Here is a 57,671-nt window from a genome sequence, read left to right as displayed (position 1 = left end):
GCTGCTGCTGATCGCGTCGCCCCTGGCGGTCGCGCAGGCGCCGAAACCCTACGAGATCGCCGATTTCGTGCGCCAGGACAAGTTCAAGGAAGTCGCCGTCTCGCAGAAGGGCACCTATGTCGCGGCCGCCGTCCCGGAAGGCGACAGGACGGTGCTCTATATCCTGAAGACGGGCGAATCCCGGCCGTTGACCCGGATCGACGTCAGTGCGCGCCGGAGCCATGTCTACGGGATCTACTGGGTCAGCGACCACCGTCTGATCTATTCCGTGGCCGTCAGGGACCAGCTCGACGAACGTCCCGCACGGACCGGCGAGACCTGGGCGATCGAGGCCGACGGCAGCAAGCGCGTCCGCATGCCCGGCTACGGCGTGCAGGTCCTCGATACGCTCGACGATGACGACGACCACATCGTCGCCTCCCTGTATGGAAACGGGGATGGATTCACCGAGATGACCCTTCTCGACGTCTACGGAGGCGCCCCGAAGCGCCTCGCCGAAGCACCGATCCGCTACGGCTGGTTCATGGCGGACGGCGCGCAGCAAGCCCGCTTCGCCGGCGGCCGGGACGAAAAGGATTTCGCGCGGCTGTACTGGCGGGCGCCGGGCAAGGACAAATGGCAAGTCATCAACGACGAAGCCGTGACCGGGCGCGTGATGTACCCGCTCGGTTTCTCTGCCGACAACACGGTCGCGTACCTGCGCGCCGAGGAGAAGAGCGGCCCGGATGCGGTCCTCGCGTTCGACGTCGCCACGGGCACCTCGAAGGACATCGTCCGCGACCCGTTCGCCGACCCGTCGCGACTGATCAACGCCATCGGCAAGCGCACACCGATCGGCGTGCTGTATGCCGGTGCGACGCCGCGCTACGTGTACTTCGATCCGGAATCCGAAGACGCCAAGGCGCACCAGCGCCTGCAGAAGGCGTTCCCCGGCCAGATCGTGTCGACGTCGGACTACACCACGACCCGGCGCGAGGTGCTGGTCTACACCTACGCCGACCGCGAGCCTGGCGGTTACTACGTGATGAACCTCGACACCCGCAAGGTGTCGCCGATGATGTTCGCCGCGGACTGGCTGGATCCGCAGCGGCTGGCGCCGATGCGCGACGTCGTCTTCCAGGCGCGCGACGGGCGTCGGATCCCGGCGCTGCTCACGGTGCCGGTCGGCAGCGACGGCAAGCACCTGCCGCTGGTGATCCATCCGCATGGCGGGCCGTTCGGCGTGCAGGACGAGTGGGGCTACGATCCCACCGTGCAAGTTCTGGCCAGCCACGGCTACGCGGTGCTGCAGGTGAACTACCGCGGCTCGTCCGGCTACGGCCGTGAATTCCAGGAAGCCGGCTACAAGCGCTGGGGGCTGGAGATGCAGGACGACCTGACCGACGCCACGCGCTGGGCCATCGACCAGGGCATCGCCGACAAGGACCGGATCTGCATCTTCGGCGCCAGTTATGGCGGCTACGCCGCGCTCATGGGGGTCGCGAAGGAGCCGACGCTCTACCGCTGCGCGGTGGGACAGGTCGGCGTGTACGACCTCGGGCGCGTGCGTACCCAGGATTCGCTGGGCAACGACGGCGCGCGCCGGTTCTTCGAGCGGACGATGAACGACGGCAACCTCTCCGACGTGTCGCCCAACCGTTTCGCGGAGCGGATCAAGGTGCCCGTCTTCCTGTCCGCCGGGCATGAAGACGACACCGCGCCGGTGGAACATACGCAGATGATGGAAGCCGCCCTGAAGAAGGCCGGCGTGCCGGTCGAGACCCTGTACTTCAAGACCGAGGGTCACGGCATCTACAAGCGCGAGCACCGGGCCGAGTTCTATGCCCGCCTGTTGACGTTCCTGCAGCGCAACATCGGCGGCCGCGCGCCGGTCCCGGTAGCGGACGCCAGCGCGGACTGAGGGCGCCTGTCCGGCGGCATGACCTCGGGCAGGGGAGGGCGTCGGGGCGGAAGGTTACAATCCGCCCCGGATTCCCCGGAGTTGCCTGCATGAAACGCGCTTTCCTCCTGCTCGCCCTGCTGGTCGCGCAGCCCTTGGCCGTGGTCTCGGCCCAATCGTCGGCGCCTGCCGGCGATGCTTTGCCCTACAACCTCGGCGACTTCATCCGCGACGATCGCTTCGTCAACGTGAAGATCTCGCCCAAGGGCACCTACGTGGCGGCCACCGTGCCGCTGGGCGAGGACGACAAGACCGTCCTGGTCATCCTCAAGCCGGGCGAGAGCAAGCCCTACGGCCACGTCACCCTCAAGGACAGCCATACCCACGTCGTCGATTTCTGGTGGGTCAACGACGAGCGCCTGCTGTTCACCGTCGGCGAGCGCGCCGGCGGTCTCGAGCGTCCGACCAGCTTCGGCGAGCTCTGGGGCACGAATGCCGACGGCAGCAAGCAGGGCATCGTCGCCGGCATGCGTGCTTCCGATACCGGCGCCCGCGCCACGCCCTCGCGTGCCGGCGGCAAGGCGCGCACGGAGCTCGCCGCGATCCAGATGGTCGACACCCTCGTCGACAACGACGACGAAGTGCTGGTGACCGTCACGCCCTACGGCGGCGGCGAGATCCCCTACACCTCGCTCGAGCGCATGAACGTCTACACCGGCACGCACAAGCCGGTCGCGCGCGCGCCCGTGCGCGGCGCGACCTTCCTGGTGGACTACAACGGCCAGGTGCGGTTCGCGTCGGGCATGAACCGCGAATTCAAGGAAGTGCTGTACTACCGCAAGGACGACAACGCCGAATGGCAGCTCGTCAACGACGAGTCGGCCACCGGCCGCAAGATGCGCGCGCTCGGCTTCAGCCGCGACAACGCCACTGCGTACATCGACGCGGAAGAAGAGACCGGCCCCGATTCGCTGCGCGCCTTCGACACGGCGACGATGACGATGAAGCAGATCGCCCGCGACGACGACGTCGATCCCGCCGGCCTGCTGCGCTGGGGCGGCCAGCGCTATCCGATCGGCGTGATGTTCGGTGGTGCCAACCGTCCGCGCTTCGAGTACTTCGATCCCGAGTCGACCGAGGCCAAGCTGCACCAGGCGCTGCAGGCCGGCTTCGATGGCGACGTCGTCTTCCCGGTGTCGAGCACGACCGACGGCCATTACGTGCTGCTGGAAGTCACCAGCGACCGCAACCCGGGCCAACTGTTCATCCTCGACACGCAGAAGAACAAGGCCACGAAGTTCATGAATCGCGCCGACTGGCTCGATCGCGCCCGCCTCGGCATGATCCAGCCGGCCTACTTCAAGGCCCGTGACGGCCTCGACGTGGAAGTGATGCTCAGCGTGCCGCATGGCAGCAGCGGCAAGAACATGCCGCTGATCGTGCATCCGCACGGCGGTCCGTTCGGCGTCGAGGACGACTGGGGCTACAACCGCGACGTGCAGATGATGATGGCGCATGGCTATGCGGTGCTGCAGGTCAACTTCCGCGGCTCGGGCGGCTACGGCAAGGCGTTCCTCGAAAAGGGCCACAAGCAGTGGGGCCTGGCGATGCAGGACGATCTGACCGACGCCACACGCTGGGCGATCCAGCAGGGCATCGCCGACCCGAACCGGATCTGCATCTACGGCGCCAGCTACGGCGGCTACGCCTCGCTGATGGCGGTGGCGAAGGAGCCCGACCTCTATCGCTGCGCCGTCGGCTACGTCGGCGTGTACGACCTCAACATGCTCTGGGGCCGCGGCGACATCAGCCAGTCCTCGTACGGCCGCGACTTCCTGTCCGATGCGCTGGGCAAGGACCAGCTCGATGCCTCGTCGCCGACCAAGCTGGCGTCGCGGATCAAGGTCCCGGTGTTCCTGGCGGCCGGCGGCGCCGACGTGCGTGCGCCGCAGTCGCATTCCGAGGCGATGGCGCGGGCGCTGCGCGCGGTGGGCAAGCCGGTCGACGAGATGTACTTCGCGACCGAGGGCCACGGCTTCGTGAAGAAGGAAAACCAGTTCGCCTACTACGGCAAGCTGTTCGAGTTCTTCCGGGCGAACCTCGGCGGCCGTGCGCCCGTCGTGCCGCCGAAGAAGGATTGATCCGGCAGCGGTTTCCGCTCGTGACAACGGCGCCCTCGGGCGCCGTTGTCGTTTGTGCGTGTGTCGGGCGCGACCGGCAGGCGGGGCGCCTGCCGCGCGCGACGCGGAGGATCAGGCCGTCGCGGTGACCAGCGTGCCGATGGGTTCGCCGGCGAGGATGCGCAGCAGCACGCCCGGCTGGCCCATGTCGAAGATGCGCAGCGGCAGTGCGCTGTCGCGGCACAGCGCGAAGGCGGCGGTGTCCATCACCTGCAGGTCGCGGGCGATGACTTCGTCGTAGGTCAGGCTCTCGAAGCGCACCGCGTCGGCGTGCTTCTTCGGGTCCTTGTCGTACACGCCGTCGACCTTGGTCGCCTTCAGCAGCAGGTCGGCGCCGATCTCGATCGCGCGCAGCGCGGCGCCGGAGTCGGTGGTGAAGAACGGGTTGCCGGTGCCGGCGGCGAAGATGGTGATGCGGCCCTTCTCGAGGTGGCGCACCGCGCGGCGGCGGATGTAGTCCTCGCACACGTCGTTGATCTTGATCGCGCTCATCACCCGGCACTTGGCGCCGAGCTTCTCCAGCGCGTCCTGCATCGCCAGCGCGTTGATGACCGTGGCGAGCATGCCCATCTGGTCGCCGGTGACGCGGTCCATGCCGCCGGCGGCGAGGCCGGCGCCGCGGAAGATGTTGCCGCCGCCGATCACCAGCGCGATCTCCGCGCCGGCGTCGCGCACTTCGATGACTTCGCGGGCCAGGCGGCCGATGACCTTGGGGTCGATGCCGTAGTCCTCGTCGCCCATCAGGGCCTCGCCGGAAAGTTTGAGCAGGACGCGGCGATAGGCGAGGGTCGACATGGGGAACTCCGGGGCTGGCAAACCGCGGAATTCTAACCCGCGGTCGTGCGTGCCGGCACGCGGATGCCGCGATCAGCTCGCCGGTTCGTACACGCGTACAGCTTGCGTGCCGGTTCCAGCACTTCCCACAGCCCCTCGAAACCGGCGGGGATCACGAAGCTCTCGCCCGGGCCGAACACGGCTTCGGTGCCGGCGTCGTCGACGAGCCGCACGCGCCCGGCCAGCAGGTGGCAGAACTCGTGCTCGGTGTAGCGCACCCGCCAGGCGCCGACGTCGCCTTCCCACACGCCGCAGTGGAAGGCGTTCGAGGGATCGGACCACGCGTTGGCCACGGCCTGCGCGGGCGTCCCGGCGACGAGGCGGTCGGCCGCCACGGGCGTGCGCTCTGCACCGTCGGCGGTGTGCGGGAGGCGGACGACGGTCGACGACATGGCGAAGGTCCTGCGGGCGGTTGCCCGGGATGGTGCCCGTCGACGGTGGCGGCCACAATGCCCGGGACATCCACTGCGGAGCGCCCCATGACCGTGCACAGCCTCGACGACTTCGTGTCCCGCACCGGCGAGCGCGACCTCGTCTCCGATGCGTTCGAGCTGGAGAGCGCGCGCATCCTCGAAGCCCGCGTCGATGGCATGGTCTGGGCGAAGGCGGGGTCGATGATCGCGCGCAAGGGCGACATCCGCTTCACCCGGCAGGGACTGCTGGAACAGGGCCTGGGCACGCTGTTCAAGAAGGCGATCAGCGGCGAGGGCATGCACCTGATGCGCGTCGAGGGTCGTGGGCGCGTGTACCTGGCCGACGTCGGCAAGAAGATCACCCTGCTGCGGCTGGAGGGCGAGCCGATCTTCGTCAACGGCAACGACGTGCTGGCGCTGGAGTCGTCGGTCACCAGCGAGATCCACATGATGCGTCGCGGTGCGGGCATGCTCAGCGGCGGATTGTTCAACATGAAGCTGGGCGGTTACGGACTGGTGGCGATCACCTCGCACTACGATCCGCTGACGCTGCCGGTGAGCGCGGCCACCGGGCCGGTGTTCACCGATCCCAACGCGACCGTGGCGTGGTCGGGCGGGCTGCTGCCGGAGCTGGTCACCGACATCAGCCTGCGCACCTTCGTCGGCCGCGCGTCGGGCGAGAGCCTGCAGCTGAAGTTCGCCGGCGAGGGCTGGGTGGTGGTGCAGCCGTTCGAGGAACTCTCGTTCCAGCACCGCGGTGGCGCGGGCAGCGGCCGCGGGCTGTTCGACTGAGCCCGTCGATGCCTGGTGCCGGCGCGATCAGGCCGGTCGCCGGATCGGCAGCAGGCCGTGGCGATGGGCCTTCGTGATCACGTGGCAGCGGTTGCGCGCTTCGAGCTTCTGGAACAGGTTCTGCAAGTGGAAGCGCACGGTGGCCTGGGCGATGCCCAGCGCAGCGGCGATCTCCGCATCGCTGTGGCCTTCGGCCAGCAGTTCCAGCAGGTGGATCTCGCGCAGGCTCAGGCGGATGCCGGATGGCGCGCTGTCGCCGAGCCGCGACAGGGCCTGCATCAGCGAGGGGAACAGGGCGGCGAGGATCGGGCCGCTGCCGGCATGCCAGGTCCTGGCGCGCATCGGCGCCGACATCAGCATGAAGCGGCCGTCCTGGACGCGCCCCCCCGAGAACCCTTCCAGCGGGCGGCGGAAGTCGCGGGCGGCATCGCACAGGCGGCGGAACAGCGTGCCGTGCGGGAAGGTCCGGCGCTGCACCACGTCCATCCGCACCAATGGCGGCCGCGGGAAGAATTCGTTGCCTTCGAAGATCTCGTTGACGATCGGGTCTGCGTAGGCGAAGCCCTCGCGCAGGTACAGCGACATCCATGCGGCATCGTGGCCGAGGCCGAGGATGCGATGGTCGTCGTACGACAGCGTCGAGGAAAACAGCAGGAATTCCTGCAGGTCCAGCCACTCGCGGATGTCCGTCATGCAGGCCATGACGTCGTCGTTGCTGGAGGCGGTCTCCAGCCGGACCCGGCAGTCCGCCAGCCTGGAACGCTCGCGTGCGTCCAGCAGGTGAGGCGAAAGATCGGTCGCCAGCGCCGTTGCGTGCATGGATCGGATGCTCCCCGGTGTCGGCCCCCCCACGCCGTGGATCGTGCGGCCGGCCTCGCGCCGGTCCGTCCGCATCCTAGCAGTCGGAGGGGGCATGGACCGTGATGCCGGTCGGGTCTCGGGGTGGCAGTGGGGGCGTGCTTTCGGGGAGGGCCGCGAAGGCCGATCGCGTCAGGCGATAGCGGCTCATCGTCCACAGCGCCGCGGGCGTGCCGGCGAGGATCAGCACGGCCGGTGCCACCGCCAGCCAGTAGCGCGTGTCCGCCGCCTGCATGGTCAGCGCCGGGTCGTAGCCGATGCGGTGCAGCAGCCAGCCGCTGGCGGCGATGCTGGCGCTGCTGCCGACCTTGTACGCGAACACGTACAGCCCGGTGTAGCTGCCCGTGACCGATTCGCCGGTGCGGCGTTCGTGGGCCTGCGCACAGTCGGCGACCATCGCGTAGGGCAGCGACCAGAACGCGCCCGTGCCTGCGCCGGCCAGCACCTGGAAGGGCAGCAGCGTCTTCACCACGCCATCGGCCGGCGCCAGCGGGAACCAGCCCCAGGCCACGTGCGCCAGCGGGCCGAGGGTGAAGCCGCAGATCGCCACCAGCGCGGCGACGATCAGCGTGGGCTTCTTGTCGAAGCGTCGGCCGAGGCGGATCCACAGCGGTTGCGACAGCGCGGCCGAGCCCAGCAGCGCGAGTCCGAGCACGCCCATCTGCGGCCCCGACAGCCCGTAGGTGTAGGTGTTGACGTGGTTGCCGAGCGAGATGCCGATCTGCAAGGTCAGTTCGATGCACAGGATCGTCAGCGCCAGTGCACGCAGGTTGCGATCGCGCAGCAGGTCCAGCATCGCGCGCACGCCGATGCGGTGCGCGGCCATCGGCGCGCGCAGCCGCGGGATGAAGCTCCACGTGCCCGCGAGCGTGGTTGCGGTGGCGAACAGCACCAGCGCCGCGCAGGCCAGTCCCATCGGCGCGTAGGCCGCGGGATTGAGCTGGCCCTGCGGGAACGCGGGCGTGGGCCGGAAGAAGATCAGGTTGCTGCCGACCAGCGCGAACAGCATGCCCAGCACCTGGAACGCGGCGCGGTAGCCCTGCGCGACGGTGCGCGCGTCGTAGCCGTCCACGATCTCGCCGCCCAGCGCGGTGTGCGAGATCATGAAGGCGGCGATCGCGGTCTTCAGTCCGATCATCGCCACCGCCAGCCACAGCGCGGTCGCGACGGGGCCCAGCCCGTGCGGCGTGGCCCACAGCGCCACGCTGAGCGCGGCGGTGGCCAGGCCGCCGATCGCCATGAACCCGTGGCGACGCCCGAAGCGTCGCGAGCGCGTGCGGTCCGACCACCAGCCCAGCGGCAGGTCGACGAGCGCGTCCCACAGCGTCGACAGCGCCATGATCAGCCCCGCGGTGTCCGCGGGCACGCCGAGGATGGCGGTGGCGAACAGCAGGTAGGCGCCGCTGATCAGGTAGTACGCCGACAGCGCCATGCTGCCGCTGCCGTAGCCGAGCAACCGCCACGCGCCGGCCTGCGGCGGCGTCACGCGTGCGCTCCGGTGCGCACGCCGTCCGCCTGCGCAGGGCCCGCGCCGCCCAGCGCGCCGCGCTCGATGCCGTCGCGCACCTCGCGATGCAGCAGTTTCGCGAGGAAGCTGCGCGGCAGTTCGTCGAGGATCAGCAGGCGATCCGGCCGCTGCCAGTCGGGCAGGGTGGCGTCGAGTCGCTCGCGCAGGTCGTGTTCGATCTGCGCGTGATCCAGTCCGCGGCTGGCGCGCCGCAGCGACACGCACAGCCAGACCTGGCCGCGCGCCTGCACCAGCGCCGCCTCCTTCACGTGCCGGCATTCGTGCGCGCGATCTTCCACGATGCGCGGATACAGCCGGCCCTGCGGCCGTTCGATCAGGTTCTGCTGCCGGTCGAGCACGTGGATGCGTCCGGCGGGATCGAAATAGCCGTGGTCGCCGGTGCAGTACCAGCCGTCGCGCAGCACGTCGCGGTTGAGGTCCGCGCGGCCGACGTAGCCCTCGAACACGGTGGGCGTGCGAACCCAGATCCTGCCGATCGTACCCGCGGCGGCGACACGGTCGTCGTCGTGGCGCACTTCCAGGCCGACACCGCGGGCGATGAAGCCCGACGACGACAGCACGCTGGCCTGCGGTTCCAGACCGTCGTCGACGTGCGCGTCCGGCGGCAGCATCGCGATCGGCGGCAGCGCCTCGGACATGCCGTAGCCCTGCTGGAAGATGGTGCCGAACCGGATCAGCGCTTCGCGCAGTTTCGCGACCGGCATCGTTGCGGTGCCGTAGATCACCTGGCGCAGGCAGGCCATGTCGGCAGCGGTCAGGTCCGGGTGGTCGAGCAGGTCGATCAGCAGGCTCGGCGTGGTGAACAGATGCGACGGGCGCTCGGCGCGCAGCGCGTCGATCAGCGCGTCGGCGGTGTAGTCGCGGGCGAGGATCATCTCGCCGCCGCCGAGCAGCGTCGGCAGCACCACGCCGCTGCCCGCGCCCGAGAGCGGGATGCCGACCAGCATCCGCGACCGCTCGCGCGGCGGGTCGCTGAGGTTGAGCAGCAGCAGGCGCACGCTGTGCAGGTACGGCGCATGCTTCAGCGCCAGCATCTTCGGCACGCCGGAGGTGCCGGAGGTGAAGCCCAGCGCCAGCGCGTCGTCGGGGCCGATGGGCTCGTCGCTCGATGTCGGCGTCGCTGCATCGAGCCGCGCTTCGAGGTCGCCCTCCGGCCCGCAATCCCAGATCGGCGGGCCGCCGCTGGCGACGTGCGCCTCGACGAACCCCGCGGGCATCAGCGACACGTCGACCATCAGCAGCGCCGGCGCGAGATCGCGCACCGCCTGCGTCATCAGCGCGGCCGAATGCGCGGGATTGAAACCGACCAGCACGACACCGGCTTCGGTCGCGGCGAAGCGCACGACCAGTTGCGGCCACTCGTCGGGCAACAGCACCACCACCCGCGCGCCCTTGCGCAGCCCCGCCGCGCGCCATGCGCCGACCAGACGTCGCACGCGATCCTCCAGCGTGCGGTAGGTCCAGCGCACGCTCGGCGTCGCCAGCGCCGCGGCGTCCGCGTGCACGCGCAGCGCGAAGCGCTGGATGTCGCGCAGGCTGTCCGCGCGTTCGACCTTGCGGACCAGCATCGAGATCCTCAGCCGGGTGAGCAGGCGACGCACCAGGCTCATGGCGCCTGCTCCGTGCCGGGCATCGTCTGGAACCCGGCCTTGTCGAATTCCGCGCGCATGCCGGCGAATTTCCGGCCGAGCACGTGCAGTTTCAGCCGTTGCAGCGGCCCGCGGTTGCCCCAGCGCAGGCGGCCGCGTTTGAACTCCCCGAGGTACGGATCGAACTGGCAGAACTCCGGCGCCGCGCGCAGCGGCCGGCGCTTGAGCAGCGCGACCAGCGTCTCGCAGGCGACCATGCCGGCGATCAGGCTGATCGCGGCCGCCGACGACGGCCCGGTCTGCGCGTGCGGATCGACGCGTCCGGTGTCCATGTACGTCCAATGGCGGCCCTTCGGTGCCAGCCCGACGACGAAGCGCATCATGATCTCGAACGGCGACAGGTCGTCGCGCAGGTCGAAGTAGTCCTCGTAGGTCATGCCGTCGGGCGTGAACGCGCCCAGCGTGCCGGAGAAGCCCAGCGGCGCGCCGAACAATACCGGGATGCCCATGCGGCGCGCCGTGCGGTACATCAGCAGGCGCGCCGGCTGCGCGAATACGTCGATCGCGTCCAGCACCGCGTCCGCACCGTCGAGGAAATCCTCGATGTTGTGCGGACCGACGCCCTCGCCGAACTCGCGGATGTCGACGCCCGGATGGATGTCGCGCGCGATCTCCGCCATCACCTGCGTCTTCGGCCGGCCGACGGTGCTGGACATCGCGCCGGCCTGGCGGTTCATGTTGCCGACGCTGAAGGTGTCGAAGTCGGCGATGCTGAAGCCGCCGACGCCCATCCGGGTGAGCGTCGTGAGGTAGATGCCGCCGGCACCGCCCATGCCGACGATCGCCACCCGCGAGCGGCGCAGTGTCTGCTGTTCCTCGGCGCTGACGATGCCGAGGTTGCGGCTGGTCGCCAGCGCGTAGTACTCATCCGGGGTCATCGTGGTGGACATGGGCTGCGCACTCAGAACGCGTAGCGCAGGCCGATGCCGAACGTGCGCGGCACCGGGGCCGACACCAGCGGCTGGAACAACTGCCGGCCGGCACGCTGGTGGGTCGCGAACTCGAACACCGTCGCCGGGTCGGTGAGGAACAGCGCCGCGCTTGCCGCGTCGTCGTCGAATACGTTGTCCACCCACACGGTGATCTCGACCGGTCCGCGCCGCACGCCGGCGTGCAGGTTCACCCGCGTCGACGCGGGCACGGTCGCGGTGGCGGTCTGCACCGCCGCCATGCGGTCGCGGTACTGCGCGTCGCCGCGCACGTAGCCGGTCCAGTCGCCGAGCGCGAACGTGCGCATCGCGCCGAGATTGGCGGTCCACTTCGGGCTGTACTGCAGCGGCTTGCCCGACAGGTCCGGGTCGCCGCCGATCGCACCGATCAGCGGGAACACGTATTCGTCGTATTCCGAACGGTTCCAGCTGGCGCCACCGCGCAGCGTCCACGCGGTGGTCGGACGGAACTCGAAGCTGCTCTCCACGCCGTGCGACGACGTGCGGCCGGCGTTGACGTTCAGCACCGCGCCGAGCTGGCCGATGCTGCGCACGATCTGGTCGTCCCAGCGGATCGCGTAGGCATCGGTTTCCAGCAGCAGCCGGCCGTCGAGCAGGCTGAACTTGCCGCCGACCTCGTAGTTCATGCTGGTTTCGGCGTCGTAACTGCGCTCGGACGGCGCGATCGCACCGTTGGTGATCAGGCTGTTGAAGCCGCCGACCTTGATCGCCTTCACCGCGCTTGCGTACCAGGTGGTGCGGTCGGTCGGTTTCCAGGTGAGGTACAGCCCCGGCGTGAACGGCTCGAACCGGTTCGACAGGCGCGTGACCAGCACCGAGCCCGCTGGCGCGGTGGCGCTGGGCAGGTTGGTCTGCACCACGTCGATCGACTTGTCCTCGACCGTGTAGCGCATCGCCAGGCCCAGCGACCAGTGTTCGGTCATGTGCCACGTGGCCTGTCCGAACAGTGCGCGGCTGCGGGTCTTCTCGACGTTCACGGCCAGCACGCCGCCCAGCGGCGCGGCGCTGCCGACGTAGCGGTTGAGGTCGTCGTGCTCGTCCTCGAAATCGTAGAAGTAGGCGCCGGCCAGCCAGTCCACGCGCCGTTCGCCGCTGGTGGCGAAGGTGAATTCCTGGCTCCACTGCTTCTGGGTGCCGCGGGTGCCGGCCTCGGCGATGTCGACCGGCGTGTAGTCCGAGTCGTAGCGCTGGTCGACGTGCAGCCGGTTGTAGGCGGTGATCGACGTGAACTTGCCGGCGTCGACGGTGTAGTGCAGCGACAGCGAGCCGATGGTGTTGTCGCGGTCGAAATGGCCGGGCGTCACCGCATAGCCGTCGTCCAGCGACGGCACGTCGCCGAAGAACTGCTGCAGGTCGTTGTAGCGGGCGATGAAGGTGGCGTTGTTGGACAGGAAACGCTGCGCCACGTCGCCGTCGCGCAGGCGGTCGTGCATCAGGTTCAGGCGCACGTCGACACGCTCGCCCGGATAGGCGTCGAGGCTGACGTAGGCGCCACGGCGGCGGTTCCAGTCCAGTGCGCCGCCGGTCTTCCCGTTCTCGTAGTGGCCGTCGCTGTCGCGGGCGAGCACGCCCATGCGGTAGTACAGGCGGTCCGCGACCAGCGGTCCGGCGATGCTTGCGCCGCCTTCGCGCAGGCCGTCGCTGCCGGCGCCGACGCGGGCCGAGCCGCCGAAGTCGTTCGATGGCGCCTTGGTGACCACGTTGATCGCACCGGCGAACGTGTTGCGGCCGTACAGCGCATACTGCGGGCCGCGCGCGACCTCGATGCGCTGGATGTGGTCGTCGAGCATGAAGTCCAGCCCGGCGCGCGAGGGCATGTAGACGCCGTCGACGAAGAAGCCGACGTTGGGCTCGCCGATCGTGGTCGACAGGCCGCGGATCACGGGGTTGTAACCGGAAGAGCCGAACAGCGGCACCATCACGAAGCCCGGCACCAGCGGCGCGATGTCGGCGGCGGTGGCCAGGCCGGCGGTGTCGATGTCCTTCGCACCGATCACGCTGATCGCGGCGGGCACGTCCTGCATCCGTTCCTCGCGTTTGGTCGACGTGACCACGACCGTGTCCAGCTCGGAGGCCGGCCGGTCGGTGGCGGCGGTCGAGGGAGCGGGTGGCGCGGGGGCGGCGTCCTGGGCCATGACGGGCAAGGCCAGAACCGCGCCGATCGCGAGCGGAAGGGCGTGGAGCCGAAGGCGCATGCGAATGATTCCTGAGCGGGGGAGTGGGCAGCGTAGCCAAGCGGGTCCCGGCCCCGACACTCACAGAACTGTTAGGGTCATGTCGAACTCCGTCACAGTTCCGGTCGAAATCGTGCGTTCGGGAGCGTCCCGTGGCCGTTGCCAGGCCCCGGCGGTGCCGCGTGCGGGGCTTCGGCGGCCATGCCAACATCCCCGTCTTCGGCTGGGGAGACACGGCGATGAATCAGGCGCACGCGCAGGCGATGGCCCGGGCTCGGAGGCGAGGGTGGTCGCTGTGCCTGACGATGCTCTGGCTGGTCGCCGGCATGGCGTCGGCGGCGCGATCGCCGGGCGTGGCCGTCTACCCGCCGAACTGGTGGGTCGGCATGAAGGAACCGCGCGTGCAGCTGATGCTGGCAGCGCCGGGCATCGCCGCGGCCGAGGCGACGCTGGCGCCGACGCCGGGCGTGCGCCTGCTCGGCGCCGTCCGCGGCGACAGCCCGAACTACCTGTTCGTCGATCTCGCCATCGATGCCGATACCGCACCGGGCGACGTGACCCTGCGGCTCGCCCGCGACGGCCGCGTGCAGATGCTGCGCTATCGGCTGGAGGCGCGCGCGCCTGGCTCCGCAGAGCGCCGCGGTTTCGACGGCCGCGACGTCATCCTCAACCTCATGCCCGACCGGTTCGCGAACGGCGATCCGCGCAACGATCGCGTCGCCGGCTATGCCGATCCCGCCGACCGCAACGCGCCGTCCGGTCGTCATGGCGGCGACCTGCGCGGCATGGCCGATCATCTCGATGACATCGCGGGCATGGGCTACACCCAGATCTGGCCCACGCCGCTGGTCGAGAACGCGCAGCCGGCGTATTCCTACCACGGCTATGCCGCCACCGATCTGTATCGCATCGATCCGCGCTTCGGCAGCAATACCGACTACCGCGATTTCGTCGCCAAGGCGCGTGCGCGTGGCCTCGGCGTGATCCAGGACGTGGTGCCGAACCACATCGGCGACCATCACCCGTGGATGCGCGATCCGCCGACCAAGGACTGGATCACCCACGGCAGTCGCTTCGTGCCCACGCGGCACGGCCGTACCGCATTGGCCGACCCGTATTCGGCGCAGGTCGATCGCGACGACTTCACCCGGGGCTGGTTCGTCGAGTCGATGCCCGATCTCGACCAGCGCCAGCCGCTGCTGGCGACGTACCTGATCCAGAACGCGATCTGGTGGACCGAATACGCCGGCCTGTCCGGGCTGCGCGTCGACACCTACGGCTATTCCGACAACGCCTTCCTTGCCGAGTGGACGCGGCGGATCCTGCAGGAATACCCGCATTTCTCGATGGTCGGCGAGGAGTGGAGCGGCAATCCCGCGGTCGTCGCGCGCTGGCAGAACGGCTGGGTCGACGGCAAGCCCGGCATGCCGAGCATGATGGATTTCCCGCTGGAGGAAGCGCTGCGCAAGGCGCTGGTCGAACCCGAAGGCGAATACGGCGGCAACGGCCTGCGCCGGCTGTACGAGGCGATGGTGAACGACCGGCTGTTCACGGCGCCGTCGCGGCTGGTCGCGATCGAAGGCAACCACGACATGCCGCGGCTGTGGAGCGTGCTCGGCGAGAACGACGCGTCGTATCGCCTCGCGCTGCTGTACCTGGCGACGATTCCGCGCGTGCCGCAGATCTACTACGGCGCCGAAGTGCTGATGACCAGCCCGACCGAACGCGACGATGCCGCGGCCCGGCGCGATTTTCCCGGCGGCTGGCCGGGCGACGCCGTGAACGCCTTCACCGGCGCCGGGATGTCGCCGCGGCAGGCCGCGATGCAGGCGTGGATGCGCGCGCTGCTGACCTGGCGCAAGACCGCGACCGCGGTGCATCGCGGCCGGTTCCTGCACTACCTCCCGGAGCAGGGCGTCTACGTGTATTTCCGCGACGACGGCGTGCAGCGGCTGATGGTGGTGCTCGGTCGCAACGAGGCGCCGGTGTCGCTGTCGCTCGACCGCTTCGCCGAAGGCCTGCGCGGTGCGACGGTGGCGCGCGACGTGTTCGCGGGCACGCCGGCGACGGCGCTGGGCGACACGCTCGCGGTGCCGGCGCACGCGGCGCAGGTCTACGAGCTGTGCCCGGCGGCGGGTGCGTCGCCGCGACCCGCGGGTTGCGGCGGCTGACACGACGCGGTCGGATCACCGAAACGCAGACGACAAAAAACCCGCGGTTGCCCGCGGGTTCTTCGTGTGTTGCCGGTGGTGCGGCGGGCGTGATCCGTGCGGATCAGACCTGCATGGCCTTCGCCACTTCCGCGGCGTAGTCCTCGACCACCTTCTCGATGCCTTCGCCGACCACCAAGCGCTGGAAACCGATCACGTCGGCGCCAGCGGCCTTGACCACGGCCTCGACGCTGCGCTTGTCGGCGTCGAGCACGTATTCCTGGCCGTACAGCGTGACCTCGTTGACGATCTTGGCGATCTTGCCGCCGATGATCTTCTCGAGGATCTCGGCCGGCTTGGCCTTGTCCTTTTCGGACATCTTCGCCAGCTCGATTTCCTTTTCCTTGGCGACGAAGTCGGCCGGGACGTCGGCAGCCTTGTTGTACGGCGGCTTCATCGCGGCGACGTGCATCGCGATGCCGCGGGCCAGTTCGGCGTCGCCGCCGGCCAGCTCGACCAGCACGCCGATCTTGCCGCCATGCAGGTAGGCCGCGACGTTGTGGCCGCTCGACAGCGAGGCGATGCGACGGATCTGGATGTTCTCGCCGAGCTTGGCGACGGCGGCGGCGCGGGCTTCCTCGACGGTTTCACCGCTGGCGACCTTCGCGGCCTTCAGCGATTCGACGTCGGTCGAGTCCGAGGCCAGGGCGGCCTGGGCGACGGCGTTGGTGAAGGCGATGAAGTTCTCGTCCTTGGCGACGAAGTCGGTCTCGGAGTTGATCTCGACCAGCACGGCCTTGCCGCCGTCCTGGGCGACCGCGATGCGGCCTTCGGCGGCGACGCGGTCGGCCTTCTTGTCGGCCTTGGCCAGACCCTGCTTGCGCAGCCACTCGGCGGAGACGTCGATGTCGCCGTTGTTTTCGGTGAGCGCCTTCTTGCACTCCATCATGCCGGCGCCGGTGCGCTCGCGCAGTTCCTTGACCAGGGTGGCGGTGATTTCAGCCATGGGAAACCTCGAATGTGTGGAATCGAGCGCGGTGGCGCATGTCGCCGCCGCGCATCAGTTGGAACGGAATTGTCGATGCAGCGCTGGCCGGGACGATCCGGGCGGGCTGCCGGGCGGCACGACCGGCCGCGCATGGTGGCGCGGCCGGATGACGCGGGCGTGAAGCCGGCGGATTACTCCGCGGCCGGCGCCTCGGCGGCGTCGGCCTTGCGGCCTTCCGGCTTCTTGCCGTCGCCGCGCGGACCGCGCGGGCCACGCGGGCCACGCTTGCCTTCGCCCTCGGCGTCGGCGAAGTCTTCCTCGCGCATCGAAGCGGCCTGCGGCGCGGCGGCCTTGCCTTCCAGCACCGCATCGGCGGCGGCGCGGGCGTACAGCTGCACGGCGCGGATGGCGTCGTCGTTGCCCGGGATCGCGTAGTCGACCAGCGCCGGATCGTAGTTGGTGTCGACGACCGCGACGACCGGGATGCCGAGCTTCTTGGCTTCCTTGATCGCGATGTCTTCGTGGCCGATGTCGATCACGAACAGCGCGTCGGGCAGGCGGTTCATGTCCTTGATGCCGCCCAGCGAGGCGTCCAGCTTGTCGCGCTCGCGGCGCAGGTTCAGGACTTCGTGCTTGACCAGCTTCTGGAACGTGCCGTCGGTTTCGCCGGCTTCCAGTTCCTTCAGGCGGGCGACCGACTGCTTCACGGTGCGGAAGTTGGTCAGCGTGCCGCCCAGCCAGCGCTGGGTCATGTACGGCATGCCGCAACGCTCGGCTTCTTCCTTCACCGCGTCGCGCGCGCTGCGCTTGGTGCCGAGGAAGAGGATGACGCCGCGGCGCTGGGCCACGCCCGAGATGAAGTTCATCGCGTCGTTGAACAGCGGAACGGTCTTCTCGAGGTTGATGATGTGGATCTTGCCGCGGGCGCCGAAGATGTACGGACCCATCTTCGGGTTCCAGTAACGGGTCTGGTGGCCGAAATGGACGCCGGCTTCCAGCATCTGGCGCATGGTGATCTGGGGCATTGCATGACTCCGAATGGGGAACCGGCCGCCGGGAAAGGTGTGGCGGTGCCGCCGCCGGAGCGGGGCGTGGTTCCGGGGTTGGGCCTCCCCGTCGCGCCGTTTCCAGATCCTTCGGCCTGACGGCCTCGGGACACCCCGGAACGGGACTGTGCGGCGGGTGTGGATTCGACGGTGACGCCCGTCGTGGGCGGTTCACGGGGCAGGGCCCTGCGAAGCCGCGGGATTGTAGCTGCTTCGCCCGGTCCGGGCAAACCGGACCGGGTACCGTCTGACGCGGACGGGCCGTCGCGAGGCGGGTCAGTAGGTGATCGTCACCGTCACCGTGTCGCTGTAGCTGCCCGCCGGCACCGACTGCGGGGCCGGGATGCGGCCGTGGACGACCAGCGACTGGGCGCTGCCCGTCCCGGTGCCGGTGACGGTGTCCGTGCCGATCGTGTTGCCCCAGCGCACGGTGCGCGCCCCGGTGGTGTACAGCTCGTAGGCGACGTGGTCACTGCCGGCGCCGAGCCGCATCCGGCGGACGCTGCCGCTGGCGTTCAGGCCGTCGTCGAGGCCGACGTTCCAGGCCGTGCGGCCGGTGCAGGTCATCGAAAAGGTGGTGTCCTGGTCGACATTGGCGGAGATCAGGCCGGGAATGGTGCCGAACGCGAGATCCGAGACCGCATAGGCCCGGCATTCCGCAGGCACGTCCGCGGTGGCCGTGAACGGGAAGGCATTGCCGAAACTGTCGCCGCCGTCGCCGCCGCTGGTGCACGACGGCGGGTAGGTGGCGGTGCCGAGCAGGGTTTCGGCGTAGCGGAAGTCGATCGACGTGTAGGCACCGGTGAAGGCGTTCGCGTAGCTGCCGGCGGTGAACGTCTGCGCCGGGACGCGGCCGTAGAGCGTGATCGACAGGGTCTGGCTGCCGCCCAGCACCGGCACGGAGTAGTCGAAGTCCAGTTGGGCCGGGTTCGGTGCCCCGGAGAGGCCGTTCGCGCCCCAGACCTGGCTGCGCGCGGCGTCGGTGTAGAGCTGGAACTGCAGGGGATCGGAGAAACCGTTGAGCATCCGCCGCGGCGCGACGTTGCCGCCGCCGCTGGCGCCGTCGGTGATGTTCAGGCACATCCGCACCTTGGCGTTGGCCAGCACTGCCAGCCCGAAGGTATTGCAGGTGACGTCGAAGGTGACCGACGTGTCGGTGCTGCCGGTGGTCGACACCGTGCCGAACGCGAGCGCGGTCGGGCTGCTGGCGGAACAGGTGGTGGCCGCCCACGCCGCCGGTGCGCACAGCGCCGCGGCGGCCAGCAGGGCCAGCAGCGCCAGCCAGCGCGTCAGCGCGAGGCGCGGCGATCGTGCCGGGTGTGGCGAACACGGGCTCATGGCGCCTCCGGGAGACAGGTCAGCGGACCGATGCGCGGGATCACGGCGTTGGTGGCCGGCGCGTCGAAGGTGACGCGGCAGGCGCCGTCGGGCGTCTGCACGCGCAGGGTGTTGCGGGGTTGCAGGTCTTCGAGGTAGGTCTCGCCGTCGCGGCCCACCATCGCGTCGCCGCCGTCGGTCGCTTCCGCGTGCACCGTGCTGCCGACCGCCAGCGCTCTGCCCGCGGCGTCGTGCAGGACGAGTACGGCCGCGCGCAGCGGTGCGAGCTCGAAGCGCACGCGCACGCCGGCGCGGGTGCGTGGCGTGGCGGTCCGGTCGACCTCGCCGATGCGCAGGTTCGCCGGGAGCGCCAGCGCGTCGATCGACAGCTTGTTGCGCTGCCACGCGTTCAGCGGCGTGACCAGCAGCGTGCCGTCGGCGTCGGTGTGGCCGATCGGGCGGTTTTCCAGCTTCACCGGCACGTTCGCCACGCCGTCGGTGGACACGATCGCGAAGGCGTCGTCGATCCGCCGCGCGGCGAACGCATGGCCGTCCATCAGCACCAGCGCGCCGGCCGCGGTGGCGTAGGCCTCGCCGTCGCCGTCGCTGCTGGCCACGCCCAGGCCGAAGCGGCCGGCGTCGTTGATCCACGCGGCCTCGGCCAGCCCGCCGCCGCCGGTGTCGCCGCCGCGCGCCTGCACGCGCCAGCCGAAACCGCCGTCGCCGGGCACCGGGCGGGAGAGGTCGAGGACGCCGCTGTCGCGCGTGCCGTTGCGCTGCCACGCCGTGCTGGCGCGGGCACCGCCGGACAGCGCGACCGACACGCCCAGCACGGCGCTGCGGTCGCGGTGGTCGTCGAGGTTCTGGTTGAGCGAGAAATACGCCGCCCAGCCGCCGGCGAAGCTGCGCGACCAGAACGCGCCGGCATAGCGCGACGCCGGGGCGTGCGGCGATTCCAGCTTCACCCAGGTGAGGCTGAGGCTGCCCAGCCGCTGCGAGGTGTGGCCGACCAGCACGCGCTGGCGGGTGCGGGCCGGCAGCGCGCCGTAGCGGGAGGCGACGTCGCGGTAATCGCGGCTGCCGTGCTGGTGGTCGAGCGCGAGGTTGAACCGGCCGTTGTTCCACTGGTACGAGAACGCCGTCTGCGTGCCGGTGCCGGCGGTTGCGGTGCTGCCCGCCAGCGATGCGCCGAACACGCCGCCGCGGCCCAGCAGCCAGACGCCGCCGGCGCCGGCGTTGGTGACGCCGGCGGTGCCTTCGGCGTGGCCTTCGAAGGTGAAGCGGTCGCTGACGCCGTAGCGCAGCGTGCCGCTGCCGACGAGGTCGGAGGCGTATTCGAACGAACGCAGGCCGTAGTCCTCGCGCACGGTGCCGACCGAGAGCGACCAGTCCGACAGGCCCTTCGCCAGCAGTCGCTGCGTGGCGTAGAACGGCATGTCGACCGTGCGCGTGCGGCCGAAGGCATCGGTCACCACGATCCGCGCCATGCCCGCGCCGTCGAGGCCGGGCACCGCGCTCAGCTGGAATGGGCCGGTGGGCAACTCGCCGCCGTACTGGCGCAGCCCGTTGACGTACAGCTCGACGCTGGACGGCACCGTCGCCTCGCCGAGGAAGGTCGGCAGCGGCGCGGTGATGCGGTAAGGCTGGAGCGCGAAATTGCGCCCGACGGTGATGCCGCCGAGCCGCAGCGGCCGGGTCCAGTCGAGGAAGCCGCTGAAGGTGTCGCCGACGGTGAGTTCGACGGCCGATCCCGGGAACGACCGCGTCCAGCGCGTGTCCAGGCGCACGCTCTCGCCACGCCAGCCGTGCCCGCCATCGACGCGGGTCGCGCGCAGCACCGCGGTGTTGTCGAACACCCCGTCGCCGAGGCCGAAGAACCGGGTGTCGAGGCTCGCGACGAGGTTGTCGCCGTGCGCCAGCTGGCGGGCGTCGAGGTCGTAGTTCGCCAGCAGCCCGGGCGGGCTGTCGCCGGCGACCGGAACTGCATCCTCCGGCCGGTTCAGCGTCGTCACCGGCAACGACAGCTGCGAGAGCGGCGCGTCGACGTCGACCCGTTGCGTGGCTTCGTCGTAGCGCACCACCGTGCCTGGGATTTCGTCGAGCGCCCGCGGCCGGTCGTCGTCGATGCGGAACCCGAGCAGCCGCAGCGTGAGCGCACTCGCAAAGAGGCGGTCGTCGCGCAGGACGAACGCCGCCAGCACGGGGTTGCGCGCATGGTTGATCGTCACTTCGAGATAGCGCGGCTCGCCTGCGATGTCGGGCGGCTCGCCCGCGAGCAGGGCGGCGGCGCCGACGGGGCCGGCCGCCGCCGCCAGCGCGGCCGGCAGCAGGGCCTTACCGATCAGCCTCGTCCATTGGCAGCGTCTGCGCGACCGGTTCACCGTTGATCCTTGCCTGGAAGGTGCCGGAACCCGGCGGGAGGGCGGCCGCCGGCAGCGGCCAGCGGCGGGTCTGTCCGGGCAATACGTAGCCGGACAGGCCGGGTGCGATGGCATGGCGACGGCCGTCGGCGCCGACGTACTGCAGGTCCGCGACCTGGGCGTGCTGCCGGCCACCGTTGTGCAATTCCAGCGCCGTGCGGCCACCGGCCTGCACGCGGCGTGCGTGCAGTTCGGGCGCGGGGGGAGGGCCGTCCGCGGGCAGCAGGAACACCGGAATCACGTACTGCAGCATGAAGCGCAGTCCGCGGCGGTCGTCATCGGCCGAGGCGGCGTCCGGCAACTCGTCGACGATCAACCGGTAGCCGGTTTCCTCGCCGACGGGCGCCGGGCCCGGCCGGATCACCCGCACCAACTGGTGCTGGCCGGGCGACAGCCGCAGCATCGGCGGACTGACGACGAGGTCGGTGGTCGGTTCCAGCCGGTCCTCGCCGTCGGACTGTCGCCAGCGGAACACGCGCACCTGGCCGTGCAATGGGGTGGCACCGGTGTTGGCCAGGGTCAGCCCGCCCGCGTTCTGCGAGGCCGGCAGGCTCACCGAGGTCGGCGAGACCTGCAGGCTTGCGCCGTATGCGGCGGGCGTGCCGGCCGCGAACATCGCGGCCGCCAGTGCCGATGCCCGCGCCCAGGCCGATGGCCAGGGCCGTGTGCGCCACGCGTCCATGTCGCGGCGGCGCCGTCAGTAGGTGATCGTGGCCGTCACCGTGTCGGAGTAGCTGCCGGGCGGGAAATTCGCGCTGGCCACCCGGCCGTAGACCGGGATGTTCTGCACGGCGCCGTTGCCGGTGCCGGTGTAGTCGTCGACGCCGGCCGTCGAGCCCCAGACATCGCCGGCGCCGCGGGCGGCGGCCCGGTAGAGCTGGTAGGGCACGAGCGTCGCGCCGCTGTTCATGGCGCGGGTGCTGACGCTGGCACCGTTGAGGCCGTTGTCGAGGGTGATTGCGTACGGCGCCGTCGACGTGCACTGCACGTTGAGCGCGCCGGCGGCATCGACGTTGGTGGCGGTGGACGGTTGGCTGCCGAAGGCCACGTCCGTGGCGGCCGCGGCGTCGACGTTGCACGCCGCCGTGATCGTGACCGTGACGTTGAAGGTCGTGGTGTCGGCGGCCAGCGTCGGGCCGGCGGCCAGTGCGAGCAGAGCGGAGGTGATGATCGAAAGGCGGCGCGCATTCATGAGACGTTCTCCCTGTGGACTGCATGAGGTGTGTTGCCGGGAAAAGTTCTGCGCGCAGATGAATGTTTTTGAAAGTGCTTTCCGATAAGCGGTTTTCTCGATATTTCCAGGCTATCGCGCAATTTTCGAGGCGTAGCCTGCATCGATTCCGATGCCGATTGGCGGCGCCTTTCGATTTGCCCGTGATGCATCCTGCAATGCATTCGATTTCGTACTTTCGACGAAATGCGCACGTGCCTGTTTCATGCCGGCTGGAGGCGCTTCCATCGGCGTCGCCGCGAGTTCGCGGGGCGTCGCTTTGCCGCAAACGCCGGCAGAACGATGGCCGGGGCATATCGCTTTCCGTCGTTTCGGCCCCGGACGGCGAATGCGAGTCGTTCAGAAACGGTGGGAATCGGTGATAATGGCGCATGCCAATGACCATCAAGACCCCCGACGAGATCGAGAAGATGCGCGTTGCCGGCCGCCTGGCCGCCGAGGTGCTGCAGATCGTCGCCCCGCACGTGAAGGCCGGCGTCAGCACCGCCGAGCTCGACCGCATCTGCCACGACCACATCGTCGGCGTGCAGCAGGCCATCCCGGCCAATGTCGGCTACAAGGGCTTCCCGGCCACGATCTGCGCCTCGGTCAACAACGTGATCTGCCACGGCATCCCGGGCCCGACCAAGATCCTCAAGGACGGCGACATCGTGAACATCGACGTCACCGTCATCAAGGACGGCTGGCACGGCGATACCAGCCGCATGTACATCGTCGGCACGCCGTCGGTGATGGCGAAGCGGCTGGTCGAGGTCACCCGCGAGGCGATGTTCCGCGGCATCCGCACGGTCAGGCCGGGCGCGACCCTGGGCGACGTCGGGCGCGCGATCCAGACGCATGTCGAGGCCGAGCGTTTCTCGGTGGTGCGCGAGTATTGCGGGCACGGCATCGGCCGCGTCTACCACGAAGACCCGCAGGTGCTGCATTACTACACGCAGCACGGCGACAGCATCGTGCTGAAGCCCGGCATGACCTTCACCATCGAGCCGATGGTCAACGAGGGTTCGCGCCACACCCGGCTGCTGCCGGACGGCTGGACCGTGGTCACCAAGGACCGCAAGCTGTCCGCGCAGTGGGAGCACACCGTCGCCGTCACCGAGACCGGCGTCGAGATCCTCACCCGCCTCCCCGGCGACGACAACGACCTCTGACCCCATGGACGCCGCTGCGCCCACGATCGCGGACGGCCAGGCGTTTCCTTCTTCGCCCGACGGCGACGCGGCCTGGGCGGCCGCCGCCCGTGCGCGGCTTGCAGAGGCCGACGCCGCGCTCGCGGCGCGCTTCGACCGCGGCGACGACGTCGATGCGCTGGTGGCCGCCCGCGCGGCGACCGCCGACACGCTGATCCGCGAGGCGTGGGTGCGCTGCGTGCCCGGCGATGCTGCATTGTTTGCCGTCGGCGGCTACGGTCGCGGCGAACTCTTCCCGCAATCGGACATCGACCTGCTGGTGCTCGCCGGCGATGCCGCGCAGGACGCACTGCGCGACGCGCTGGCGCGCTTCCTCGCGCTGCTGTGGGACGCCGCGCTGCAGGCCAGCCAGGCCGTGCGTTCGCCCGCGCAGTGCACGGAGGCCGCAGCCGACCAGACCGTGCTCACCGCGCTGATGGAGTGGCGCGCGCTGGTCGCGACGCCGGACGACTGCGACGCGCTGCGCGCGGCGATCGCACCGGACCGCGTGTGGCCGGCGGCGGCGTTCTTCCGCGCCAAGGTCGAAGAGCAGCGCCAGCGGCACGCCCGCTTCGGCGACACCGCCGACAACCTCGAACCCAACCTCAAGGACGGCCCCGGCGGGCTGCGCGACATCCAGACCCTGCGCTGGATGGCGCAGCGCGTGCTGGGCAGCGGCACGCTGGAATCGATGCTCGCGTTCGGCCAGATCGGCGCGGTCGAGTTCGACACGCTGGAGCGCGAGCGCAAGGCGCTGTCGCGGCTGCGTTTCGGCCTGCACCTCGTCGCCGGCCGGCGCGAGGAGCGCCTGCGCTTCGACTACCAGAAGCGTCTCGCCACGCGCCTCGGCCACGCCGACGACGACGACAACCTCGCCGTCGAACAGATGATGCAGGGCTTCTACCGCAGCGCCGGCCGCGTGCTGCGCATCGGCGACCGCCTGCTGCAGCGCTTCGAGGAACAACTCGAAGGCGCGGGTGAGCCGACGCCGATCGACGAGCGCTTCGAACTGCGCCGCGGCTACCTGGCCGTGCGCGATCGCGCCTGGCTGCGCGGCCCGGCGGAAGCGTTCGAATTGTTCGCCGCCTGGGCCGCGCATCCCGAAAGCCGCGGCCTGCATTCGATGACGGCGTGGGCGCTGGCCGAGACGCTGCCGGCGATCCCCGGCTACGCCGACGCCGATCATCTCCTCCGCCAGCAGTTCCTCGGCCTGCTGCGCGGGCCGCAGCCGGTGAAGACGCTGGAGCGCATGGCGCGGATGGGCGTGCTCGGTCGCTGGATTCCCGCGTTCGCGCAGGTTTCCGGACGCATGCAGTTCGATCTCTTCCACGTCTACACCGTCGACCAGCACACGCTCGCGGTGCTGCGCAATCTCGCGCTGTTCGCGTCCGGCACGCCGGATGCGCGCTTCTCCAGTGCGCACCTGGTGTGGCCGTCGCTGCGCAAGCCGGAGCTGCTGCTCATCGCCGGCCTGTTCCACGACATCGCCAAGGGCCGTGGCGGTGACCATTCCGAACTCGGCGCTGTCGATGCGCGCGCGTTCTGTCTGTCGCACGGACTGTCGGAGGCCGACAGCGCGCTGGTCGAATGGTTGGTGCGCCGGCATCTGCTCATGTCGGTGACCGCGCAGAAACAGGACATCACCGATCCCGACGTGATCCACCGTTTCGCCGCGGAAGTCGCCGATCGCCAGCGGCTCGACCATCTCTACCTGCTGACCTGCGCCGACATCGCCGGCACCTCGCCGAAGCTGTGGAACGCGTGGAAGGACCGGCTGCTGGCCGACCTGCACACGGCCACGCGCCTCGCGCTCCGCCGCGGACTGGAGCATCCGGTCGCGGCGGAGGAACGCATCGTCGAGAACCGCGGCGCCGCGCGCGAACTGCTGCAGGACATCGGGTTCGCCGACGCCGCGATCGACCAGGTCTTCGCGCGCATGCCGCGCGAGAACTTCCTGCGCAGCCGGCCCGACCAGATCGCGTGGCAGGCGGCCGGGCTGCACGAGGCGACTCGCGACGCGACCGTGGTCCGTGCGCGCCGTCTGCGCCCCGACGCCGGCGACCGCGAGATCTTCGTGCATGCGCCCGATCGCGACGGCCTGTTTGCCGCGATCGTGATCACTCTGGATCGCCTCGGCCTCGCGATCCAGCAGGCACGCGCGCTCGACGGCCCGGGCAACCGCATCTTCGACACCTTCCACGTGCTGCCGATCGATCCGACGCATGCGCACGCGTCGGCGGAGATAGAAGCCGCGCTGCAGCGCGCGCTGGCCGGCGACCTGGATCGCCTGCTGCCGGCACGGCGTACGCAGCCGAGGCACCTGAAGCATTTCCGCATCGCCGCGCGCATCGAACTCGAACCCGTCGACGGCGGCCGCTGCACGCGGCTCAGTCTCGTCTGCACCGACCGCCCGGGCCTGCTCGCCGATGTCGCGCATGCGCTGCGCCGCCAGCACGTGCGCGTGCACGATGCGCGCATCGCGACCTTCGGCGAGCGCGCCGAGGACATGTTCCTGATCGCCGGTGCCGACGACCGCGCGCTCGACCCCGAGCAGGTCGACGCGCTGCGCGAGGCGCTGCGCGCGACGCTCGATGCCGCCGCGCCGGTCTGATGCCTTTCCCTTCACCCCACGTGATGCCCTTTCCCGCATGAACACTGCTGCCGATCTGCAAGCCCTCATCGACGACGCCTGGGAGCGTCGCGCCGACCTCGCCGCCGGGGACATCGCCGACCGCGTCCGTCCCGCCGTCGACCGCGCCATCGCCGGCCTCGAATCCGGCGAATTCCGCGTCGCCGCGCCGAACGCCGACGGCGGCTGGACCGTCAACGAATGGTTGAAGAAGGCGGTGCTGCTGTTCTTCCGAACGCAGGAGATGGCGGTCGTCGATGCGCAGCCCGCGCCGTTCTGGGACAAGGTCCCGGCGCGCTTCGAAGGCTACGGCGAAGCCGACTTCCGCGCGCTCGGCGCACGCGTGGTGCCGGGCGCGATCGCGCGCCGCGGCGCGCACATCGCGAAGGACGTGGTGCTGATGCCGAGTTTCGTGAACATCGGCGCCTACGTGGGTGAGGGCACGATGGTCGACACCTGGGCCACGGTCGGCAGTTGCGCGCAGATCGGCAAGCACTGCCACCTGTCCGGCGGCGCCGGCATCGGCGGCGTGCTGGAGCCGCTGCAGGCCTCGCCGACGATCATCGAGGACCACTGCTTCATCGGCGCGCGTTCGGAAGTGGTCGAAGGCGTGGTCGTCGGCCATCACAGCGTGATCGGCATGGGCGTGTTCCTCGGCCAGAGCACCCGCATCTACAACCGCGCGACCAAGGAGATCACCTACGGCTACGTGCCGCCGGGCAGCGTCGTGGTGTCCGGGCAGTTGCCGGCCGCCGACGGCTCGCACTCGCTGTACTGCGCTGTGATCGTGAAGCAGGTCGACGAGAAGACCCGCGGCAAGACCTCGATCAACGACCTGCTGCGCGGCTTGGCGGATTGAGGATCTGTAGAGCGGCCTTCAGGCCGCTTGCCTCAAGCTGCCGTGATCCGGTGCCCTTTCAGCGGGCTGAAGCCCGCTCTACCACGAGACGACATGACCACGCTCTACGGTTTGAACAACTGCGACACCTGCAAGAAGGCCCGCAACTGGCTGAAGCGGTTCGACATCGCGCACGACTTCGTCGACTACCGCGACCAGCGCCAGTCGCCCGAGACGCTGGTGGCGTGGAAGGACGCGCTCGGCGGCTGGGAGGCGGTGATCAACAAGTCGTCGACCACGTGGCGGCAGTTGCCCGAGATGCGCAAGTCGCCGGGTTCCGACGCCGAGTGGAAGCTGTTGCTGAAGGAATACCCGCAGCTGATCCGCCGCCCGGTGGTCGTCACCGACGACGGCGTCGTCAGCCAGGGCTTCAGCGACAACGGTTTCAAGAAGCGCTTCGGAGTCGGCTGATGTCGGACGTGCTCGATCTCACCCGCGATCTGGTTGCGCGCCGCTCGATCACCACCGAGGACGCCGGCTGCCAGGCGCTGATCGCCGAACGGCTGGAACGCGCGGGCTTCCGCTGCGAGCACCTCCGCTTCGGGCAGACCGACAACCTGTGGGCGACGCATGGCGACGGTGGTCCCGTTCTCGTCCTGCTCGGCCATACCGACGTGGTGCCGCCGGGGCCGGTCGAGGCGTGGACCAGCGATCCGTTCGTGCCGACGATCCGCGACGGCGTGCTGTACGGACGCGGCGCGGCCGACATGAAGGGCAGCGTGGCCGCGTTCGTGGTCGCGTTGGAGCGCTTCGTCGCCGCGCATCCCGATCATGCCGGCACCGTCGGCCTGCTGCTGACGTCCGACGAGGAAGGCGATGCGATCGACGGCGTGCCGAAGGTCGCGAACGTGTTCCGCGAACGCGGCCAGCGCATCGACTGGTGCATCACCGGCGAGCCGTCGTCGAAGGTGGTGCTCGGCGACCTGCTGCGCGTGGGCCGTCGCGGCACGCTGTCGGCGACGCTGACGGTGCAGGGCATCCAGGGTCACGTCGCCTATCCCGAGAAAGCGCGCAATCCGATCCATCAGGCGCTGCCGGCGCTGGCCGAACTCGCGGCACGCCGCTGGGACGACGGCTACGAGAACTTCCCGCCGACCAGTTTCCAGATCAGCAACGTGCACGCCGGCACCGGCGCGAACAACGTGATCCCGGGCGCGCTGGAGGTGCTGTTCAACCTGCGCTACAACCCGACGTGGCGTGCCGAGCAGCTCGAAGCCGAATGCGAAGCGGTGCTGCGTGCGCACGGGCTCGACTACGCGATCCGCTGGCATCGCGGCGGCGAGCCGTTCTACACGCCGGAAGGCCCGCTGCGCGCCGCAGCGCGCGAGGTGCTGACCGCGTTCGCCGGCGCGCCGCCGGAGGAGAACACCGCGGGTGGCACGTCCGACGCCCGCTTCATCGCGCCGCTCGGCGCGCACTGCGTCGAAATCGGCCCGGTCAACGCGAGCATCCACAAGGTCGACGAACACGTGTCCGTGGCCGATCTGGAGCGACTGCCGGACCTGTACCTCGCGATCCTGGAGCGGCTGCTGCCTGCCCCATGACGCCCCTGCGCACACTCCTCCTGATGTTCTGCCTGCTGTTCGCCGGCTGCAGCCGCGCGGCGGACGGCCCGACACTGACCCAGAACGTTGGCCCGCACGGGTTGGCGGTGGACATCTACGCTCCGCCCGACGGCGGCCCGACCAGCGGACGCCGTGCGGTGCTGATGGTCCACGGCGGTGGCTGGGCGGCGGGGGATCGCACCGAGCTGCGCGATCTCGCCCTGCTGGCCGCGCGCGAAGGGGCGGTCGTGCTGAGCATGGACTACCGGCTGACCTCGCAGCCCGGCGTGCACTGGCCGATGCCGGCGGACGACGTGGCGACGGTGCTGGCCTGGATGCGGGCGAATGCCGGTCCGCTCGGGATCGATCCGCGCCGGATCGCGCTGCTCGGCGGCTCGGCCGGCGGTCATCTCGCGGCGTGGACCGCGCGCGATCCCGACGCGGCGAAGCGCCCGGCGCGGCTGATCGTGCTGTGGGGGCCGTGGGACCTGTCGACCGTCTCGCCGGACGCGCCGGGTTGGGTGCCCGGGGCGGTGGCGGCGCTGCTGGCCGGTCAGCCGCCCGAGGCGGCCTCGCCGCTGGCGCATCTCGTGCCCGGCATGCCGCCGACGCTGATCGTCCACGGGACGGCCGACGTGCTGGTGCCGATCGACCAGTCGCGTCGTGCCTGCGCCGCGCTGCGCGCGCTGGGCAACGCCTGCGTGCTGGTGGAACTTCCGGGGCAGGGGCATGCGCCGCAGGATCCCGCGCAGATCCAGCGCGCGCTGGCCGCCGTGCGCGAGGCGCTGGCCGGACTCTGAGCCTGCACGACGCATGCTGCGTCACACCAGCCGCCGACGGACGGTGCGCGTGCCGCGCGATCCGGGCTTGCGCCGGTCATCGCCCGCGGGTTAGGGTGGCTCCATGACCTTCCGCCTCGCCAATCGCAATCGCGCCAATAATCGCAATTCGAATAATTGCGACCACACCGTGCGCGCGAGGCGAACCGGCGACCAGGCATAAGTTCCAGCAACACCGCCCAGTCCCAGAAACCCGCGCCGGAAGCGCGGGTTTCGCGCTTCCGGGGTACCGACAACCCCAGGAGCCCTCCCCATGTGTTCGATTCTCGGTGTCTTCGACCTGCGCGCCGGCGCCGATCTCGGCCCGCTGCGCCCCCTCGCCCTGTCGCTGTCCGCGCGACAACGCCATCGCGGTCCCGACTGGTCCGGCGTGCACGTCGAGCCGCACGCGCTGCTGGTGCACGAGCGCCTGGCGATCGTCGATCCCGCCGGCGGCGCGCAGCCGCTGCTGTCGGAAGACGGTTCGCTCGTGCTGGCCGTGAACGGCGAGATCTACAACCACCGCCTGCTGGAAGGCGCACTCAAGCAGCCGTACGCGTTCCAGAGCGGTTCCGACTGCGAAGTGATCAACGCGCTCTACGCCGAATCGAAGGCGCGCAGCGGCGACGTCGGCGCGTGGATCGACCGCCTCAACGGCATCTTCGCCTTCGTGCTGTGGGACAGCGCGGCCGGGCGTTTCATCGTCGCCCGCGACCCGCTCGGCGTCTGCCCGCTGTACTGGGGCCACGATGCCGACGGCCGCGTCTGGGTGGCGTCGGAGATGAAGGCGCTTGTGCGCGTCTGCGACGACGTCGCGCAGTTCCCGCCGGGCCACTGGTACGACAGCGCCACCGGCAAACTGCATCGCTATCACGAGCGCGCCTGGCGCGACCATGCCGCCACCGACGGCGTGCAGGTTTCGCTGCGCGAACTGCGCGAAGCCTTCGAGGCCGCGGTGCATCGCCAGCTGATGAGCGACGTGCCGTACGGCGTGCTGCTGTCGGGCGGGCTGGATTCGTCGCTGGTCGCGGCCTGCGCCGCGCGCTTTGCCCGCAAGCGCGTGGAGGACGGCGACCAGACCGAGGCGTGGTGGCCGCGCCTGCACTCGTTCGCGATCGGCCTGAAAGGCTCGCCCGATCTCGCCGCCGCCGAGGTCGCGGCGAAGGCGCTGGGCACCGTGCACCACGGCTTCACCTACACCTTCGAGGAAGGGCTGGACGCGCTGCCCGAGGTGATCCGCCACATCGAGACCTACGACGTCACCACGATCCGCGCGTCGACGCCGATGTTCCTGCTGGCGCGGCGGATCAAGGCGATGGGGGTGAAGATGGTGCTCTCGGGCGAGGGCAGCGACGAGGTGTTCGGCGGCTATCTCTATTTCCACAAGGCGCCGGACGCGCGCGAGTTCCACGCCGAGACCATCCGCAAGCTCGACGCGCTCTACAACTACGATTGCCTGCGCGCCAACAAGTCGATGATGGCCTGGGGCGTGGAAGCGCGGGTGCCGTTCCTCGACACCGAATTCCTCGACGTGGCGATGCGCATGGACGCGGCGGCGAAGATGGTGCGCCCGGGCCCGGACGGCGGCCGGCCGATCGAGAAGGCGGTGCTGCGCGAGGCGTTCGAGGGCTACCTGCCGAAGGAAATCCTGTGGCGGCAGAAGGAACAGTTCAGCGATGGCGTCGGCTACGGCTGGATCGACGGCCTGAAGGCGCACGCCGAGGCGCAGGTGAGTGACGCCGATTTCGCCGCGGCCGAGCAGCGCTTCCCGATCAACCCGCCGCAGACCAAGGAAGCGTACTTCTACCGCCGGCTGTTCGAGGAACAGTTCCCGGGCAAGGCCTGCGCGGAGACGGTGCCGGGCGGCAAGTCGATCGCATGCTCGTCGCCGGCGGCGATCGCCTGGGACGCGGCATTCGCGAATGCGGCCGATCCGTCGGGTCGCGCGATCGCCGGCGTGCACCAGGCGGCGCTGGCGCCGGCCTGAGGTCGACGCTGCATCGAGGCCCGCGCCGGCGTTGCGCCGACGCCGGGCCGTGCCTCACACCGGTTTCGCGATCTTCGCGATGAGATGCGTGACCGTGTTTCGGGGCAGTACCCGGATTGCCCACGCCATGAAGCGGTTCCCGGCACCATGGATCGCGACCCGCTGGCCGCGATCCATTGCGCGCATCGCCTCGTCGGCGACATCGTCCGCACTGGCTTGCGCCCCCCGTTTCGCGAGCCCGGATGCATGCATGCCAGAACGATCGCGGAACCCGGTGTCGGTTGGACCGGGGCACAGCGCGGTCACGGTGATGCCGGTGCCGTCGAGCTCCTCGGCCAATGCCTCGCTGTACGACAGCACGTAGGCCTTGGTCGCGAAGTACACCGCCATGTACGGTCCGGGCTGGAATGCGGCGGTCGACGCGACGTTCACGATCCGCCCGCGGCGTGCAGCGAGCATGCCCGGCAGCAGCCGCTTGGTGAGTCGCGTGAGCGCGACGATGTTGAGATCGAGCATCGCCTGCTCGTCGTCGAGCGCGGTCTCGGCGTGCTTGCCGTAGAGACCGAAGCCGGCGTTGTTGATCAGGATCGTCGGCACGATGCCGGCCTCGGCCAGTTCGGCGGCGACGCGGTCGGCCGCGCCGGGTGCACCGAGGTCCAGCGCGATCGTGCGTGTTTCGATGCCGTGATCGCGCGCCAGCGTCGCTGCCAACGCATCGAGCTTGTCCGCGCTGCGCGCCACCAGCACCAGCGCGTGGCCGCGTGCCGCGAGGCGGCGGGCGATGGCGTCTCCGATGCCACCGGAAGCGCCGGTGACGACGGCCCAGGTCTTGTCCATATCGAATCCTTCCGAGTCCGTGTGTGCGGTGGATGTCAGCGCTTCGGCGCCGGCTCCAGCGTGAGCGTGTAGGCGGTCTTGCCGGGCAGGAACGGCGTCGGCCGGCCGTGCACCCAGTCTTCGTGGCCCGCGCCCCAGAACGGCGACAGCGGATGGCCGCTCTGGCCGCCGGGCATGTGGGTCAGGCCGTCGGCTTCGTGGCCGGGCGAGACGACCATGCGCTCGGACGCACCGAAATCCGGCCCGACCACGCGCGGCATGCCGCCGTCGCCGGGAATCTGGTCGCCCGGCATGCACAGCAGCGCCTTGCCGACCACCGGGATGGCCTTTGCCAGCGGGTGGCAGATCGTCGCGGTGTTGCGTTCGCCCCAGGTGCGCTGCGCGATCGGGCCCTGTGTCCCGAGTTCGTCGCGGACCTGCTTCGCGGCGTCTTCGAGCAGCGCGTCCCAGTTCGCGTACTTGCGCGACAGCAGGTGTGCCGGACGCTGCGTCACCAGCGGCCAGACCACGCCTTCGAGCTGCTGGAACGCCGGCATCTCGAACGCGTCGCCCAGCGCGGCGTGCGCCGGCGCGGTCAGGCCTTCGGCCACGCGTTCATGCACGGCGATACGCCACGCGCGGACCACGCGGTAACTCACCGAGTCGACGCTGGCGTGGCCTTCCCAGGTCTTCGCGGCGTCGGCCAGCGCCTGCAGAGCGGGCGTCTTCGCGCGCGCGGCGGTGTCTCCCAGCAGTTGGTGCCAGCCGGTGAGCAGCAGCGCGCGATCGTCGAGCTGGATCGCCATCAGGTCGCGTTCGGCGAATCGCTCCTTCGCGAACAGGCCGTCACGGATCTGCTTGGCGCGCGCGGCGAAGGCGTAGCCGCCGTCGCCCACCTGCGCCAGCGTCTCGCCGTCCTGGGTGCGGTTGTTCGCGCTCCACAGCCGGTGCGTCGGCGGATCGATCAGGCGCGGCGCGCGATCGGTGGCGACGCTCCACGGCGGGCAGGTCGCGGCCTGTTCGGCGTCGGTGCCGGGCAGCGCCGGCGCGCAGCCGGGCGCGCGCTGCGCGAGCGGACCGATCACGCGCCACGCGATGCGCCCGGTGCTGTCGCCCACGACGAAGTTCTGCGCCGGCACCGCGCTGCGGTCGGCGATGGCCAGCGCCTGGTCGACGTTGCCGGCCAGCGGCATGTCGGTGAGGCCGAAGCCCAGCGCGCCGGGCAGGTGCGCGTTCCAGCGCAGCGCGAACAGTTGGTCGCCCTCGCGATGCAGCACCGGACCCCACTCGGTTTCCTGCACCTCGAATTCCACCGGCGCGGCGCCGGCGACGCGGATGATCTCGGCATGCGAGGTCGGCTTCACGCAGGTCGAGGGATCGGCGTTCGCGCCGCCGCAGGCGGTGTGGATGCGCCAGTCGGCGCTGTCGATGTAGCCGTTGGTGAACGCCCACGCCACGTGCGTGTTGCTGCCGACCACCACTGCCGGCAGGCCGGGCAGGGTGAAGCCGGTGACGTCGACCTTGCCGCCGGGCGCGCGCGGATCGGGGTAGCGCAGGCGTGCGCGGAACCAGATGTTCGGCGCGCGCAGGCCGAGGTGCATGTCGTCGGCGACGATCGCGCGGCCGTCGGCGGTGAGCTGACCGGCGACAGCGAAGTTGTTGCTGCCCGGCACGATGTCATCCGAACCGATCGCGTGGCGCTCGGCCGGCGGCCCGGGCAGTTTGCGCAGGTCGACCTCGTCGGCCGTCGGCAGCGGCGCGTCGCCGCGCGGTGCGCCCACCAGCGGCGCGTCCCAGCGCGTGCCGTCGCGGGTCAGCAGCGCGTACAGCGCCGGCGGCAGGTGCGGCTTGATCCGCCACAGCGCCAGTTCGTGCGCGTCGCTCGCGTCCTGCAGGTCGAAATACATCGCGTAGCCGACCAGCGCCGCGTCCTCGGGCGTCCAGCGCTTCGGCTGCTGGCCGACCAGCAGGTACGGCCACGGCCGCGTCCGCAGCGCGGCGAGACCGGCATTGGCGCCGGCGGTGTAGGCGTCGAGCACTGCGTGCTTGCCGTCGGCCATCGCGGCGAGATTGGCCCGTACCCGCGCGCGGATGCGATGCACGCGCTGCGCCTTGTCCTTCTCGATCGCGATCGGCCCGAACAGCTCGGACAGCTCGCCCGCGGACACGCGGCGCATCAGGTCCATTTCGAAGTAGCGTTCCTGCGCGTGCACGTAGCCGAGCGCGCGCATGGCGTCGGCTTCGTTTGCGGCGTCGATGGTCACGGTGCCGTTGGCGTCGCGTTCGACCTTCACCGGGGCCGAGAGTCCGTCGAGCGCGAGGTCGCCGTCCAGCGTCGCCAGACTGCCGCGCAGCAGCCACCAGCCGGTGAGCGTGCCGATGACGATCAGCACGAGCAGGAGCGAGACGATGCGCTTGAGCCACTTGGTGATCATGTCGGTCCTTGCAGGGTCGGTGTCAGCGGGTGTGGCGGGCGAGGCGATACACGCACGTGTCGAGCGCGGTCACGCCTTCGTCGACGAAGCTTTGCTGCGTCGCGAGGATGTCGCGGCGTTCCAGCAGGTCGACGTTCCAGTGCGGGCTGAAGCGTTCGACGACTTCGGTCTCGGGCACCGAAAACGGCGGGCCGGCCTTTTCGTGCTGCGGGTATTCGAGCGTGATCAGCAGGCCGCGGCAGTGCGTCGGCAGACGCGGATACAGCTCGCCGACGTAGCGGGCGCGCAGTTCGGGCGGCAGCGCGATCAATGCCGCGCGGTCGTACACGGCGTCGCAGCGGGCCAGCAGTTCGGCGTCGAGGCCGAAGGCGTCGCCGAGGATCAGTTCGATGCCGCCGGCGCGATGGTGGCGGCCGTACCGCGTCTCGAAGACCTCGGGCACCAGCCCGTGTTCGGCGAAGAACTGTTCGACCGCGAGCGGCGACAGCTCCACGCCCAGCACGTCATGGCCCTGCGACGCGAACCACGCCATGTCCAGCGACTTGCCCGCGAGCGGCACGAACACGGTGCCGCCGGCCGGCGCGCCCACCGACGGCCAGTGCTTGCACAGCAGCGGCGTCGGCGTGTCCTGGTGGAAGCCGATCTGCCGGTCCTGCCAGCGCTGGAGCCAGAAATCCGGATGCATCGCGATGACTCCTTCCGTCACTCCACCGACAGCGCGTCGACCTTCTGCCAGCCGCGTGGCAGCAGGCCGCCGCGGCCGCCGCGGGCGCCGATGTACGGTTCCAGTTCCTTGAACGACAGCGACATCGTGCGCGCGCCGGATTTCACCGACAGCGTGCCGCCGGGCGGGACGACCGCGATCGCGACGACGCGCTCGGTGCCGCGCTTGGCCTTCGGGATCTCGATGATCTTGTTGCCTTTGCCCTTGTCGAGTTCCGGCAGCTCGGCGAGCGGGAACGCCAGCAGGTGGCCGGCGCTGGTGACGGCCACGATGCGGCCGGCGTCGCCGCCGGCGGCAGCGACCGGTGCCAGCACCGTCGAGCCCGGCGTGAGCGACAGCATCGCCTTGCCAGCCTTGTTGCGGCCGGTGAGGTTCTCGAACTTCGTGACGAAGCCGTAGCCGTGCGAGGACGCCAGCACGAAGCGGTCGTCGTTCGCGCCGGCGGCCATCGCCTGGAAGCCTGCGCCCGCCGGCGGCGAGAAGCGGCCGGTCAACGGCTCGCCGTTGCCGCGCGCCGAGGGCAGGGTGTGGATGGCGGTCGAATAACTGCGGCCGGTGGCATCGAGGAACGCCACCTGCTGCGTGCTGCGCCCGCGCACTGCGCAGAGCAGGCCGTCGCCATCGCGGTAGCCCAGCGCCGCCGGATCGATGTCGTGGCCCTTCGCCGCGCGGATCCAGCCCTTTTCGCTCAGCACGACGGTCATGGGTTCGCTGGCGACCAGTTCGGTCTCGTCGATCGCCTGCGCGGCCTCGCGGGACACCAATGGCGACATGCGCGCGTCGCCGAACTTCTTCGCGTCGGCGAGCAGTTCGTCCTTGATCAGCTTCTTCAGCTTGGCCTTGCTCTCGAGGATGCCGGCGATCTTCTCGCGCTCGGCTTCCAGTTCCGCCTGCTCGCCGCGGATCTTCATTTCCTCCAGGCGGGCGAGCTGCTTGAGCTTCGTTTCGAGGATGTACTCCGCCTGCTCCTCGCTGAGGCCGAAGCGTGCGATCAGTGCCGGCTTCGGTTCGTCCTCGGTGCGGATGATGCGGATCACTTCGTCGAGGTTGAGGAAGGCGACCAGCAGGCCGGCCAGCAGGTGGAGGCGGCGGTCGACCTTCTCCAGCCGATGCTTGAGCCGGCGCGTCACCGTGTCGGCGCGGAACGCCAGCCATTCCGACAGCAGCGCCTTCAGGTGCTTCACCTGCGGGCGTCCGTCGAGGCCGATCACGTTCATGTTGACGCGATAGCTCTTCTCCAGGTCGGTCGTGGCGAAGAGGTGGCCCATCAGCTGTTCGACGTCGACGCGATTGCTGCGCGGGATCAGCACGATGCGGGTCGGGTTGGCGTGGTCGGACTCGTCGCGCAGGTCCTCCAGCCACGGCAGCTTCTTCGCGCGCATCTGCTGCGCGATCTGCTCGATCACCTTGCTCGGGCTGACCTGGTACGGCAGTGCGGTGACGACGATGTTCGCCGCTTCCTTCAGGTAGGTGGCGCGGGCGCGCACGCTGCCGTTGCCGGTCTCGTACATCGCCAGCAGGTCGGCGGCGGGGGTGATGATCTCGGCGGTGGTCGGATAGTCCGGGCCGCGCACGTGCTCGCAGAGGTCGCGGGTGGTGGCGTCCGGGTCGTCGAGCAGGCGCACGCAGGCGCTGACCACTTCGTTGAGGTTGTGCGGCGGCACGTCGGTGGCCATGCCCACCGCGATGCCGGTCGTGCCATTGAGCAGCAGGTGCGGCAGCCGCGCCGGCAGCCAGGTGGGCTCTTCCAGCGTGCCGTCGAAGTTCGGGTCCCAGTCGACCGTGCCCTGGCCGAGTTCGCCCAGCAGCACCTCGGCGATCGGCGTCAGCCGCGATTCGGTGTAGCGCATCGCCGCGAACGACTTCGGGTCGTCGCTGGAGCCGAAGTTGCCCTGGCCGTCGATCAGCGGATAGCGGTACGAGAACGGCTGCGCCATCAGCACCAGCGCCTCGTAGCACGCGCTGTCGCCGTGCGGGTGGTACTTGCCGATCACGTCGCCGACGGTGCGCGCGGACTTCTTCGGCTTGGCGGCGGCGTTGAGGCCCAGCTCGCTCATCGAATAGACGATGCGCCGCTGCACCGGTTTCAGGCCATCGCCGATGAAGGGCAGGGCGCGGTCCAGGACCACGTACATCGAATAGTCGAGATAGGCGCGTTCGGCGTATTCGCGCAGCGGGATCTGTTCGAACCCGTGGAAGGCGGGGCGGAGCGTGTCGGACATCGTGGAGAGCGTGCGGGCAGCGGAGGAGGGGCTTGCGGGGCGGTTGCGTGCGGGGACGAACCAGCCCGGCATGGTAGCAGGGGGATGTGTCGCGTCCGCGCTCGCCTGCCGGGGGCGCTTCGGTTAACGTGCGTCACCCCTTCGCCCCGTCCCCCGCGAGGTCCCGCATGCCGACATCGCCCTTCGCCACGCGCCGCAGCGCCGTCCCGCGGGGCGGACGATGACCTCGCGATCCCGCGACAAGGGCGCGGCCGGCGGCGGCACGCCGACGATGGCCGACATCGCGGAGATCGCCGGGGTGTCGGCGATCACCGTTTCCCGCGCCCTGCGCGACAGCCCGCTGGTGAATGCCGAGACCCGGGCCCGCATCCGCGAAGTCGCGCAGGCGCAGGGCTACGCCTTCAACGTCAGCGCCCGCAACCTGCGCCTGCGTCGCAGCATGACCGTGGCGGTGGTGGTGGAGATGACGCCCAGCCCCGACCGGCAGATGTCCGGGCCGTATCCGCTGGACCTGCTCGGCGGCATCACCCAGGAACTCACGCCGCAGGGCTACAGCGTCCTGCTCACCGCCTTGCAGGCCGAGATGCCGCCGGCGGTGCTCGCCGCGGACGGTGTGATCCTGCTCGGCCAGGGTTCGCACGAGGCCGCGATGCACGCGGTGGGACAATGGGGCCGGCCGCTGGTGGTCTGGGGGGCGGTGAGCCGGCACGAATCGCATGTCGTCGTCGGCAGCGACAACGTCCGCGGCGGCGCGCTGGTGGCGGAACGCTTCCGGGCCCTGGGCCGACGCCACCCGGTGTTCCTGGGCGACGACGCGCATGGCGAATTCGCCGAGCGTTTCACGGGTTTCCGCGATGTCCTCGCGCAGGACGGCATCGTGCCGGAGATGGTCACGGTGCCGGCGTTCACGGTGACGGCCGGCGCGGCCGCCGCGGAAGCGCTGCTGCGCGACCGGCCGCAGACCGACGCGCTGTTCGCGGCCAGCGACCTGCTGGCGATCGGCGCGATCCGCGGCCTGCTCGCCAGCGGCCGCCGGGTGCCGGAGGACGTGTCGGTCATCGGCTACGACGACACCCCGCTGGGCGCCACCTACCTGCCGCCCCTGACCTCGGTCCACCAGAGTTTCGTCGAAGCCGGGGTGCTGCTCGCGCGCAAGGTGCGGGCGCTGATCGACGGCACGCCGGCCACGTCCGAGATGCTGCCGACGCATCTGGTGGTCCGCGACACCTGATCTCGCCCGCGACACCAGGGCGTCCCCGCCGCCGTTCGCGCGGGTTCCTGTTGCATTGCATCACGACGGACGCCGGGCAGGCGTCCGCGGATTGTGTCGTGTCGTCAATGAAAACAATGGCTTGAGATGAGGTTTGCGGCCGAGTGTCATGATCGGCTACGTCTTCACGTCGAGCTGACATCGATAACTTGACATCGATAACAATCGCTCCCAAGGTGCGCCCGTCCGCGATCGGCGGACGGGCGACCGGGAACGGCATGCGCGATCGGGATGGCGAAGCGGGGCAGGACGGGCAGGCGGCGACGGCCGGGATCGACCCGTGGCGGCTGCGGGTGGCCGGCGTCGATCCGGCCCGCGCCGCGCTCGACGCGACCCTGTTCGCGCTGGCCAATGGCTCGCTCGGCGTCCGTGGCGCGGCGGAGGAATCGGTCGACGGTGCCGGCGGCACGTTCCTGGCCGCGGTCCATGCGCAGTCGCCGATCCACCATCACGAGCGCCTGCCCGGATTCGCGCGCAGCACCGATACCCGCGTGCCGGTCGCCGACGGCACCCGCATCGAACTGTGGCTGGGCGACCGCTGGCTCGACCCGGCCGCCTGCGATGTCCTCGACGCCGAACGCACGCTCGACCTGCGCACCGGGCGGCTCGTGCGCACGCAGCGCCTGCGGACCGCCGCCGGCGAGATCCTGTCGATCCGCGCCGAGCGCGTGCTGCCGCTGGATGGTCCCGACGTCCTCGCGATCCGCTACGCGGTGGCGTCGGAGACCTATCGCGGCCCGCTGCGGCTGGTGTCGTGCCTGATTTCCGGCGGGCGAGCGGCCGCGCAGGGCGACGATCCGCGCATCGGTGCCGGCGGCGGCGCGGGGCTGCGCGATGTCGCGGGCGATGCCGACGCGCACGTCGCGTGGCGCGTGCAGAGCGGCCGGGATGGCGCGTTGTGCGTGCGCTGCGCGCAGCGGCATGCGCCCGGCGAAGGCCTGGCGTTCGTCGACGCGGGCGTCGAGCCCGGCCGCGTGTTCCAGACATTCGCGGCCGACGTCGTGCCGGGGACGGCCGTGGTGCTCGAAAAGTGCGTGGCCTACGCTTCCGGCGACGCCGATGATCCCCTGGCCGCACGGACGGACGTCGCGTTGCAACGCGCGCGCGCGCAGGGATTCGACGGCCTGGCCGCGCGCCAGGCCGCGGTGCTGGAGGCATTCTGGAACGGCGCCGATGCCGAGGTGGCCGATCATCCGGCGATCACGCAGGCGCTGCGCTTCAACCTGTTCCATCTGGTCCAGTCCGCGGGCCGCAGCGGCGTCGACGGCACCGCGGCCAAGGGCCTCACCGGCGAAGGCTACGAAGGCCATTGCTTCTGGGACACCGAAGCGTTCGTGCTGCCGGTGATGGCGTTCGTCGCGCCGGAGGTGGCGCGCGCGATGCTGGTCTGGCGGCACCGCACGCTGGACGCGGCCCGGGCGCATGCCCGCGAGATGAATCATCCGCGTGGTGCGCTGTATCCGTGGCGCACGATCGCCGGCGGCGAATGCTCCGCGCACTATCCCAGCGGCTCCGCGGCGTACCACATCAACGCCGCGGTGGCGTACGCGATCGGCCTGTACGTCGACGCCACCGACGATCTCGATTTCCTCGTCGATGCCGGCGCGGAGATGCTGTTCGAGACCGCGCGGGTCTGGCCGCAGATCGGCCATTTCGATCCGCGCCGCGACGACGCCTTCTGCCTGCACGAAGTCACCGGCCCCGACGAATACACCGCGCTGGTCGACAACAACCACTACACCAACCGGATGGCGCAACGGCACCTGTGGCGTGCCGCCGACGTCTGGGAACGGCTGCGCCGCGAGCGGCCGCAGGCGCACACCGCGCTGGCCGCACGGCTGGCGCTGGACGACGACGAGGTCGCGCTGTGGCGCCATGCGGCCGATGCGATGTGGCAGGGCATCGATGCGCGGCTCGGCATCTTCGCGCAGGACGACACCTTCCTCGACAAACCGCGCTGGCCGTTCGCGCGCAAGACCGACGGGCATCGACCGCTGCTGCTCGACTACCACCCGCTCACGCTGTATCGCCACCAGATCTGCAAGCAGGCCGACGTGGTGATGGCGCTGGCGATGGCCGGCGACGACGTGCCGCCGCTGCGGATGAAGCGCAGCTTCGACTACTACGAGGCGCTGACCACGCACGATTCGACGCTGTCGGCCTCGGTGCACGGCATCGTCGCCGCGGCGATCGGCGAGCCGCGGCGCGCGCTCGATTATTTCCTCGACTGCCTGCGCGTCGATCTCGACGACCTGCACGGCAACACCGGCCACGGCGTGCACATGGCGGCGATGGCCGGCAGCTGGCTCGCGCTGGCGCAGGGCTTCGGCGGGGTGCGCGTAGGCGACGGCGCCATCACCTTTTCGCCGCAATTGCTGCCGGGCTGGCCCGCGTACGCGTTCGCGCTGCGCTGGCGCGGGCGCACGTTGCAGGTGCGCGTGGACGGTGAGGGTGTCGACTACCGATTGATCGACGGCGAGCCGCTTTCGCTGTCGCACGACGGCATCGCCTTCACGCTCGCGACGGCGGCGCCCGTGCGCATGCCGCTGGCACCGCCCGCATCGCGCCGCGCGCCGGCGTTCCCGCATCGCTGCGAGGCATTGATCTTCGATCTCGACGGTGTGCTCACGGACACCGCGCGCATGCACTTCCTCGCGTGGAAGCGGATCGCCGACGAGACCGCCACGCCGTTCACCGCCGAGGACAACGAAGCGCTGAAGGGCGTCGATCGCATGGGTTCGCTGGAGCGCGTGCTGGCGCGCGCGCCGCGAACGTTCAACGACACCGAGAAGCAGGCGCTCGCCGAGCGCAAGAACGCGCATTACCTCGACGCGATCGAGGCGTTCGGCCCGCAGGATCTGTTTCCCGGTGCGCGCGACCTGCTGCTCGCGGCGCGAGCCCGCGGCCTGCGCATCGGCCTGGCCTCGGCCAGCCGCAACGCACCACGACTGCTCGAACGACTGGGCATCGCCGAGCTGTTCGACTACGTCGCCGACCCCGCGCGCGTGCTGCACGGCAAGCCCGATCCCGACCTCTTCCTCGACGCCGCACGCGGGCTCGGCGTCGCACCCGCGGCGTGCATCGGCATCGAGGACGCCTCTGCCGGCATCGACGCCATCCGCGCCGCCTGCATGCCGGCGATCGGCATCGGCGACCCGCTGCGGCTGGCGCGTGCGGATGTCGTGTTGCCGTCGATCGCCGATCTCGACCTCGATCGCTTCGTCCTGCCCCGCTGAACCAGTTCCGCTGAACCCCGGCGCACGCGGACCCAGAAACCGCGGCGCCATTCCAACGCCACACGCATCCAGACATCCCCGGAGGGAACACCATGCAGTCCAAGACCCCGATGCGCTACGCCCTGTCGATGGCCATCGCCGCGGCGCTCGCACCGACCCTGGCCGCCGCGCAGGACGCCGAGACACCGGCGAACGGCGACGGCACCGCCGCCGCGCAGGCGGCCGGCGAACTCGACACCATCGTCGTCAGCGGCAGCGCGAAGTTCCGCGGCCTGCGCAAGCGCGACGCGAGCTATTCGATCAGCACCGCGAACGAGGACGAAGTGCGCGAGGCGGCGCCGACCAGCACCGCCGACCTGCTGAAGATCGTGCCCGGCGTGTGGGCCGAATCCAGCGGCGGCGGCACCGGCGCCAACGTGTTCGTGCGCGGCATGCCGTCGGAAGGCGACGCGCCGTTCTTCACGCTGCAGCTCGACGGCTCGCCGATCTATCCGCCGCCGACGCTGTCGTTCCTGGAGAACACCACGCTGTTCCGCATCGACGACACCGTCGAACGCATGGAAGGTCTGCGCGGCGGTCCCAGCCCGATCTTCTCCAACGGCCAGCCGGGCGTGACCGTGAACTTCATCCAGAAGAAGGGCGGCGACACGCCGGCCGGCAGCGTGCGCGCGACGTTCGGCACCGACGACCTGCGCCGCATCGACGTCTTCCACGGCGGCCCGCTGGGCGAAGGCAGCGGCTGGTCGTACAGCATCGGCGGTTTCTGGCGCGAGACCGACGGCGTGCGCCACATCGGCTATCCGGCGGAGAAGGGCGGCCAGATCGTCGGCACGCTCACCCGCCGCTGGGACGACGGCGAGTTCACGCTGTACGGCCGCCGCACCGACGATCGCAACGCCTTCTACACCGCGATCCCGCTGCGATCGCGCAACAACGGCGGCGACATCTCCAGCTTCCCGGGCATCGACGCGACCAGCGGCACGCTGATCGGCGACGACTTCCGCCGCGTGACGCTGCCCACCGGCATCGGCAACGGCACCATGCGGCGCGACATGGCCGACGGCCGCGGCGTCGACATCACCGTGTTCGGTGGCGCGCTGGACTGGACCGTCGGTCGCTGGACGATCAGCGACCGCTTCAACGTGCTGTCCGGCGATGCGCCGACCAACGCGCTGTTCACCGGCGCCAACCCGCAGACGCTGTCGTCGTTCATCACCGACACCTACGGCGCCGGTGCGACCGGCACCGGCACGTTCGTCAACGGCGGCGGCACGGTGGCGCAGGACCAGCAGGTGCTGACCGCGGGCTGGTGGGTGGTCGACAAGCACCTGCGCTCGTTCACCAATGACCTGCGTTTCAGCATCGACCTGGGCGAGCGCAACGCGCTGACGTTCGGCACGTACTACGCGAAGTATTCGTCGAAGGATCGCTGGTGGCTGGGCAACAACATGCTGCTCACTGCCGAGAACAACGCCCGCCGCATCGACGTGGCGCTCGCCGATGGTCGCGTCGCGACACGGGAGGGCTTCGTCGGCACCTCGTTCTACAACATCCGCGGCGACTACGATGGCCGCAACACTGCGCTGTTCGTCGCCGACGAATGGAATCCCACCGACCGCCTGCGCTTCGACGCCGGCGTGCGCCACGAACGGCAGGTAGTGGACGGCACGGTGGTCGATCCGGTGTCGGTCGACCTCGACGGCGACCCGAACACGCTGTACGACAACGGCACGTCGGTGGCGACCACGCCGCGCTCGATCGATCGCAGCGACAGCCACACGTCGTGGACGGCGGGCGTGAATTTCAAGGTCAACGACGGCCTCAGCGTGTTCGGCCGGATCAACAGCGGCTTCAAGTTCCCCTCGTTCGACAACCTGCGCGACCGCGCGACGGAGACGCAGGAGATCGACCAGTACGAAGTCGGCCTGAAGGCCGGCGGCGACAGCTACGAGCTGTACCTCACCGCATTCTGGAACGACTTCACGGGCCTGCCGTTCCAGGCCTTCGACCAGGGTGGCAACAACATCGTGGTGATCGGTGACTCGCGCGCGAAGGGTCTTGAATTCGAGGGCGCGTGGCGGCCGCTGAGCGGCTTCGAGCTGGCCTGGAACACGACGTGGCTGGACGCGAACTACGGTCGCTTCGGCGCCTTCAGCGGCAACCAGGTGGTGCGCCAGCCGCGGTTCCGCGCGCGACTGACGCCGAGCTATTACTGGACGCTGCCGTGGGGCGACGCCAAGGTCTACACCACCGTCACCCGTGTCGGCGACCGCTACTCCGACCCGGCGAACGGCCAGGTGCTGCCGGCGTATACCACGTGGGATCTCGGCGCCAACATGCGCGTCGGCGACCACTGGGAGTTCGCGTTCACCGGCCGCAACGTCACCGACGAGATCGCGCTGACCGAAGGCAATGCCCGCGTCATCGGCAATGCCACCAGCGACGGTGTGTTCATGGGCCGCCCGATCGAGGGCGCGTCGTACCAGGTCTCCGCCGCGTACCGGTGGTGATCGCGGTGTCGCCCTCCGCCCCATCCCTCTCCAGGGGCGGAGGGCGATGCCCGATCGATGCGACCATGTCCGTTCCTGCCGTCCGGTGCCCGTGTGCCGGCGGCCTTCCGAGAATGCGATGACCGCCACGCCCGTTCCCGCCGCCGATGCGCTCGCTGCAGCACGTACACGCATGATCGCGGCGATGATCGCCACCTACGCGATCTTCGCCGTGCTGCTCAACAGCGTCGGCACGCTGATCCTGCAGAGCCAGGTCGCGCTCGGCGCCGGCAAGGCTGCGGTGAGCGTGCTCGATGGCTACAAGGATTTGCCGATCGCGATCGTGTCCTTCCTCGTCGCCGCGTGGCTGCCGCGCTTCGGCTACCGCCGCGCGATGATGGCCGGCCTCGTGCTGGTTGCGGTCGCCTGCCTCGCGATGCGTGCGGCGAATGCGTTCTGGATGGTGAAGCTGATGCTCGCCGCCACCGGTGTCGCGTTCGCGCTGGTGAAAGTGTCGGTGTACGCGGCGATCGGCCTGCTCACCGACGATCGCCGTCGCCACGCGAGCCTCACCAGCACGATCGAAGGCTGGTTCATGGTCGGCGTGCTCGCCGGCCCGTGGCTGTTCGGCGTGTTCATCCGCCGGCAGCAGGAGCCGACCGATCCGGTGTGGCTCGACCTGTATCTGTGGCTCGCGGTCGCCTGCGCGCTGGCGATCGCGCTGCTTGCGAGCGTGCGCCTGGACGAATCGCGTGCGCGTGCGGACGAGACGGCTGCCGGCGATGCGCCTGCAGGCAGCGCGTTCGTCGACATGCTGCGCCTGACCCTGCGACCGCTGGTCGCGGTGTTCGTGGCCTCGGCGTTCCTCTACGTGCTGATCGAACAGAGCATCGGCACGTGGCTGCCGACGTTCAACGCCGATCTGCTGCACCTGTCGACCGCGACCAGCGTGCAGCTCGCGAGCGTGTTCGCCGCGTGCACCGCGCTGGGTCGTCTGCTCGCCGGACTCGTGCTGCGCCGCATTCCCTGGCAATGGCTGCTGCTGGGCTGCCTGTGCGCGGCCGCCGGGATCGTGCTGCTCGCCCTGCCGCTGGCCGAAGGCGTCGCCCCGCCTGCCGCGGACGGCTGGCGCCACGCGCCGCCGGCGGCGTTCGCGCTGCCGCTGATCGGGCTGTTCCTCGCACCGATCTATCCGACCATCAATTCGGTGGTGCTCAGCGCATTGCCGAAGCACCGGCATGCGGCGATGACCGGCCTGATCGTGGTGTTCTCGGCGCTGGGCGGCACCACGGGGTCGTTCGTGACCGGCCAACTGTTCGCGCGCGTCGGCGGGCAGACCGCGTTCTATCTCACGCTGGTGCCGCTGGCGCTGCTCGCCGGCTCGGTGCTGGGCCTGCACCGTCGCGTGGAGGCGGGGGCCCGCGTGGACGGACGCATGGCCTGATCCGGCCCGTTTCCCCGTCTCCCGTGCCGGACCCGCGACCGCGTTGCGGCGTCCGCGACATCCATGCACCATGCGCCGCGTGATGGGGTAGACAGTCCGGGGGACGGCAGGGGGGCCGACGGACAGTGCACCGTCACGCTCAACTCCCTTCAAGGACCCGAAATGAAACGACTGTCTCTCGGCGCGCTGGCGATCGCCTGCGCCGCCTGCTTCTGTGCGATCGGCAATGCCGGCGCCGCCACCCTCGTCACCGACTGGAACGACCAGGCCCTGCAGGCCGTGCGCGCCACGCGCATGGCGCCCCCGATCTTCTCCCGTGCCGCGGCGATCATGAACACCGCGATGTACGACGCCTGGGCGGCCTACGATGCGAAGGCCAACGGCACGCAGCTCGGCGGTGAACTGCGCCGCCCGGCGGCCGAACGCAATGACGCCAACCGTCGCAAGGCGATGAGCTATGCCGCCTACCGCACGCTGGTCGACCTGTTCCCGACCCGCAAGGCGCAGTTCGACGCGGAAATGCTGCGTCTGGGCTACAACCCGAGCGATTTCGGCGGCGACCTCGCCACCGCGCAGGGCGTGGGCAACGTCGCCGCGGCGGCGGTCATCCAGTTCCGCCACGCCGATGGTGCCAACCAGCTCGGCGACATCAACGGCGGCGCGCCCTACAGCGACTACACCGGCTACGTGCCGGTGAACACGCCGACCCAGGTCATCGACCCGACCCGCTGGCAGCCGCTGGCGGTGCCCAACGGCAGCGGTGGCACGAACATCCAGAGCTTCCTCGTCCCGCAATGGGGCAACGTGAAGGGCTTCGGCATCACCCGCTACAACCAGTTCGCGGTGCCGGCCCCGGCGCCGCAGGGCAGCTTCGAGTTCTGGCGCCAGGCGGCGGAAGTGGTCGGCTACAGCGCCACGCTCAACGATCGCACCAAGAGCATCGCCGAATGGTGGGCCGACGGCCCGGGTTCCGAAACCCCGCCGGGCACCTGGCTGCTGTTCGCGAAGCAGGTGTCCGATCGCCGCCACCACGATCTCGGCCAGGACGTGCGCATGCACTTCGCGCTGAGCAATGCGATGTTCGACGCCGGCATCTCGGTGTGGGGCTACAAGCGCCAGTACGACTACGTGCGCCCGATCACGCTGATCCGCTATCTGTTCAACGGCCGCGCCATTCCCGCCTGGGGCGGCGAAGGGCAGGGCACGAAGATCATCCAGGGCCAGAACTGGCGCCCGTACCAGGTCGCGACCTTCATCACCCCGCCGTTCTCGGAACACGTGTCCGGCCACAGCACCTTCAGCGCCTCGGCGGCGGAAGTGCTCAAGCTGTTCACCGGCAGCGATGTCTTCCCGAACTCGGCCGTGGTGAAGGCCGGCAGTTCGTCGGTGGAGCCGGGTACCGTGCCGGCCCGCGACCTCACCCTGTCGTGGCCGACGTTCACCGCCGCCGCGGACGAAGCCGGCATCTCGCGGTTGTACGGCGGCATCCACTTCCGCAACGGCGACCTGGAAGGGCGCAAGCTCGGCCATCGCATCGGCGCGCAGGCGTACGCGCTGAGCCGCGCCTACATCAACGGCACCGCCGGGCGCTGATCCGGCAGGGCGCCGTCGCGTCTGCGGCGGCGCCTTCCGGCGCATGGACGAACCGTCACCTGCCCGCAAGGCCGGCGCAACGGCCGGGCGCCGAGACTGCGGTCTGCCGATCCGGCCGACCGCTTCCCGGAGCCACGACATGCGCAGTGCCCCCGTCCTCGCTTCTTTCTTTGCCGCACTGGTCCTGTCCGCGACCGGCGTGCCCGCCGCGTTCGCGCAGACACACGGCTCGGCCGCCGCGCCGGTCACCAAGGCTGCGCCCGCGCGTTGTCGCGATGCGAAAGGCCATTTCGCGAAGTGCCCGACTGCCGCCGCGCCGGCGAAGAAGGCGTGCCGCGATCCGAAGGGCAAGTTCATTGCCTGCCCGAAGTGACCGATGTCGCCCGTCCGTGCCGCACGCACCGGTGGCGCGCAGGCAACAAAAAACCCCGCTTTCGCGGGGTTTTCTGCTTTGTGTCTGGTGCCCAGGAGAGGACTCGAACCTCCACGGTTTTACCCGCTAGTACCTGAAACTAGTGCGTCTACCAATTCCGCCACCTGGGCAGGTGGGCGCGTATGTTGCGTTGCGACGCGCGCGATGTCAACGGTTGATTTCACATCCGTTGCATGCGGCCCGGCCCGGGGCCTTCCGGCGCGGTTCCGGCCCGGGCGTATACTGTCGGTCGATGTCCAACAAAACCAAGAAAAAGACGGCAGCCAGCCGTCCCCCGCGCGCCGATGCCGGCGCTTCCTCTCACACGGGCGGGTCGAAGGCCCCGAAGAACGCGGACCCGCGTTCCCCCGGTTCCGGCAAGCCGCCCAAGGCGCCGAAGCGCCCCGCCCGGGCATCCGAGGCTCCGCCCCGCAGCGGCACCGGCCCACGGCCGAAGAAATCGGCGCCCTGGTTGCCCGATCCGCTCGTCTCGAAGCCGCTCGTCTCCCCGCCTTCGCGTGCGAAGCCCGATGCTCGCCCGCGTCCGGCCGCGTCCGGCGTGCAGGATCCCTTCGCCGAACGCGAAGCCGCGCGTTACGCCGATCCCATTCCCAGTCGCGAAGCCATCCTCCGCCTGCTCGGCGGTGCCGATGGCCCGATGACGGCCGAAGTGGTCGCCGGCCATCTCGGCCTCGACACGCCCGAGCGCCGCGACGCCCTTGGCAAGCGCCTCGCGGCGATGTTGCGCGATGGCCAGGTGCTGCAGAACCGGCGCGGCGGCTATCTGCCGGCGGCGCGGGTCGATCTGATTCGCGGCACCGTGATCGCCAATCCCGACGGCTTTGGCTTCCTGCGCCCCGAGGTGGTGGCCGGGCAGGAGGCGGGCGACGATCTGTTCCTGCCGCCGCTGGAAATGCGCAAGGTGCTGCACGGCGATCGGGTGATGGCCAGCGTCACCGGCGTGGATCGCCGCGGCCGGCGCGAAGGCGCGATCGTCGAAGTGCTGGAGCGGCGGATCAGCCGCCTGATCGGCCGGTTCACGGTCGACTCCGGCATCAGTTACGTGGTGCCCGACGACGCCCGCATCCAGCGCAACGTGCAGATCCCGGTCGAGTCGCGGATGGACGCCCGCAACGGCCAGCTGGTGGTCTGCGAGATCGTCAGCGCGCCGGAGGCCTACCGGCCGCCGATCGGCCGCATCCTCGCCGTGCTCGGCGACAAGCTCACGCCGTCGCTGGTGGTCGAGGCCGCGATCCACGGCCACGACCTGCCGCACGAATTCCCGCCCGCGGTGCTGGCCGAAGCGATGGCGGTGCCGCTGGCCGTCACCGAAGTCGACCTCGCCGGCCGCGTCGATATCCGGCATCTGCCGCTGGTCACCATCGACGGCGAGGACGCGAAGGATTTCGACGACGCGGTCTGGTGCGAACCGAACCGGAATGGCTTCCGCCTGATCGTCGCCATCGCCGACGTCTCGCATTACGTGCGCCCGGGCGCGCCGCTTGATGACGAGGCGCAGCTGCGTGCGACGTCGGTGTACTTCCCCGGCTTCGTCGTGCCGATGCTGCCGGAGACGCTGTCCAACGGCATCTGCTCGCTCAATCCGAAGGTCGATCGCCTCTGCTTTGTCTGCGACATGCAGGTGGATTTCGACGGCGAAGTGACGAAGTCGAAGTTCTACGAAGCGGTGATGCATTCGCACGCACGGCTGACCTACACCCAGGTGTGGCAGGCGGTGGGTGCGGGCGAGGCCGACGCGATTGCGCGCATCGGCTCGCTGCTGCCGCAGGTGCAGCGCCTGCACCAGCTCTACCAGTTGTTGGCGAAGGCCCGCAAGGCGCGCGGTGCGATCGAGTTCGAGAGCAGCGAAGTGCGTTTCGTGCTGGGACCGCAGGGCGAGGTGGTGCAGGCCGGCATGCTCCAGCGCAACGACGCGCACAAGCTGATCGAGGAATGCATGATCGCGGCGAACGTCGAGGCCGCGCGCTTCCTGCTGAAGAAGAAGGTGCCGGCGCCCTACCGCATCCACGAGAAGCCGCCGGAAGGCAAGTACGCCGACCTGCTGGAATTCCTCAAGGAGTTCAAGCTGCGCATGCCGCCGTGGGCGAAGGTCGAGCCGCGCGATTTCACCGCGCTGCTGACCAAGATCCGCGATCGCGCCGACGCCGCGCTGCTGGAATCGGTGCTGCTGCGCACGCAGTCGCTGGCGGTGTATTCGCCGGACAACGCCGGCCATTTCGGGCTGGCGCTGGAGGCCTACGCACACTTCACCTCGCCGATCCGCCGCTATCCCGACCTGCTGGTGCACCGCGCGATCAAGCATGCGCTGAGCGGCGAGAAGCCGGCGGCCTTCACCTATTCGCCGAACGCGATGGCCGGGCTGGCACTGCAATGCTCCGAACGCGAGCGCCGCGCCGACGAGGCCGAGCGCGAGGTCGACGAGCGTTACCGCGCCGCGTGGATGGAGAAGCACGTCGGCGGCGAGTTCGACGGCACCATCAGCGGCGTCACCAGCTTCGGCCTGTTCGTCGAACTGGACGACTCCAAGGTCAACGGCCTGGTTCACGTCACCCAGTTGCCGCACGACTACTACCATTTCGATCCGATCCGCAAGACGCTGACCGGCGAACGCGTCGGCCGCGTCTTCCGCCTCGGCGACCGCGTGCGCATCGTCGTGCTCAAGGCCAGCCTGGAAGACCGCAAGATCGACTTCCGCCTGTACGAGGAACGCGGCGTGAAGCCGCCGCCACCGCGCGGGCAGCCGGCGAAGCGGAAGAAACAACCGTATTGACGTAGGGCGGGCCTTGGCCCGCCATTGCGGCGTGCCCGATCGCACCGCTGGATCATCGAAGCGGTTTCGATCGTTGCCACGATCATTGGAAAAGTCGTAACGGCGGGCCAGGGCCCGCCCTACGACGTCGTTTCGAGTGAGGCCACCGCACCGCGGCCCGCGATCAGGCCGCTGGCGAAGCAGGCGGTGAGCAGGTAGCCGCCGGTCGGGGCTTCCCAGTCGAGCATTTCGCCGGCGCAGAAGACGCCGGGCATCGTCGTCAGTTGCAGCGCGTCGTCGAGTGCTTCGAGGCGCACGCCGCCGGCGGTGCTGATGGCTTCGGCGACGGGGCGCGCGGCGACGAGGCGCAGCGGCAGGCGCTTGAGCCGTGCAGCGATCGCCCCGGCGTGTTGCCGCATGTCGTTTGGCAGCGATTCGAACACGAGCGCGGCCTTCGCGGCATCGATTCCGGTCTGCCGGCGCAGGAATTCCCCGACGCTGCGTTTCCCGCGCGGAGCGGAGAGAACGGCTTCCAGACGTTCCAGCTGACGCCCCGGCGCGAGATCCAGCCACAGCATCGCGTGGCCGTCGCGGAGGATCGTCTCGCGCAGGTCGGCGGAGATCGCGTAGATCGCGCTGCCTTCGACGCCGGTCGCGGTGAGCACGCATTCGCCCTGCAGCGCACGTTCGATGCCGTCGAGGTCGCGCCAGTGCAGCACCACGGGCTTCAGCGGCGCGCCTGCATGTTTCTCGGCGAGGAGCGCGCTCCAGCCGACGTCGAAGCCGCAGTTCGAGGGCCGCAGCGGGGCGAGGTCGATGCCGCGCGCAGCGAGGCCGTCGAACCACGCGCCGTCGGAACCGAGTTCCGGCCAACTCGCGCCACCGAGCGCGAGCACGGTCGCGTCCGCGTGCACGCAGCGCACGCCCGCGGGCGTGGCGAAGCGCAGCGCGCCGTCGTCGGTCCAGCCGAGCCACCGATGCTGCACGTGGAAGCGCACGCCGCTTTCGCGCAGCCGGCGCACCCAGCCGCGCAGCAGCGGCGCGGCCTTGCGATCGTCCGGGAACACGCGCCCGGAACTGCCGACGTAGGTCTCCACGCCGAGGCCGCGGGCCCAGTCGCGCAGGGCTTCGCCGTCGAAGGCGTCGAGCCAGCGCGCGACCTGCGGCGCGCGTTCGCGGTAGCGCGCGTCGAATGCCGGGCGCGGTTCGCCGTGGGTGAGGTTGAGCCCACCCTTGCCGGCGATCAGGAACTTGCGGCCGACCGAACCCTTGGCCTCGAACAGGTCGACCTGCACGCCGGCCGCGGTCGCGACCTCGGCCGCCATCAGCCCGGCGGGGCCGCCGCCGATGATGGCGATCCGGGCATGTTCGGGCGTGTCGGCGGACATGGCGGGTGGCAGGGATCGATGCTTGGGCGGGGCCGGGATCATACCGTGGCCGGGCAAACGCCCCGCGGTCCGGGCACAATGGCGGGATGAGCAAATCTTCCCAGTGGATCGCCGGCATCAACGCCGTGGCCGCCGCGGTCGAGCACGATGCCGACCATGTGCGCGAAGTGATGATCGAGGCCGGCGCGAAGAATCCGCGCCTGACCGAGATCGAGGAAAACGCCCGCCGCAAGGACATCGACGTGCGCCGGGTCGCGACCAACGCGCTCGACGGTGTCGCCGGCGGCCTGCGTCATCAGGGTGTGGTCGCGCGCTACGCCGCGTCGAAGACCTACACCGACGACGACCTGCCGGCGCTGATCGAAGCCGCCGAAGGCAAGGCGCTGCTGCTGGTGCTGGACGGCGTGCAGGACCCGCACAACCTCGGCGCCTGCCTGCGCAGCGCGGCGGCGGCGGGCGTGACCGCGGTGGTCATCCCGAAGGACAAGGCGGTGCAGGTCAACGCGACCGTGCGCAAGACCTCCGCCGGCGCCGCCGACAGCGTGCCGGTGGTGCGGGCGACCAACCTGGCGCGCACGCTGCGCGAGATCCAGCAGCTCGGCGTGTGGATCTACGGCCTGGCCGGCGAGGCCACGGCGTCGCTGTATGCGACCGATCTGCGCGGCAATGTGGCACTGGTGCTGGGCGGTGAAGCCGACGGCATGCGCCGGCTCACCCGCGAGCATTGCGACGGCCTCGTCACCATCCCGATGCCGGGCCTCGCGAACGCGCCCGGCGTGGAAAGCCTCAACGTCTCGGTCGCCACCGGCGTGGCGCTGTTCGAGGCCGTGCGCCAGCGGGTGTCCGCTTGAATCTGGCGTGGTATGACGGCGTCGGCCTGCTCGGCAGCGCGCTGGTGGTCGGCAGCTATTTCCTGCTGCAGAGCGGGCGGTTGCCGGGCACCGGCCTGCCGTACCAGCTCATCAACATCGCCGGCTCGTCCTGCATCCTCGTGTCGCTGGTCGGCGGCTTCAACCTGTCGGTCGCGCTGCTGCAATGCACGTGGATCGCGATCAGCCTGTTCGGGATCGTGCGCGGGTGGCGTGACCGGTCGAAGATCAAGTCTCCGCTGCCGTCGGCCTGAGCCCCGCGAGCACACCTCGGATGAAAGGACCTTTCGCCTCGGTGTAGGCCGCCTTGTCGTGGGCGAAAGTGCCGGCGAGCCGCAGCTTGAGCGCCTGGTACTCGTTGCGCAGCGCGGGATCGGCCCGCAGCGCGTCCCGGAACGCCAGATGTTCGCGCCAGAACGCCGAGCCAGTCTCGACCCCATGCAGGTGCACGCGCAGCGGGATCACCGAATCGCTGGTGAAGTAGCGCCGCATCGGCAGCGCGCGTTCGTGTTTCGGGACGTAGGCGTAGCCGATCTCGCCCAGCCGTCCGATCCGCGCTTCGATGACCGCCAGATTCGGCGCGCCCAGCATCACGTCGATCACCGGTTTCGCCGCAAGTCCCGGCACCGACGTGCTGCCGATGTGTTCGATCACCGCCTCGCCGGGCGAAAACAGCGCCGACAGACCGTCGCGCACGGCCGCGAAGTGCACCGGCCAGTCACTGGCCCAGGGAACGACGACGACCGACGCCATCGTGCGCTCAACCCAGCCGCGGCCAGCCGTTGACGATCTTGCAGAACAGCTCCGCGGTGCGTTCGGTGTCGTAGACCGCGGAGTGCGCTTCTTCGCCGTTCCACGACAGCCCCGCGGCCATCACCGCGCGCGCCAGCACGGTCTGGCCGTAGGCGACGCCGGCCAGCGTGACGGTGTCGAACACGCTGAAAGGGTGGAACGGGTTGCGCTTGTGCTGGGTGCGCGCGACCGCGGCGTTGAGGAAGTTCAGGTCGAAATGCGCGTTGTGGCCGACCAGGATCGCGCGCTGGCAGTCGTGCTTGCGCACCGCGGCGCGCACGGCGGCGAACACGTGATCCAGCGCGTCCTTCTCGGGCTTGGCGAGGCGGAACGGGTGGTCGAGGTCGATGCCGGTGATCTGCAGTGACTTCGGATCGATCTCGGTGCCGGGCGCGGGAATCAGGTGGGCGCTGGCGATGTCGCCGGGCACCAGCCGGCCGTCCTCGTCGAGGTCGACCGGCTGCACCGCGATCTCCAGCAGCGCATGGCGGTTCCAGTCGAAGCCGCCGGTTTCCACGTCCACGACCACGGGCAGATAGCCGCGGAAGCGTTCGGACATTTTCGTGAAGGCCGGGGCAGGGGCGGTTTCGGTCATCCGCAAAGCCTAGCAGACGCCCCCTCGCCGGCCGTCGTGCCGACGGTCAGGCTTGCCCGGGAGGCGCGTGGCGGGTACCGAGCAGCGTGCCCTCGTCGCGCATCCGGGCCAGCAGCGTGGCCCCTTCGGCGACGAAGCCGTCGAGGTCCGGCGCGCCGGCTTCCGCGGCCAGGGCAACCAGCTGTTCTCGGCCGGACAGGTCCGGGGTCTCGTCCAGCCGCTGCAGCAGCCGGAACGCCAGCGGCGTCAGCGCGTGGAAGCTGACGCGGCCGTCGGGTTCGCGGCGGACCAGCAGCAGCGTCGGCATGTCCGGCGGGACGTCGGGGAGGTAGTCGGGCCCGATCCGGTGCACCGGCCAGGCGTAGGCCAGCGGCCACGCCAGCGTCGAGACCAGCGGCGCACCGGCCATCAGGTCGCCGTCGGGATCGTGCGCGACATCGTCGCGACTGGCTTCGCTGATCTGCAGCGCCAGTTCCACCCACTCGTAATGCGCCAGTTCGCGCAGCCACGGCGGATCGTCGCGGCCGGCGTCGCCTTCGGCGCGTTCGTCGAGGTAGCGCAGGAATTCGCGGCCCAGTTCGGTGAACAGCGGCGTGTGGCAGTCGTGGTCGCGGTAGAACGCGCGGACCAGCGCGCGCCAGCCGTCGTCGCCGTAGACCCGGCGCACGACCGGGAAATTGCCGGCGAGCAGGCCTTCGACGTTGTTGAAGAACAGTTCGCGGTAGATCTTGAGCCGGCGCGCCTCGACGCCGTCCGGCGGCGCGACGCCGTCGGGGTCGCGGATGTGGGCGGCCAGCGCGTCCTGCTGTGCGCGCAGCACGGCGTCAGGCGGCGCGGCGGTGGTCATGCGCGGGCGCTCCGGCGAGACGGCGGCGGACCTGGCCGAGTTCGTCCAGCAGGTCCTCGAACGGGGGCAGGTTGAAGTCGCGCTCCAGCAGCGTGGGGCGCGGCCCGAACCGGCGGTAGGTGTCTTCCAGCAACGCCCACACCGGATCGCCGATCGCGGCGCCGTGGGTGTCGATCTTCAGGTCTTCGGCCTCGTCGTAGTGGCCGGCGACGTGCAGGTAGGCGATGCGGTCGCCCGGCACCGCGGCGAGGAACGCCTGCGGGTCGTAGCGATGGTTGGTGGCGTTCACCACGATGTTGTTTACGTCGAGCAGCAGCAGGCAGTCGGCCTCGGCCAGCACGGCGTTGAGGAAGTCGATTTCGTCCATCTCGCGGAACGGCGCGGCGTAGTACGAGATGTTCTCGATCGCGATGCGCTGGCCCAGCACGTCCTGCACGCGACGGATGCGCGCGGCGACGTGATGCACCGACGCCTCGGTGAACGGCAGCGGCAGCAGGTCGTAGAGATGGCCGCGGCTGTCGCCGCAGGCGCTGAGGTGCTCGCTGTAGAGCGGGCAGCGATGGGTTTCCATGAACCGCCGCAGCTTCAGCAGGAAGGGCTCGTCCAGCGGCGCCGGGCCGCCGACCGACAGCGACAGGCCATGGCAGACCACTGGATGGCGCGAGGCCAGATCGGCGAAGCCGTCGCCCAGCGCGCCGCCGACGCCGATCCAGTTCTCCGGCGCGACTTCGAGGAAGTCGAAGGCGCCCGCGGAGGCGGCGCGCATGTCCGCCAGCAGCGGACGGCGCAGGCCGAGGCCGGCGGCATGGTCGGGAAGCGGAGGGACGGTCATCGGGAACGTTCGCGGGACGGACGACGAGGGATCGGGACCTTCAGCGCGGCCGCCCGTCGTCGGGGCGGCCGCGGGGAAGCGCCGGCGTCGCGAGGGACGCCGGCGCGGGCGGGCATCAGGCCATGCCGCCGCACTTGCCTTCGCCGCACTTGCCTTCGGCCTGGGCCTTGTCGCCACCGCACTTGCCCTCGCCGCACTTGCCTTCGTGGGCGGCCTTCATTTCCTCGGCGCTGATGAAGCCGTCCTTGTTGGTGTCGTGGCTGGCGAACTTGTCGTCCTTGCCGCCGTGGGCCGCGGCGAACTCGGCGCGGGAGAGCTTCCCGTCCTTGTCGGTGTCCATCTTCGCCATGCCGCACTTGCCTTCGCCGCACTTGCCTTCGGCCGGCTTGTTGGCACCGCAGCTGGCTTCCGCGGCGGGCTTGTTGGCGCCGCAGCTCGCTTCGGTGGTCGGCTTGTTCGCACCGCACTTGGCTTCGCCGGCCTTCGCGCCGCCGCAGCTGCCTTCGGCGGCCTTGGCGTCGATCACGGTGTCGGCGCCGAGCTGGTAGCCCTGGCTGAGCGGGGTCGAGGCGAACGCGGAGCCCGACAGCAGCAGGGCGGTGGAGATGGCGAGGGCGACGGGCTTCTTGTTGCTGGACATGGAGTCTCTCCTGGGGTGTGAAGTGTTGCGGAAAGGGAAACGGAAGGGCGGGCGTCAGCCGGAAACGGGCAGTGCCGGCAGTGGGCAGGCGTCGGAACCGGACAGGTACTGTCGCGCCAGGCTCCTTGCACGGTGGATACGGGCCTTGGCGGCTTCGGGATGCAGCGACAGCTGCTGGGCGATCTCGGCGATGGTCATGCCTTCGAGATCGCGCATGAGGATGGCTTCGCGGTAGTGCGCCGGCAGGCGTGCCAGCGCCTGGGCGACATCGCGCACGATGCCGTTCGGCGCGGGGCAGTGCGGGGCCTCGATCTCTTCGAGGTCGGACGGCTGCATCAGCACCAGCCGGGTGGCGCGCTTGAGCCGGTTGCACTCGCGCTTGACGATGCGGAACAGCCAGGACGCGAAGGCGCCCGGTTCGCGCAGGCTGGCCAGCTTGCGCGACACCAGCAGCAGGCTTTCCTGCACCGCGTCCTCGACGTCGTTGATCGCGCAGTGGTATTCGGCGTAGCGGCGCAGGTCCTGGCGCGAACGCACCAGCACGCGCTCCAGCGCGCTGCGGTCGCCCTGGCGGGCGCGATCGAGGGAGTGTTCGAACTGTGAGTCCTGCATGGCCTGCTCCTGAGGGCTCGCACTGTAACGCGGGATTGCGTTCACGGTCGCGCCAAAGGAGTCCCCGTCCGGGGCGGGCGTTGCGCCCGTTTGCAGGTCGGAACCGGAAGGGTTCAGGCCGAATTCAGTTTCCGGGCGTCAGCGGATAGGCCGGTGACCTGCGTACGGATCTTGTAGCCACTCAGGCGGTGAGTCCCGTGGGGAGGGTATCGGGTTCGGACCAGTTCCGGC

General features: G+C 70.1%; 44 protein-coding genes and 1 tRNA gene (1 of these 45 running past the window's edge). 20 read left to right on the top strand and 25 right to left on the bottom strand.

Going from position 1 to position 57,671, the window contains the following annotated elements:
• Positions 1–1,900, top strand: partial view of an alpha/beta hydrolase family protein gene (locus tag ACT53R_RS05160; protein ID WP_476170783.1) — the 3' portion only. 29 nt of this gene lie to the left of the window's left edge; the window shows 1,900 of its 1,929 coding nt (coding positions 30–1,929); the start codon falls outside the window, past its left edge; the stop codon is at positions 1,898–1,900.
• A gap of 89 nt (positions 1,901–1,989) precedes the next feature.
• Positions 1,990–4,020: an alpha/beta hydrolase family protein gene (locus tag ACT53R_RS05155; RefSeq protein ID WP_476170782.1), complete on the top strand. Its 2,031-nt coding sequence runs from the start codon at positions 1,990–1,992 to the stop codon at positions 4,018–4,020.
• Between the two features lie 111 nt (positions 4,021–4,131).
• Here the strand turns inward: ACT53R_RS05155 and pyrH are convergent, their stop codons facing one another.
• Together pyrH and ACT53R_RS05145 are read right to left on the bottom strand one after the other, a co-directional pair.
• Complete coding sequence (gene pyrH / locus ACT53R_RS05150; protein ID WP_476170781.1) at positions 4,132–4,854, bottom strand: UMP kinase; 723 nt, start codon at positions 4,852–4,854, stop codon at positions 4,132–4,134.
• Between the two features lie 32 nt (positions 4,855–4,886).
• Entirely contained in the window at positions 4,887–5,285 is a 399-nt protein-coding gene (locus tag ACT53R_RS05145; RefSeq protein ID WP_476170780.1) for a cupin domain-containing protein, read from the bottom strand.
• Positions 5,286–5,372: 87 nt separating this feature from the next.
• On the opposite strand from ACT53R_RS05145, the gene ACT53R_RS05140 reads away from it, so the two are divergent.
• A complete protein-coding gene (locus tag ACT53R_RS05140; RefSeq protein WP_476170779.1) occupies positions 5,373–6,098 on the top strand; it encodes an AIM24 family protein in 726 nt (241 codons plus the stop codon).
• 27 nt (positions 6,099–6,125) lie between these two features.
• Here ACT53R_RS05140 and ACT53R_RS05135 read toward each other — a convergent pair whose 3' ends face one another.
• The 5 genes from ACT53R_RS05135 to ACT53R_RS05115 form a co-directional block, all read right to left on the bottom strand.
• Positions 6,126–6,917 carry a helix-turn-helix transcriptional regulator gene (locus ACT53R_RS05135; RefSeq protein WP_476170778.1) on the bottom strand — a complete coding sequence of 264 codons (792 nt, stop codon included), beginning with the start codon at positions 6,915–6,917 and terminating at the stop codon, positions 6,126–6,128.
• Between the two features lie 76 nt (positions 6,918–6,993).
• Positions 6,994–8,442 carry an MFS transporter gene (locus ACT53R_RS05130; protein ID WP_476170777.1) on the bottom strand — a complete coding sequence of 483 codons (1,449 nt, stop codon included), beginning with the start codon at positions 8,440–8,442 and terminating at the stop codon, positions 6,994–6,996.
• Positions 8,439–10,094, bottom strand: a complete 1,656-nt coding sequence (locus ACT53R_RS05125) for a class I adenylate-forming enzyme family protein (protein ID WP_476170776.1) — start codon at positions 10,092–10,094, stop codon at positions 8,439–8,441. The genes ACT53R_RS05130 and ACT53R_RS05125 overlap by 4 nt, the downstream gene beginning before the upstream one ends.
• Positions 10,091–11,023 (bottom strand): ThiF family adenylyltransferase, encoded by a 933-nt coding sequence (locus ACT53R_RS05120; RefSeq protein ID WP_476170775.1) that lies wholly within the window; start codon positions 11,021–11,023, stop codon positions 10,091–10,093. Before ACT53R_RS05120 ends, ACT53R_RS05125 begins: the two co-directional genes overlap by 4 nt.
• 11 nt (positions 11,024–11,034) lie before the next feature.
• Complete coding sequence (locus ACT53R_RS05115; RefSeq protein ID WP_476170774.1) at positions 11,035–13,278, bottom strand: TonB-dependent receptor; 2,244 nt, start codon at positions 13,276–13,278, stop codon at positions 11,035–11,037.
• Positions 13,279–13,496: 218 nt separating this feature from the next.
• On the opposite strand from ACT53R_RS05115, the gene ACT53R_RS05110 reads away from it, so the two are divergent.
• Complete coding sequence (locus ACT53R_RS05110) at positions 13,497–15,428, top strand: alpha-amylase family glycosyl hydrolase (protein WP_476170773.1); 1,932 nt, start codon at positions 13,497–13,499, stop codon at positions 15,426–15,428.
• A gap of 103 nt (positions 15,429–15,531) precedes the next feature.
• Here ACT53R_RS05110 and tsf read toward each other — a convergent pair whose 3' ends face one another.
• From tsf to ACT53R_RS05080, 6 genes are all read right to left on the bottom strand, one after another.
• On the bottom strand, positions 15,532–16,413 hold the full coding sequence (tsf, locus tag ACT53R_RS05105) for a translation elongation factor Ts (RefSeq protein WP_476170772.1): 882 nt from the start codon (positions 16,411–16,413) through the stop codon (positions 15,532–15,534).
• Positions 16,414–16,586: 173 nt separating this feature from the next.
• Complete coding sequence (gene rpsB, locus ACT53R_RS05100; RefSeq protein WP_476170771.1) at positions 16,587–17,420, bottom strand: 30S ribosomal protein S2; 834 nt, start codon at positions 17,418–17,420, stop codon at positions 16,587–16,589.
• Between the two features lie 297 nt (positions 17,421–17,717).
• Positions 17,718–18,779, bottom strand: a complete 1,062-nt coding sequence (locus tag ACT53R_RS05095; protein WP_476170770.1) for a Csu type fimbrial protein — start codon at positions 18,777–18,779, stop codon at positions 17,718–17,720.
• The gene (locus tag ACT53R_RS05090) at positions 18,776–21,103 is read right to left on the bottom strand and encodes a fimbria/pilus outer membrane usher protein (RefSeq protein ID WP_476171116.1); all 2,328 of its coding nucleotides are present in this window, start codon (positions 21,101–21,103) and stop codon (positions 18,776–18,778) included. Before ACT53R_RS05090 ends, ACT53R_RS05095 begins: the two co-directional genes overlap by 4 nt.
• Complete coding sequence (locus tag ACT53R_RS05085) at positions 21,093–21,860, bottom strand: fimbrial biogenesis chaperone (RefSeq protein WP_476170769.1); 768 nt, start codon at positions 21,858–21,860, stop codon at positions 21,093–21,095. Before ACT53R_RS05085 ends, ACT53R_RS05090 begins: the two co-directional genes overlap by 11 nt.
• Before the next feature lie 15 nt (positions 21,861–21,875).
• Positions 21,876–22,370, bottom strand: coding sequence for a Csu type fimbrial protein (locus tag ACT53R_RS05080; RefSeq protein WP_476170768.1), 495 nt, complete (start codon positions 22,368–22,370; stop codon positions 21,876–21,878).
• 410 nt (positions 22,371–22,780) lie between these two features.
• Between ACT53R_RS05080 and map the strand changes: the two genes are divergently transcribed.
• The 7 genes from map (at position 22,781) to asnB (ending at position 31,454) form a co-directional block, all read left to right on the top strand.
• Positions 22,781–23,560: a type I methionyl aminopeptidase gene (gene map / locus ACT53R_RS05075; protein ID WP_476170767.1), complete on the top strand. Its 780-nt coding sequence runs from the start codon at positions 22,781–22,783 to the stop codon at positions 23,558–23,560.
• 4 nt (positions 23,561–23,564) lie between these two features.
• Positions 23,565–26,189, top strand: a complete 2,625-nt coding sequence (gene glnD / locus ACT53R_RS05070; protein ID WP_476170766.1) for a [protein-PII] uridylyltransferase — start codon at positions 23,565–23,567, stop codon at positions 26,187–26,189.
• A gap of 37 nt (positions 26,190–26,226) precedes the next feature.
• Positions 26,227–27,066, top strand: a complete 840-nt coding sequence (gene dapD, locus ACT53R_RS05065) for a 2,3,4,5-tetrahydropyridine-2,6-dicarboxylate N-succinyltransferase (RefSeq protein ID WP_476170765.1) — start codon at positions 26,227–26,229, stop codon at positions 27,064–27,066.
• A 93-nt stretch (positions 27,067–27,159) separates the two neighbouring features.
• Positions 27,160–27,516 (top strand): Spx/MgsR family RNA polymerase-binding regulatory protein, encoded by a 357-nt coding sequence (locus ACT53R_RS05060; RefSeq protein ID WP_476170764.1) that lies wholly within the window; start codon positions 27,160–27,162, stop codon positions 27,514–27,516.
• The gene (dapE, locus tag ACT53R_RS05055) at positions 27,516–28,649 is read left to right on the top strand and encodes a succinyl-diaminopimelate desuccinylase (RefSeq protein ID WP_476170763.1); all 1,134 of its coding nucleotides are present in this window, start codon (positions 27,516–27,518) and stop codon (positions 28,647–28,649) included. The genes ACT53R_RS05060 and dapE overlap by 1 nt, the downstream gene beginning before the upstream one ends.
• Positions 28,646–29,449 carry an alpha/beta hydrolase gene (locus tag ACT53R_RS05050; RefSeq protein ID WP_476170762.1) on the top strand — a complete coding sequence of 268 codons (804 nt, stop codon included), beginning with the start codon at positions 28,646–28,648 and terminating at the stop codon, positions 29,447–29,449. The genes dapE and ACT53R_RS05050 overlap by 4 nt, the downstream gene beginning before the upstream one ends.
• Before the next feature lie 292 nt (positions 29,450–29,741).
• A complete protein-coding gene (asnB, locus tag ACT53R_RS05045; protein ID WP_476170761.1) occupies positions 29,742–31,454 on the top strand; it encodes an asparagine synthase B in 1,713 nt (570 codons plus the stop codon).
• Between the two features lie 54 nt (positions 31,455–31,508).
• Here asnB and ACT53R_RS05040 read toward each other — a convergent pair whose 3' ends face one another.
• Genes ACT53R_RS05040 through parC form a run of 4 tightly spaced genes read right to left on the bottom strand, consistent with a single transcriptional unit; the run spans position 31,509 to position 37,651 of the window.
• Complete coding sequence (locus tag ACT53R_RS05040; RefSeq protein WP_476170760.1) at positions 31,509–32,291, bottom strand: SDR family NAD(P)-dependent oxidoreductase; 783 nt, start codon at positions 32,289–32,291, stop codon at positions 31,509–31,511.
• A 35-nt stretch (positions 32,292–32,326) separates the two neighbouring features.
• Positions 32,327–34,705 (bottom strand): penicillin acylase family protein, encoded by a 2,379-nt coding sequence (locus ACT53R_RS05035; RefSeq protein WP_476170759.1) that lies wholly within the window; start codon positions 34,703–34,705, stop codon positions 32,327–32,329.
• Positions 34,706–34,727: 22 nt separating this feature from the next.
• The gene (locus tag ACT53R_RS05030; protein ID WP_476170758.1) at positions 34,728–35,390 is read right to left on the bottom strand and encodes a thiopurine S-methyltransferase; all 663 of its coding nucleotides are present in this window, start codon (positions 35,388–35,390) and stop codon (positions 34,728–34,730) included.
• A 17-nt stretch (positions 35,391–35,407) separates the two neighbouring features.
• Entirely contained in the window at positions 35,408–37,651 is a 2,244-nt protein-coding gene (gene parC, locus ACT53R_RS05025; protein ID WP_476170757.1) for a DNA topoisomerase IV subunit A, read from the bottom strand.
• 220 nt (positions 37,652–37,871) lie between these two features.
• Between parC and ACT53R_RS05020 the strand changes: the two genes are divergently transcribed.
• From ACT53R_RS05020 to ACT53R_RS04995, 6 genes are all read left to right on the top strand, one after another.
• On the top strand, positions 37,872–38,882 hold the full coding sequence (locus tag ACT53R_RS05020) for a substrate-binding domain-containing protein (RefSeq protein WP_476170756.1): 1,011 nt from the start codon (positions 37,872–37,874) through the stop codon (positions 38,880–38,882).
• A 257-nt stretch (positions 38,883–39,139) separates the two neighbouring features.
• Positions 39,140–42,157 (top strand): beta-phosphoglucomutase, encoded by a 3,018-nt coding sequence (pgmB, locus tag ACT53R_RS05015; RefSeq protein WP_476170755.1) that lies wholly within the window; start codon positions 39,140–39,142, stop codon positions 42,155–42,157.
• Positions 42,158–42,249: 92 nt separating this feature from the next.
• A complete protein-coding gene (locus tag ACT53R_RS05010; protein WP_476170754.1) occupies positions 42,250–44,667 on the top strand; it encodes a TonB-dependent receptor in 2,418 nt (805 codons plus the stop codon).
• Between the two features lie 118 nt (positions 44,668–44,785).
• The gene (locus ACT53R_RS05005; protein WP_476170753.1) at positions 44,786–46,090 is read left to right on the top strand and encodes an MFS transporter; all 1,305 of its coding nucleotides are present in this window, start codon (positions 44,786–44,788) and stop codon (positions 46,088–46,090) included.
• 162 nt (positions 46,091–46,252) lie between these two features.
• Positions 46,253–47,683, top strand: coding sequence for a vanadium-dependent haloperoxidase (locus ACT53R_RS05000; protein WP_476170752.1), 1,431 nt, complete (start codon positions 46,253–46,255; stop codon positions 47,681–47,683).
• A 139-nt stretch (positions 47,684–47,822) separates the two neighbouring features.
• Positions 47,823–48,056: a hypothetical protein gene (locus tag ACT53R_RS04995; RefSeq protein ID WP_476170751.1), complete on the top strand. Its 234-nt coding sequence runs from the start codon at positions 47,823–47,825 to the stop codon at positions 48,054–48,056.
• A gap of 85 nt (positions 48,057–48,141) precedes the next feature.
• On the opposite strand, the gene ACT53R_RS04990 is transcribed toward ACT53R_RS04995, so the two are convergent.
• Positions 48,142–48,226: transfer RNA gene (locus ACT53R_RS04990), tRNA-Leu, on the bottom strand.
• A 122-nt stretch (positions 48,227–48,348) separates the two neighbouring features.
• Here ACT53R_RS04990 and rnr point away from each other — a divergent pair.
• A complete protein-coding gene (gene rnr / locus ACT53R_RS04985; protein ID WP_476170750.1) occupies positions 48,349–50,886 on the top strand; it encodes a ribonuclease R in 2,538 nt (845 codons plus the stop codon).
• A gap of 119 nt (positions 50,887–51,005) precedes the next feature.
• Here the strand turns inward: rnr and ACT53R_RS04980 are convergent, their stop codons facing one another.
• Complete coding sequence (locus ACT53R_RS04980) at positions 51,006–52,253, bottom strand: TIGR03862 family flavoprotein (RefSeq protein WP_476170749.1); 1,248 nt, start codon at positions 52,251–52,253, stop codon at positions 51,006–51,008.
• Positions 52,254–52,339: 86 nt separating this feature from the next.
• Here ACT53R_RS04980 and rlmB point away from each other — a divergent pair, with 86 nt between their 5' ends.
• Positions 52,340–53,104, top strand: coding sequence for a 23S rRNA (guanosine(2251)-2'-O)-methyltransferase RlmB (gene rlmB, locus ACT53R_RS04975; protein ID WP_476170748.1), 765 nt, complete (start codon positions 52,340–52,342; stop codon positions 53,102–53,104).
• Complete coding sequence (locus tag ACT53R_RS04970; RefSeq protein ID WP_476170747.1) at positions 53,101–53,376, top strand: CBU_0592 family membrane protein; 276 nt, start codon at positions 53,101–53,103, stop codon at positions 53,374–53,376. Before rlmB ends, ACT53R_RS04970 begins: the two co-directional genes overlap by 4 nt.
• On the opposite strand, the gene ACT53R_RS04965 is transcribed toward ACT53R_RS04970, so the two are convergent.
• The 6 genes from ACT53R_RS04965 to ACT53R_RS04940 form a co-directional block, all read right to left on the bottom strand.
• Complete coding sequence (locus ACT53R_RS04965; protein ID WP_476170746.1) at positions 53,351–53,875, bottom strand: GrpB family protein; 525 nt, start codon at positions 53,873–53,875, stop codon at positions 53,351–53,353. The two genes, ACT53R_RS04970 and ACT53R_RS04965, sit on opposite strands and share 26 nt — an antisense overlap.
• A gap of 7 nt (positions 53,876–53,882) precedes the next feature.
• Positions 53,883–54,509, bottom strand: coding sequence for a ribonuclease T (gene rnt / locus ACT53R_RS04960; RefSeq protein ID WP_476170745.1), 627 nt, complete (start codon positions 54,507–54,509; stop codon positions 53,883–53,885).
• 46 nt (positions 54,510–54,555) lie between these two features.
• Positions 54,556–55,356: an HvfC family RiPP maturation protein gene (locus tag ACT53R_RS04955; protein WP_476170744.1), complete on the bottom strand. Its 801-nt coding sequence runs from the start codon at positions 55,354–55,356 to the stop codon at positions 54,556–54,558.
• Entirely contained in the window at positions 55,334–56,188 is an 855-nt protein-coding gene (locus ACT53R_RS04950; protein WP_476170743.1) for an HvfB family MNIO-type RiPP peptide maturase, read from the bottom strand. Before ACT53R_RS04950 ends, ACT53R_RS04955 begins: the two co-directional genes overlap by 23 nt.
• A gap of 115 nt (positions 56,189–56,303) precedes the next feature.
• Positions 56,304–56,828, bottom strand: coding sequence for an HvfA family oxazolone/thioamide-modified RiPP metallophore (locus tag ACT53R_RS04945; protein WP_476170742.1), 525 nt, complete (start codon positions 56,826–56,828; stop codon positions 56,304–56,306).
• 54 nt (positions 56,829–56,882) lie between these two features.
• Positions 56,883–57,440, bottom strand: coding sequence for an RNA polymerase sigma factor (locus tag ACT53R_RS04940; RefSeq protein ID WP_476170741.1), 558 nt, complete (start codon positions 57,438–57,440; stop codon positions 56,883–56,885).
• Between the last annotated feature and the right edge of the window lie 231 nt (positions 57,441–57,671).

The sequence above is a fragment of the Lysobacter sp. DMC104 genome (assembly GCF_056313665.1).
This window is presented reverse-complemented; position numbering and strand designations above follow the sequence as displayed.

What these genes read in the sequence shown, in the direction of transcription:
- ACT53R_RS05155 (WP_476170782.1), top strand. Translation starts at nt 1,990, where the DNA reads ATGAAACGCGCTTTCCTCCTGCTCGCCCTGCTGGTCGCGCAGCCCTTG.
- pyrH (WP_476170781.1), bottom strand. Translation starts at nt 4,854, where the DNA reads ATGTCGACCCTCGCCTATCGCCGCGTCCTGCTCAAACTTTCCGGCGAG.
- ACT53R_RS05145 (WP_476170780.1), bottom strand. Translation starts at nt 5,285, where the DNA reads ATGTCGTCGACCGTCGTCCGCCTCCCGCACACCGCCGACGGTGCAGAG.
- ACT53R_RS05140 (WP_476170779.1), top strand. Translation starts at nt 5,373, where the DNA reads ATGACCGTGCACAGCCTCGACGACTTCGTGTCCCGCACCGGCGAGCGC.
- ACT53R_RS05135 (WP_476170778.1), bottom strand. Translation starts at nt 6,917, where the DNA reads ATGCACGCAACGGCGCTGGCGACCGATCTTTCGCCTCACCTGCTGGAC.
- ACT53R_RS05125 (WP_476170776.1), bottom strand. Translation starts at nt 10,094, where the DNA reads ATGAGCCTGGTGCGTCGCCTGCTCACCCGGCTGAGGATCTCGATGCTG.
- ACT53R_RS05120 (WP_476170775.1), bottom strand. Translation starts at nt 11,023, where the DNA reads ATGTCCACCACGATGACCCCGGATGAGTACTACGCGCTGGCGACCAGC.
- ACT53R_RS05115 (WP_476170774.1), bottom strand. Translation starts at nt 13,278, where the DNA reads ATGCGCCTTCGGCTCCACGCCCTTCCGCTCGCGATCGGCGCGGTTCTG.
- ACT53R_RS05110 (WP_476170773.1), top strand. Translation starts at nt 13,497, where the DNA reads ATGAATCAGGCGCACGCGCAGGCGATGGCCCGGGCTCGGAGGCGAGGG.
- tsf (WP_476170772.1), bottom strand. Translation starts at nt 16,413, where the DNA reads ATGGCTGAAATCACCGCCACCCTGGTCAAGGAACTGCGCGAGCGCACC.
- rpsB (WP_476170771.1), bottom strand. Translation starts at nt 17,420, where the DNA reads ATGCCCCAGATCACCATGCGCCAGATGCTGGAAGCCGGCGTCCATTTC.
- ACT53R_RS05095 (WP_476170770.1), bottom strand. Translation starts at nt 18,779, where the DNA reads ATGAGCCCGTGTTCGCCACACCCGGCACGATCGCCGCGCCTCGCGCTG.
- ACT53R_RS05085 (WP_476170769.1), bottom strand. Translation starts at nt 21,860, where the DNA reads ATGGACGCGTGGCGCACACGGCCCTGGCCATCGGCCTGGGCGCGGGCA.
- ACT53R_RS05080 (WP_476170768.1), bottom strand. Translation starts at nt 22,370, where the DNA reads ATGAATGCGCGCCGCCTTTCGATCATCACCTCCGCTCTGCTCGCACTG.
- map (WP_476170767.1), top strand. Translation starts at nt 22,781, where the DNA reads ATGCCAATGACCATCAAGACCCCCGACGAGATCGAGAAGATGCGCGTT.
- glnD (WP_476170766.1), top strand. Translation starts at nt 23,565, where the DNA reads ATGGACGCCGCTGCGCCCACGATCGCGGACGGCCAGGCGTTTCCTTCT.
- dapD (WP_476170765.1), top strand. Translation starts at nt 26,227, where the DNA reads ATGAACACTGCTGCCGATCTGCAAGCCCTCATCGACGACGCCTGGGAG.
- ACT53R_RS05060 (WP_476170764.1), top strand. Translation starts at nt 27,160, where the DNA reads ATGACCACGCTCTACGGTTTGAACAACTGCGACACCTGCAAGAAGGCC.
- dapE (WP_476170763.1), top strand. Translation starts at nt 27,516, where the DNA reads ATGTCGGACGTGCTCGATCTCACCCGCGATCTGGTTGCGCGCCGCTCG.
- ACT53R_RS05050 (WP_476170762.1), top strand. Translation starts at nt 28,646, where the DNA reads ATGACGCCCCTGCGCACACTCCTCCTGATGTTCTGCCTGCTGTTCGCC.
- asnB (WP_476170761.1), top strand. Translation starts at nt 29,742, where the DNA reads ATGTGTTCGATTCTCGGTGTCTTCGACCTGCGCGCCGGCGCCGATCTC.
- ACT53R_RS05040 (WP_476170760.1), bottom strand. Translation starts at nt 32,291, where the DNA reads ATGGACAAGACCTGGGCCGTCGTCACCGGCGCTTCCGGTGGCATCGGA.
- ACT53R_RS05035 (WP_476170759.1), bottom strand. Translation starts at nt 34,705, where the DNA reads ATGATCACCAAGTGGCTCAAGCGCATCGTCTCGCTCCTGCTCGTGCTG.
- ACT53R_RS05030 (WP_476170758.1), bottom strand. Translation starts at nt 35,390, where the DNA reads ATGCATCCGGATTTCTGGCTCCAGCGCTGGCAGGACCGGCAGATCGGC.
- parC (WP_476170757.1), bottom strand. Translation starts at nt 37,651, where the DNA reads ATGTCCGACACGCTCCGCCCCGCCTTCCACGGGTTCGAACAGATCCCG.
- ACT53R_RS05020 (WP_476170756.1), top strand. Translation starts at nt 37,872, where the DNA reads ATGACCTCGCGATCCCGCGACAAGGGCGCGGCCGGCGGCGGCACGCCG.
- pgmB (WP_476170755.1), top strand. Translation starts at nt 39,140, where the DNA reads ATGCGCGATCGGGATGGCGAAGCGGGGCAGGACGGGCAGGCGGCGACG.
- ACT53R_RS05010 (WP_476170754.1), top strand. Translation starts at nt 42,250, where the DNA reads ATGCAGTCCAAGACCCCGATGCGCTACGCCCTGTCGATGGCCATCGCC.
- ACT53R_RS05005 (WP_476170753.1), top strand. Translation starts at nt 44,786, where the DNA reads ATGACCGCCACGCCCGTTCCCGCCGCCGATGCGCTCGCTGCAGCACGT.
- ACT53R_RS05000 (WP_476170752.1), top strand. Translation starts at nt 46,253, where the DNA reads ATGAAACGACTGTCTCTCGGCGCGCTGGCGATCGCCTGCGCCGCCTGC.
- ACT53R_RS04995 (WP_476170751.1), top strand. Translation starts at nt 47,823, where the DNA reads ATGCGCAGTGCCCCCGTCCTCGCTTCTTTCTTTGCCGCACTGGTCCTG.
- rnr (WP_476170750.1), top strand. Translation starts at nt 48,349, where the DNA reads ATGTCCAACAAAACCAAGAAAAAGACGGCAGCCAGCCGTCCCCCGCGC.
- ACT53R_RS04980 (WP_476170749.1), bottom strand. Translation starts at nt 52,253, where the DNA reads ATGTCCGCCGACACGCCCGAACATGCCCGGATCGCCATCATCGGCGGC.
- rlmB (WP_476170748.1), top strand. Translation starts at nt 52,340, where the DNA reads ATGAGCAAATCTTCCCAGTGGATCGCCGGCATCAACGCCGTGGCCGCC.
- ACT53R_RS04965 (WP_476170746.1), bottom strand. Translation starts at nt 53,875, where the DNA reads ATGGCGTCGGTCGTCGTCGTTCCCTGGGCCAGTGACTGGCCGGTGCAC.
- rnt (WP_476170745.1), bottom strand. Translation starts at nt 54,509, where the DNA reads ATGACCGAAACCGCCCCTGCCCCGGCCTTCACGAAAATGTCCGAACGC.
- ACT53R_RS04955 (WP_476170744.1), bottom strand. Translation starts at nt 55,356, where the DNA reads ATGACCACCGCCGCGCCGCCTGACGCCGTGCTGCGCGCACAGCAGGAC.
- ACT53R_RS04950 (WP_476170743.1), bottom strand. Translation starts at nt 56,188, where the DNA reads ATGACCGTCCCTCCGCTTCCCGACCATGCCGCCGGCCTCGGCCTGCGC.
- ACT53R_RS04945 (WP_476170742.1), bottom strand. Translation starts at nt 56,828, where the DNA reads ATGTCCAGCAACAAGAAGCCCGTCGCCCTCGCCATCTCCACCGCCCTG.
- ACT53R_RS04940 (WP_476170741.1), bottom strand. Translation starts at nt 57,440, where the DNA reads ATGCAGGACTCACAGTTCGAACACTCCCTCGATCGCGCCCGCCAGGGC.